The following is a 57,671-nucleotide window of genomic DNA, read 5'->3' on the forward strand; positions in this document are numbered from 1 at the left end:
TCTTTGGGATAGCCTCACCGCTTCATCGGTAGGCCGGTAGCTGGCGAGGAATGAATCCTTAAATGAGGGGAAGCTCCCGTTAGTTATGCTCCTCCGCATCTCTTCCATAAGCCTCATTATAAAGCGCAGGTTGTGGATGGTGGCGAGCCGGTAGGCCAGAAGCTCCTCGCAGCGGAAAAGGTGATGAATGTAGGCTGTGGAGAAGTTTTGGCAGGTATAGCAGTCGCACCCCTCATCCAGAGGGATGTCACGATCCCTGAAGTGAGCGTTCCTTATGATTTTCCTGCCGTTACGGGTGAAGAACCCTCCGTTTCTGGCGATGCGGGTGGGCAGGGCGCTATCGAAGATGTCGATCCCCATCGAGACGCCAGCGACGAGGTCCTCAGGTGAGCCTACACCCATTAGATAGCGAGGCTTGTCCTCGGGGAGCAGTGATACTGTCTCCTCCACGATAGAGTAGGTTACCTGCTTGGGCTCGCCAATGCTCAGCCCCCCGATGGCATAGCCATCAAAGCCTGAGGCGGTAAGGAAGTTCGCTGAATGGCGGCGAAGCTCCATGAAGGCGCCTCCCTGAACTATCCCGTAGAGGGCTTGGTCTACCCTTTGCCTGCTCCTCTGGCACCTCTCTGCCCAGAGATGGGTTCTTTCTACCGCCTCCTGTACCGCGTTGTGGTCGTCGGTATAAGGGGGGCACTCATCGAAGGCCATGATAATATCGGCACCCAGCGCCTCCTGGAACTGTATGGAGAGCTCCGGGGTGATGAAGTGCTCGCTGCCATCGATATGGGAGCGGAAGAGCACCCCATCGTCGCTTACCCGGCGCAGGTGGGCCAGGCTGAGGACCTGGTAGCCTCCGCTATCGGTAAGCAGGGGGCCGGACCAGCTCATGAAGCGATGCAGACCCCCCAGCTTCTCGATGACCGCGATGCCGGGCCTGAGGTAGAGATGGTAGGTGTTCCCCAGAACTATATTTGTACCCAGGGCGGAGAACTCCTGGGGGGTAAGGGATTTAACCGTTGCCTGGCTGCCCACCGGAATGAAAGCAGGGGTCGGCACCAAGCCGTGGTGGGTGGTGAGCATGCCGGCGCGCGCCCCGGTACGGGGGCAGGATTTTATTAACTCAAAGCTCAACTCTCAGCCCTTTTCCTGCAGGAGGTGATCGGCAATGATTACCCGCTGTATCTCGGAGACCCCTTCATAGATCTCGGTAAGCTTGGCATCCCGATACAGCCGTTCGATCTCCATATCCTTCATGTATCCGTAAGCCCCATGGACCTGCATCGCCATACCGGTAACCTCGACCGCTGCCTGAGAGGCGAAAAGCTTCGCTGTTGCCGATTCCTTCGCTATTTTACCTCCCCCGTCGCGGAGAGAGGCTGCCCTATAGGTCAGCCACCGTGACGCCTCCACTCGCGATGTCATCTCGGCGAGCAGCCACTTTATCGAGAGCAGCTCCGCTATGGGATTGCCATGGGCCTTCCTATCCTGCGCATAGTTTAAGGCGAGCTCCAGGGCGCCCTGTCCCACCCCCACCGCCTCGGCGGCCACCGCCAGTTTCCCCACACTTATCGCCTCCAGCATGATCCCATAACCTGCGGCCGGCTCGTCGAGCAGGTTCCCCCTGGGCACCCGAACATCGTCGAGGTAAATCACCGCAGGGGAGAGCCCCCTCACCCCCAGGGTCTCGCAGGGTTGTCGCATGTTGTATCCCGGGGAGGAAGTATCTACGATGAAGGCGCTCAACCGCCCCTTTTCATCCTTTTCGTTCCTGGCAAAGACCACCGCCACCTGAGACGCTGGGGCAAGAGCGACAAACTGCTTCTGACCGCTGATGATGAAGTCATCGCCATCGGGTCGGGCCCGGGTCTCGATGGCCCTGGGGTCGGAGCCGGTTGCCGCTTCGGTGAAGGCGAAGGAGGAGAGCCTCTCTCCTTTAGTAAGGGGAACGAGGAATCTCTGCTTTTGCTCTTCGCTGCCGTAGCGGAAGATGCTCTCCTCAGCCAGGCTGTTTACCCCGATAATGGCTCCGGCAACCATGGCAATGCGGCAGAGTTGCTCGATAACCAGTACGTAGCCGATGTACCCCGCGCCCGCGCCCCCGTATCCGGGAGGATAGGGCAGCCCGAAGTATCCCATGCTGCCCATCTCCCCGGCCAGCTCGAAGGGGAACTCGCACTTGCGATCGATCTCCATCGCCACCGGCCTCACCGACTTATGGGCAAAGTCCCTGGCAGTGCCCTGGATCATTTTTTCTTGCTCGCCCAGATTAAAGTCCATTTTTTCGTCCTAAATGAAGGTTTTTCGTATTGACTAAGTCTGGAATAGGTTGAAGCCCTTTTCTAGTTATCATTAAGGTCTCCTCATAGTAGCCAGAGGTCTAAGACCATGGTGAGGAAGAGGATGCCCAAAAAGGGGAAGGCGGTTAGCTTATAGACTCGCCAGGCATCGTGTGAAATGCCGGTGAGCACCAGGCGGGCGGTGGTAAAAACCGTCAGTGTCCCCAGGATGCTCGCCGCCACCAGATAGGGCATGCCTAAACCACTATCGCTAAAGTAGTAGAGGGAGATGGAGCTCCCCAGGAGGAGCACGGCGAGTAGCAGGAGCACCTTTATGGCATCCTTGACCTCCCATGAGATGGGGAAGTAGGTGATCCCGGCCTGGCGATAGTCCTCCCGATTGGCAATCATCACGCTCCATACGTGAAGGGGGGTCCAGAGCGTGATCAGGATGCAGAGAAGCAGGATGGTCAAATCCAGCTGGTGGCTGATTGCCACGTACCCGATTAGAACCGGGGAGCACCCGGCTACTGCACCCTGGGGAAAGGCGCAGGTTATCCGCTTTCGCCATGTTGACGCGGCGGTAATGCCTAATAAACCGAAGAGAAAGCAGAGGGGGTGGAGAAACCAGGCTATAATCAGGGCGCCTACCGACAGACCTATCGCCAGTGGCAGCATCTTCCAGGCGGGGAATATCCTCTTTGAGGGGAGGGGGCGGTGACTGACCCGCTGCATCCTGGCATCTACCTCGCGGTCGAGGTAGTTGGTGATGCCGTTGGCACCGCTGCTCCCCAGGAGGATAGCCAGCGTGGCGAGGAGGAGTATATCTATTGGTGGTTGCCCCCCGCTAGCGATAACCGCGGCGCAAAAGCCGATGAAGGTGAGCAGGACGGTTTCGCGGGGCTTTAACACCTCGATATAGTTAAGCATGGTTTTGAATGTCACCCTTGATTGAATGCTCTGGATAAACACTTAGGTAAGCTCCTTTCACCAAAGTAGCTTCTTCGGCCATGCCACCCGTGTCGCGGTGGCAGCCTCTTTATGCTTTTCTATGCCAGCATTACTTGATTAACCCGGCCCTCTCTTTCTGGCATCGGCCACTGCTTTGTTGTATGCCCTAATAATATCATGTCTGCGCAGTACACCCAGTATCTGGGAGGGGTCGGCTCTGGACACTACAGGTATCCGCCCCACATCCATAGTCCCTAACCTCAACATGATATCACGCACGCTCTGGTCAGGGTAGGCGGTAACCGGATTGCTGGTGGCAATATCGCCCACCTTTTGGTGGGGAACATTCCTTTTCAGGCCCTCCTCCACATCGCTCAGGGTAACACAGCCATAGAGGCTTCCATCCTTGCCCACAACAGGGAAGCCGTGATGCCCTGTTCTTTCCAGCATGCGCACCAGCTTGGTAACCGGCATCTCTGTTGAGACAGTGGGGAAATCATGAGTCATTATTTCCCCTACGGTGATAGACTGCAGCGGGTCCATCTCCCCCTCAATAATCCTACCGCCCCTCCTCAGTACCTTTAACGTGTAGATGGATTCACGGCTCATGCGCCGTGCGATATAGGTGCTGATTACTACTGCCAGCATCAAGGGCAGGATAATCGTATAGTCGCGGGTCATCTCGAAAATGATGAGGATGGCTGTTATGGGGGCATGGGCAGTGGCGGCAAACACCGCTCCCATGCCCACAAGCCCGAAGGCCCCGGGTTCGGTAGCTATTGAGGGAAACAATGCGTTAGCTCCCCTGCCAAAGACCTCCCCGAGCATGGCCCCGATGAATAGCGATGGGGCAAATACGCCACCACTGCCGCCGCTCCCGAGAGTGAAGGAGGTAGCCACTATCTTGAGAACGCACAGCGCTACGAGCAAGCCAATGGCAAACTCGCCCAGGATGGCACTCTCCATCCCGTCATAGCCGACACCGAAGAGCTGGGGGTAGTAAAGCCCGATCAGGCCCACGGCGAGACCACCGACAGCGGGTTTTATATACTCGGGGAAGCGCCATGCCTCGAAAATATCTTCGCACTTGTAAAGGGTCTTAACGAAGCCCAGGGCGACGACGGCAGCGGCAATACCCAGCAGGATATAAAGGGGTAGTTCCCAGCCGCTGCTCCAGATGTATGGCGGTATCCGGGTGAAGGTGGGACTCTGACCCAGGAAGACAGTGGCGATCGCAGCGGCGATGATGGCACTGAGTCCGACGAATAGGAAGTTGCGGACGGTGAAGCGGCGCAGGATCAGCTCCAGCCCGAAGAATATCCCGGCGATGGGGGCATTGAAGGTAGCGGCGATTCCACCTGCAGCCCCACAGGCAACCAGCAACCTGACCCAGTCCTCAGGCAGGCGGAACCATTGACCCACGGCTGAGCCTATGGAGGAGCCGATCTGGACAATGGGACCCTCGCGCCCGGCGGAACCACCGCTCCCGATGCAGATGGCAGAGGCCAGTGACTTGACTGCGGCTACCCGCGGCCTGATGCGCCCCTTTTGCGTGGCAACTGCCAGCATCACCTCGGGGACGCCATGCCCTTTAGCCTCGCGGGCGAGGAAACGGATCAGGAGCCCGACTACCAGCCCCCCTAATGCGGGGAGTATGATCACATAGTATTTACCCAGGAAGCCGAATGCGGTCTCACCGCCATCGAAGAAGAGCGTATGAAATTCTAAGATCAACCATCTGAAGAGCACCGCCCCCAGTCCCGAGGCAAACCCTACCAGGATGATCAGGGTGACCCCTCGGGTCGTCTCCGAGGTGCGCCAGAAATCGGGGATCTGTCGCAGCCTCGCTCCCAGTTGAAAAATCAATCTGTCAGTAACTCCTCGAGCACACTAGCCACATCCTCCGCTGAAACATCATTGCGGAAGGTGGTGCGGCCGATGCCCTCGAGCAGCACCCACTTTATCTCCCGCCCCCTCACCTTCTTGTCCAGTGCCATAGCCTGTAGCACCCTGTTCTGGTTCACACCCGAGCAGGAGGTAGGCAGTCCAAACCTCTCGATGAGCTGCTTCTGTCGCGTTACGATTTCCGCCGGGATAAGCCCCAGTCGCTCGCTGAGCATGGCAGCGCCGGTCATGCCGATGGCGACCGCCTCGCCGTGGAGGAAGCGCTCATATTCGGTGGCTGCCTCAAGCCCGTGGGCGATGGTGTGCCCGTAGTTCAGTACCATGCGCCGCCCCTGCTCCTTCTCGTCCTGGCTTACCACTGTGGCTTTAAGCATAGCGCTTCGCCTTATTGCCTCTGTGGTCGGTGCAGCCTCAAGAGCCTTAAGTTCGGTAGCATGAACTTCCAGGAATTGGACAAACTCGGCATCCAGGATTAAGCCGTGTTTTATCACCTCGGCCCATCCCGAGACGAGCTCCCGCTCTGAAAGTGTGGTCAGGGTGCTCACATCGGCGGTGACCAGTCGGGGCTGATAGAAGGCGCCGATGAGGTTTTTTGCCCTGGGGTGATTTACCGCTACCTTCCCACCAATGGCGGCATCGGCCATGGCGATGAGTGAGGTGGGTACCTGAACCAGGGGCAGGCCGCGGAGGAAGGTAGCGGCAGCGAAGCCGGCGAGGTCGCCCACCATGCCCCCTCCCAGGGCGACGATGGCATGGACCCGCTCGGTACGGCGCTCCACCAGCCAGTCGTAGAGCTTCACTGCAGTATCGATGGTCTTCGTCGTTTCTCCAGTGGGCACGAGGAATGACTCCACGTCGAAGCCAGCCTGCTCCAGGGCTGTGCAGGCTCGGTGGCCATAGTGGTGAAATACGTTCTCGTCACTGATGATGCTGGCTCGATCGCTGAGACCTAGCTGGAGCATCCTCCTGCCAATATCATCAAGTAAACCCCAGCCCACGAAGACCGGGTAGCTCCCGGTGGGCGTGGTGACCACGAAGGGGGCATTGCCATTGGGGGCGCTTGCCTGCCCCATGCCGCGAACCACCTCATCGACGACCTCGTTAAGGGAGAGGATATCGGTATAAACCGACCAGTCGGCCGTGGCATAGTAGGGCTGGCGAGACGCCTTCAGTTGTGTAATGCGCTCCAGTGGGTCGGCAGCGGCGAGCAGCGGGCGCACCACGGTGCCATTGTCCTGCTGTGAGGAGAGGAGGCGATTATAGATGGTCTGAGGCCTTGCCTCAAGGCAGATTACCGCCCCGCTCCGGGCGAAAAGCTCCCTGTTGCGCTGGTCAACAACCGCCCCGCCGCCGGTGGCGATAACTGCCCCTTTTCCGGCACACGCCTTCTCCAGGACCTGCCGCTCCAGTTTTCGGAAGTGCTCCTCGCCGTCCCGGGCGAATATATCGGGGATGGGTTTTCGGGCCAGGGCGACGACCTCCTGGTCGCTGTCAATGAAATTCCACCCCAGTCGCCGTGCTACCTCTTTCCCTACCACTGATTTACCGGTGAAGGAGAAGCCGGTTATAATGACGTTTTTACCTTTTTCTACCATCTAGCTCGCTTTCACATCACCTGGTCAATACATCCAGATGGCTTCGATAATTACGCGGTGATTAATATTTGGAACTTTACGCGCTATTCAATGCATCAAGATAGCTCTTATGGTTACGCAGTGCCTCCGTGATATGGTCACCGCCAAACTTCTCCAGCATGGCATTGGCGAGTATGATGGCGAGCATTGCCTCGCCGATAACCCCGGCGGCAGGGACCACACAGATATCGCTGCGCTCATAGTGTGCCTCGACCGTCTCGCCCGTCTTGAGGTCCACCGAGGGAAGCGGTTTTCCCAGTGTGGGGATGGGTTTAACCACCGCGCTTACCGTGATAGGCTCGCCATTCGTCATCCCGCCCTCGATGCCGCCTGCTCGATTGGTAGCGTGGCGCCATCTTCCACCCGCTCTCTCAATTATGTCATGGGACTTAGAGCCTGGGAGGTTTGCCAGAGAAAAGCCAGCCCCTACCTCCACCCCCTTCACTGCGTTGATGCTCATTATAGCCTGGGCGATCTTTCCGTCGAGGCGGCGGTCCCACTGGACATGGCTCCCCAGCCCGATGGGGACACCGATGGCGACCACCTCGAAGATCCCTCCCACCGTGTCGCCAGCCTCCTTTGCCCTATCGATAGCCGCCATCATTTCCTTCTCCGCTTTTGCCTCGGAGCAGCGGACAGGCGATCTCTCCAACTTATCCCAATCTATTTTTTCGATCTTCGTGCCCTTGACCGACATGCCTGCAATGTCGATTGTGTGGCTGTGTATTTCAATACCGAACTCCTGGAGAAGCCTTCTTGCCACCGCACCGACGGCGACCCGCGCCGCAGTCTCCCTGGCGCTGGCACGCTCCAGGATGGGGCGTATGTCATCCAGGCCGTATTTAATCGCCCCTGCCAGGTCGGCGTGACCCGGCCTCAGGCGGGTTATCTTTTCGACCTCTTTCTTTGAAGGTGAAACTGACATAACATCCTGCCAGTTATCCCAGTCGCGGTTCCAGATGAGCAGCGAGATGGGGCTGCCGATGGTTAGCCCGTGGCGCACCCCGGAGAGGATTTCCGCCATGTCCCGCTCGATCTCCATGCGGGAGGAGCGCCCGTACCCGCCCTGGCGCCGCTTAAGGTCGCGGGCGATGTACTCCTCATCCAGGGCAAGGCCCGCCGGCACCCCCTCTACGATAGCGGTCAGTGCCCTACCGTGCGATTCCCCTGCGGTCAGATATCGAAACATTTTTTCATCCTTTTTAGGTTATTCTTTAAATATAAATACTGTAAGTCGTGCGTTCACGAGCAAGGCCCCGCGCTGCCTAAACGGTGACTACCAAACCTTCGATTGGCACGATAACATGGGCAGTCCTGCGGGGTGGGCAACCAATCGATATCATCGATGTCCACAGCCCCAGCCCACCTCTTATCTATTGGATTGCTTGGGGTGTATGGCCCACTCTTAATAGTACCTATGGCCAAATTTTTGCCCTTACAACAGAACTGAACCTGGTTTTCAATTTGCAGTTGCATTTTAACTTCGAACCACCATTTTGCTCTAGGATGCCCGCTTGTTGTTTTGTCTTCTAGAGAATAAAGGTCACATCTATGCAAATCTAGATTATTACGCAATCGCTCCTCGTCCGAAACATGCCAGCAAGCTACGGGTTTCATGTCAACTCTCCCTTCGCTGCCTCGAACATTATGTCAAACGGCGCTTCCTTGCCGGTCCACAGCAGTAGGGTGGGTGTAGCGTAGCGAAACCCACCACTATCTTATTCCAAATCCATCACCGTGAGTTCTTCTCTTACCATGTGTCCCCAGCTTTGGGGATAAAACCCTCTTTCAACAAATTTCCTGAAGCTGCTGTACTTCCATTCTACGGGCAAATTTACGAATCCATGCTTAACAGGATTGTAGTGAATGTAATCACAATGTCGGTTGAAGTCCTCCTGATCTCGAATCCTGTGTTCCCAAAACCTCCTCTGCCAGACACCTCTTTCCTGCTTCTTACGCATTGACTCTGAGATACCTTCTGCTTTGTCTCCAGAATAATTCCGGGTGAAGGCTGCTTTGACTTGCTTCCACCTTGTTGAGAAGTCGAAATCGGTATCGGGCAGTGTCCAGATACAATGAAGATGGTCTGGTAAAATCACTATGGCCTCCATCTTATAGGGATATTCAGCCAGCACTACTTGGAAACATCTCTTCAACAGATCAATGGCAGCTTCCTCCCCAAAGATGGGATACCTTCTGTAGGTGACAACAGTGAAGAAGAATGTTCCTCCTCTTAGCCAAGCTCTACGGTAGTCAGGCAAGTCTTTTCCTTTTTACCCGCATTTTGGGGTGGTGGGTTTCGTTGCACTCCACCCACCCTACTTTTACTCCTAGCACTTGCCCTTTCACGTGATGATTTAAACAGACCATTGCTACAGCGCCTTTTTCGCTGCCCTATACATTATGTCAACTGGCGCTTCCTTGCCGGTCCACAGCTCGAGGGAGAGCGCACCCTGATATACCAGCATGGAAAGCCCGCTCAGGGTGCGCGCCCCGGCCTTTTTCGCATCCGCAAGCAGTCTGGTTTCAAGTGGGTTATATACCACATCATATACCAGCGTCTCCCTGGGGATGAGCCCTGCATCCAACGGCGATTTGCCCTCAGTATCGCTGTGCTTCATCCCCACCGGGGAGCAGTTGACCACCAGGTCGCAGCCCGATAGTGCTTCCTTAAACTGCGGCTCATCTGGAAGGAGCACCCTTATTTCGGGGATGGGGTGCATCTTGAAGTCCAGCGAGGCAATTCCTCCCACATCCTTGGCATCGAGACAGCTCCTGGGCGGTGGTCCCTGGGTACGGGCCAGGCTCCGCTCCAGGTCTGATGCCAACCTGTGTGCCCGCTCGGCAATAATGTCTGTAATTATAAGCGACTTCACCCCTGCCCTTGCCAGGGCGAAACCTGCCGCTCGTGCTACCCCTCCCGCGCCCAAAAGCACCGCGCCCTTTCCCTCAGGGTCAAAGCCCCCCTCTTTTCGTAAAGCCTGCAGAAAGCCGCTGGCATCGGTGTTATAGCCCATGAGCCTGCCATCCCGATTCACTATTGTATTCACCGCCCTCACCTCCAGGGCGAGGTCATCGAGCTCGTCCATTAAGGGCATAACCGTTTCCTTATGGGGTACTGTGACATTGGCTCCCAAAGTATCGGATCGGCGCAGTCGCTCTACCACAGTTCCCAGCTCCGATGGCTCCGTCTCCCATAGCTCGTAACGAATATCGAGCCTGTAGTGGTCGAAGGCAGACCGGTGCATTGCCGGGGATACGGAATGCCCAACAGGGTAGCCGATGAGGCCCACATACTTCGTCATTTGCTTGTCCCATCAAGGTAAGCCTGTAAAATAATTGCCGCTGCCATCGCATCGCGCTTCCCTTTCCTCTTCTCCCGCTTCATTCCTGCATCCAGCAGCATGCGCTCTGCAGCGACGGTGGATAAGCGCTCATCCCAGGTATCCACCGGAATATCCACATGCTGAGCAAGCGCTCCTGAGAAGGCGAGAACCTCTTCCGCCTGCCGGCCGATACTGCCGTTCATTGAGCGGGGAAGCCCGACCACAATACGCTCCGCCCCGTGCTCCCTGGCCAGGGCGAGGAGCTTTTCCATGTCTGACTCTTCCCCTCCCCTATCGAGCACAGTGAGGGGGATAGCGAGGAGCCCATCGGCGAAGGCTACCCCGATTCGCTTCTCGCCGACATCAAGTCCCAGTATCGCCATATTTTGCCACCAAATCCCTCACTAGGCTCAGGGCGTCATCGAGCTTGTCGATATCCTTGCCCCCGGCCTGCCCCATCTCCACCCTGCCGCCCCCGCGCCCACCGGTGACCTGGGCGACCTGCTTCACAATCTCGCCGGCGTGCAGCCCTCTTTGAGCCAGGTCAGGGGTGAGCATCGCCACGAAGTTGGCCTGGTGGTTATAGACTGCTCCCAGGACAACCAATACACTGTTCAGGCGCTCTTTTATCAGGTCACCAGTTTGGCGTAATGCTTCTATATTTGAGGCGGGCACCCGTGCACTGAGCACCGGGATTCCATTTATTGAGACGACCTCTCCGAGAAGCGAGCTGACAGTTATCTTTAGGAGCTCTCGCTCCAGGGCATGGGCTCTTTTTCGCTCCGTATCAATTTCGCTGTGGAGGGCGGAGATACGGCTTATGACCTCGGAAGGCGTTGCCCTGAGCTCATCGACTATCTCGTCGATAATGGCAAGCTGCCCATCGATATACCCCTCCGCACTGCTTCCCGTGACCGCCTCGATTCGACGAATCCCGGCTCCAATGCTGCTCTGGTCAAGGATATGGAAGAAGCCGATCTCTCCCGTTGCCCTGACATGGGTGCCCCCGCATAGCTCAGTGCTGATCGGTGGCTTCCCAATTTCCAGCACCCGTACCTCCTCGCCATACTGCTCCTCAAAGAAAGCAAGTGCCCCCCTATCCAAAGCCTGCTGGTAGGGCATCATGGTGTGCTTAACCTTCAGGTTCTGGCGTATCCTCTCATTCACCATGCGCTGTACCTGTGATAGCTCCTCTCTGGTAAGCGCGCTTGGATGGGTAAAGTCAAAACGCAGGTGGTCCGGTGCCACCAGGGAGCCTGACTGTCGCACGTGCTCCCCAAGCACTTCACGCAGCGCCGTCTGGAGGAGGTGTGTCGCTGTGTGATTACGCTCGATATCGTGGCGGCGTTTTTCGTCTACCTGTGCTTTAACATTATCATGAACCGATATTTGCCCTTCGATTACCTTGCCTTGGTGAATTATGAACTCGCTGCCCTTCACTGTTTGCCTGACGGTATTAGTAACTTCAATTCTTCCTTTTTTACCACGGATTTCTCCGGTGTCGCCGACCTGTCCTCCCATCTCACCGTAGAATGGCGTCTCACGTAGAATGACTCCAACGTCCTGTCCTTGAGATATAGAATCTACCCTCTTCTTTGGCCATTCATTATCAGGAAGCAGGACCAGGACAGTAGACTCTTGTTTAAGCGTTGTATCGCCAACAAAATGCGTGCTTGCCGGAATATGGACAGGGGACGTGTCACCCTTTGGATAAACGCTTCTATTGCCTACAGTATTTCTATGCGCCGCTCGAGCTCTCTCCCTCTGGCGATCCATTTCCTTTTCAAAGCCCTCCAGGTCTACCGAGAGGCCATGCTCGGCGGCTATCTCAGCGGTAAGCTCTTTGGGAAAGCCGTAGGTATCATATAGTTGAAAGACATCCTCACCGGATATCCGAACCTTCCCGCTGCTCCTGGCCTCCTCAATGATTCCATCGAGCAGATTGAGGCCTACATTCAGGGTCTGGTCGAACCTCGCTTCCTCGGCGGCGATGGTGCTGAGGATGGATTTTCGTTCTCGCTTTAGCTCGGGGTAGACATCGCTCATATTACCAATAACGGCCTCCGCCAGCGTGCCCAGGAATTGCTCCTCCAGCCCCAGCTTCCTGCCGAAGAGGGTAGCCCGCCGTAGAACCCGCCGCAGCACATAGCCCCTTCCTTCATTGGAGGGTAGCACGCCATCGCTGATGAGGAAGGTGATAGCACGCGCGTGCTCTGCAACCACCCTCATCGCCCTGTCGATAGCTTCATCATCACCGTAGCGTTTGCCGGTAAGTTCAACTATGCGCTCTATCAGGGGGAGGAACAGGTCGGTATGGTAAACCGAAGCCACCCCTTGCACCGCTGCTGCTGTTCGCTCCAGACCCATTCCTGTATCGATGTTTGGCTTGGGGAGTGGGATGCGGCTGCCGTCCCCTTGCTGGTCATACTGGGTGAATACCAGGTTCCATATCTCGATAAAGCGGCCGCATTCGCAGTTGGGGCCACACTCGGGCCTGCCACAGCCAGTTCCTTCACCTAGGTCATAGTGAAGCTCACTGCACGGCCCGCAGGGACCGGTCTCGCCGGCGGGCCCCCAGAAGTTGTCCTCCTCCCCAAAGCGAAGGATCCTCTCTTTGGGGAAGCCCACTTCCTGCCAGTAGCCGAAAGCCTCATCGTCATCGAGGAATATGGTGACCCAGAGACGCTCTTGGGGTAGACTCAATCCCTGGGTTACAAACTCCCAGGCCCACTCGATGGCCTCTCTCTTAAAGTAGTCGCCCACGCTGAAGTTACCCAGCATCTCGAAAAAGGTGAGGTGCTTGGCGTTGCCCACGGAGTCGATATCCGTGGCGCGGAAGCACTTCTGGCAGGATGTCATGCGGGAATGAGGAGGGGTTGCTTCACCGGTGAAGTAGCGCTTGAATTGCACCATCCCCGCAGTAGTCAGCAACAGGGTGGGGTCCGACTTTGGTACAAGTGAGGAGCCAGGAATCCTGTCGTGTCCCTTCTCCTCGAAAAAACGGAGAAAAGCCTCGCGAATGTCGTTGCTATTCAAAATTAACGCCTTTCCTGTCGATTTTAGTTTATACGTGGGTGGTATGTCAATGAACGTCTGGGATGCATAAATTTATATAGCTCGGATAATTAGGTAAAGCCTGATAGTTGATAGCTGATGGCAATTGGTAATTGGGGTATGTTTGATATTTGATTTATGATGTTTTATCGTGTGATTGAGGCGCTGCTAGATATGGAAGTACTTCTCACTATGGACAACATCTCAATCTGAATTCCTCCACAAGAGAAGCGCTGTCTTCAATAATAAAATTGACAAGGGCATACCTCCATAGTAACATAGGTCAAAGCCAGACACATCCTTACTGTCGTTGCCACGCCCCGGGGTGGTCCGAAATTTCGGCATTGGGGGGCTCGCCATGATAGGAAACGGCCTGAGGCGCGCAATAAAATCGTCATTGCGAGGCACGAAGTGCCGCGGCAATCCTCGGGGTATGTATGGAGATACGAAACGTGGAGACAGCCCAATTTCGAGGGTCAATGAGAAGGTGGGATATAATCGATTCCAAGTCAATGTGGTAGTATCGAGCCTAAATAAACGGGCGGAAACGCGATTTGGCATAGTAGAGGACATGGTTCGAGAAGATGCTGGCTAAGGTGCTGAGCTGTGCGGTGGTGGGGCTTGAGGGAGCTATCGTGGAGGTGGAAGTGGATATCTCCCCGGGGCTCCCCGCTTTTAATATCGTGGGGCTTCCCGACACGGCGGTGCAGGAGGCCAGGGAACGGGTGCGCGCTGCCATTAGGAACAGCGGCCTCACCTTCCCCATGAAGCGAATCACAGTGAACCTGGCACCGGCTGACCTGAGGAAAGAGAGGCCTTCCTATGACCTGCCCATCGCTGTGGGAATTCTCCTGAGCTCGGAGCAGGTCTCCACAGATATATCGGAGACGTTCTTGCTGGGGGAACTCTCTCTGGATGGCAGCCTGCGCCACACCCATGGCATTCTCCCTATGGTGGCGCTGGCCCAGGAGAAGGGGCTGCCGACCGTATTTATCCCCGCCATCGATGCCAGGGAAGCCTCCCTGGTCCAGGGAGTTAAGGTCATACCGGTTAGCTCATTAGCCGAACTGGTAACACACCTTCAAGGCGAGTCTCACATCCCCGATTATCACCCGGACGGTGATAAGGAGAGTGTCGCCCTTGAGGGTTGGGCGGCGATGGACCTGACCCATATAAAGGGGCAGGAGCATGTAAAGCGAGCGCTGGAGGTGGCTGCTGCCGGGGGGCATAACCTGCTTATGAGTGGTCCCCCGGGAAGCGGCAAGACCCTGATTGCCCGCTCCCTCCCCACTATACTTCCCCAGATGAGCATGGTAGAGGCGCTGGAGGTTACCAAGATCTACAGCGTGAGCGGCCTTCTACCCTCAGACACCCCGCTAATCAGGCAAAGACCGTTCCGCGCCCCCCATTACACCATCTCCAACGCCGGGCTGGTCGGCGGCGGGCGCTGGCCCAGGCCGGGAGAGATCAGCCTCAGCCATCGCGGCGTCCTTTTTCTGGATGAGTTCCCTGAATTCGGGCACAACGTGCTCGAGGTGCTGCGCCAGCCCATCGAGGACAAGGTGGTTACCATCAGCCGTTCCCAGGGAAGCATCACCTTCCCGGCAAACTTCATGATGGTGGCAGCGATGAACCCATGCCCCTGCGGCTACTATGGCGACCCGGTTAAAGAATGCACCTGCTCCATGAGCACCATATCCCGCTATCAGAAGCGTATAAGCGGCCCGCTCCTTGATCGAATCGATATCTTTGTCCAGGTTCCCCGCATCGAGTATGAGAAGCTGGTAGACGATCGACCGGCGGAGGGTTCGGAAAGGGTGCGCTCCAGAGTCGAGGGGGCACGCGCCATCCAGCGAGGGCGATTTCAGGGCTCCAGGCTCACCTGCAATGCGGATATGACCCCGGTGGAGGTGAGGAAGTTCTGCCAGGTGGGGCCGGAGGTACAGAGCCTGCTCAAGTCAGCAATGAATCAACTGTCCCTTTCCGCCCGCGCCTTCCACCGCATCCTCAAGCTCGCCCGCACCATTGCCGACCTCGCCGATTCCCCCGCCATTAGTGCCAGCCACATCGCCGAGGCGATTCAGTACCGGCCGAGGAGCCTGATACAATAAGTAAATCTCCACTAACGGAGGCAATGACATGGAATGGAGCACTGTTACTGACTGGCTTGTTTCCCACGGCACTCGGATTCTCATTATCCTCCTCATCTGCGCTGTATTGTATTATGTGTTGCGAAAGGTGATTCCATCAGCGCTTAATATTACTGTAAGAAGAAGGGGAAAGGGCAAAAAGGCCGAAGGGGAAGCTGAAAAGAGGATACAAACCCTATCGCGTACATTTATGGGCACAGGGGTAGTGCTCATTACAATAGCTGCTGGATTCATGATCCTTTCTGAGCTGGGGATAAATATCTATCCGCTACTTGCAGGGTTCGGCGTTATCGGTGTGGCTCTGGGCTTTGGTGCCCAGTACCTCATTCGTGATCTTATCGCAGGTTTCTTTATCCTTGTAGAGAACCAGTACAATATCGGCGATTGGATATCAGTAGCTGGCATAGCTGGCAGTGTACAAGAGATAAACATAAGGAGAACCATGCTCAGGGACTTCGATGGCGCGGTGCACGTTATCCCCAACGGCGAAATCAAGACAGCTAGCAACTACAGCAAGGAATGGGCACGAGTTAACCTGAATATCTCGGTGGCATATGGCACTGACCTTGACCATGCCATCGCGGTCATCAACCGGGTGGGAGAGGAGATGGCCAAGGCAGAATATTGGCGTTCGCTAATAAAATCACCGCCACAGGCGCTTCGAGTGGACAGCCTGGGGGATTCTGGGATTGAGATTAGGGTGCTGGGACAAACCAAGCCAATAAGACAGTGGGAGGTGATGGGGGAATTCAGAAAGCGGATAAAGAGGGCCTTCGATGAGGAGGGTATCGAGATACCCTGGCCCCATACCAAGGTCTATTTCGGGGATGCCCCGCCCCGGGCTCCCGCCGAGGCGCCAGTGCCGCCAGAACCACGGGGCGAGATCGTGACTCCAGATGAAGAGGGGGAGAGGGGAGAATAGGTGCCATTCAAGTGCCCTGAGAAGCGGCACTGGGGGAGCTGGGGTGAGCTTCTTGCCATAGGGGTACTTCTACTGCCTGAGGATTATCGCTGACGAGGCAGTATATGAGGTGGCACAGGAAGCGGTCTTCGGCCTTAATGGGGTTTGGCGATGTGGCACGCTTTATTAGGTGGCTTGCTGGTGCTGCTCCAGAGCCAGGGCAGTAACATCACCGAGCTGCCGGCAAATCCACCAGTCAATATCCTCGTCTTCGATGGATTTCCTCAGGGCAGCGGCGCGCTGGTTCCTCTCTTCAGGGGACATCGAGAGCGCTCGATACAGCGCCTCTGCTGTTCCTTCTAGGTCAGTGGGCGTTACCGGAAGGGCGTTCTCCCTGAGCTGTTCACAGGCCCCGGCGGCCTCCGACAAAATCAGGACACCATCTTTGTGATTGACCACAGGCCCCTCTTTGGCAACCAGATTCATCCCGTCGATAACCGGGTTCACCAGCAGGACGTCGTATAGACACAAAGCAGCGAGGGCTTGAGTGTAGTTATTCTCGGAGAATACCGTAATAGGCCGCCAGCTATCGTTGCCGTATTTGGTGTTTATTACCTGGATTGCCTCACTCACCTCTTCAGCGTACCTCCGGTACTGCTTGATTCGAGGGTGCGTAGGAACCATGAAGGCAAGGAAGTTGACCTTGCCCTGGAGATCGGGGTAGCGATCTAGCAGCCTGTCGAAGGCTCGGAAGCCGCGAACGATGTTCTTGCTGGGTTCCAACCGGTCTACTCGAACTATGGTTTTACTCCCCAAAAAGGGGGCGAGCTTCTCCTCGTAGTCTCTCAATAACGGTGACTGTGACTGCTTTCGTAAGTTGGACACATCAACCGATACCGGATAGGACCTTACCTTTACTTGATGGTCATTTACCTGAATTGTGCAGTCTTTATAATCGACCTCGGCCCCTTCAACAAAGACTTCACAGGAATGCAGGAAGTTGTGGACATACTCCTCGGTTTGCAGCCCTACAATATCGCTGGCGCAAAGCCCACTGCAGATCTCCCTGCACATGTAACGGGGGAGAAGCTGCCAGTAGTGCGCTCCGGGCCAGGGGATGTGGGTGAAGTGCTGGATGAGGGCATTTGGAATCCGTTCTCGAATATAGCCTGCGGCAAGATAAAGGTGATAGTCATTGAGCATCACCAGCGGGGGCAACTCACTCTCTGCAGCTTCTTCAATAACCGCTTCGGCAATTGCCTGGTTCACCAGTTTGTAACCATTTTCCCAGGCATCATGAATACGATTGTCGATGTTGGGGGTATGAGAGGAATTCCACATGCAGTGCTGCAGGAACCAGAGCAGCGGATTACAGAAGACGCTGTAGAACTGATAGTATGTGCTTCCCCTGGAAAATATAAACCTAATGTATAGCTCGTGTCTGGGTATGGGTGCCTTAAAGCGCTGCCACTGCGCCGTTTCCGCAGCGCGTCGATCACCATTGCCCATGGCGCTGGCGACCCACGTGAGGTCCATGTATCGACTGATTTCGCTGAGGGTGGTGAGGATGGCACTTTTACCGCGGCGCCCTTTCAGAGTACCCGCTTCAGTAAGCTGGTAGTCGATAGGACCCCGGTTGCTAGCAATGATGAGCTTCCGCTTACCCAGAAGCTCCTGGCACAATTTACGTAGCTGAGTTGTGCTAGCCTGAGGTGACATTATTAATTATTCTCCTCCACCGCACACTATTATTGTTGATTCAGATTGGGTTACTCCATCGCTAAAGAGAAGCATCGACAGGTGGGATTAGATTAACATACAGGCTCATGGAGTGTCAAGCTGGCGCACACATTGGGGTATTGGTAATTGGTAATTAGTGAATTAGGGTCAGGGGTGATTATTGGTTGATGGCTGATTGCTGATTGCTGATGGCTGAATGTCTACTGTCATTGCGACCCCGATTTAGGCCGAAGCATCGGCCGACCTGTCTGCCTTGGGGGTGGTAATCTCCACATTGCATATCTGCATTCAGTCCTGGGGATTGACACGTCCCCCGAGCTGTCGGGGTCATCGCAAAGGCTCTAATTTATACATATTTAGAGGCTGGCTCTTGGGCTAATGCTCTCCTCTGGCGTATATAAATAATCGGGTAGCCTGGAGCATCGGCTCCAGTCATTGTTGGAGCGGATGCTACAACCTGCCCGTAAAAATGTTGTGCCCGCTCCCGGGTTAGTGGCTGTGGGTGGGCAAACGCCGGTCGGTGGTTAGCGTTATGCTGAATAATAAAAGAAGTGGCCCCCCAGGTTTATCGGGGGGCCTTTAGAATTTTGCATCTTGGGTTAACTCAAGCGCTTTTATATATGAGCGTCTCTTTAAAGATCCTCTCACCGATCAACTGCAATTATGGCCAGACGTCCTGGTAGCCGTCAGTAGCTAGAGTACACTCTGCACCTACACAAACTGAAGCTACGTTTCCATTATCGTCTATACGCCAGTCGTAATGGTTAGTATCCGCGCAACCTGAGCAAGCTCCACTATTGCAGTTTACAGCCCTGGCACCATCGGGCACTTCTCGCAGCAGTCCATTAGTAACACTGCCCAATAGCAGGCAGATGTTGAGTGAGTTATTAGCCCCTGTTTGCAGGTCGTCTACAGAGGTAGAAGTATTAGTTGCCACGTAACCAACGGCCGCAGTCTGAAGTTGATCTCTAGCCGCATTATAGGCCTGCTCTTCGGTGGTACCGAAAACGCCGCCGACTGCCATGACGATAACGCCGGCTAGGATTGCCAGGATCACCAGGACGATTAGCAACTCGATAAGGGTGAAGCCCTTTTTACCTCCAAGGCGCTTGAAACCCCATCTCCTCAAACTTGGCATCTCTTCTCACCTCCCTTCTATATTATTATAGTATTTTATGCACAATTATCCGTTTTACCAGCCTTATATTAAAATAACATAAAAATGTAAATTTGTCAAGACGTTTTGCGGTAAAATGATAAAGTGGTGGGGAATTGCGATTGCGATAATTATTCTATCATTCAAATTGACCTGAATATGTGTGGCTCATTATTACGCGTTATTTCCCTATTTTCCCTGGGGATTGCCACGGCACCAGGGGCTCCTCGCAATGACAGGTGAGTATGTGGACTTCTACCACCGTCATTGCGAGCGAAGCGTGGCAATCTCATTGTCTCACCATCATCCCCGGGATTGCCACGTCGCCAGGGGCTCCTCGCAATGACAGCTGGAAAATTCACAGTAATAGAATAATCCTTTATAATTCTTCGTATAACTCCTGCCATTCATTATTCATACTATTGATTAACTCCATTTTCTTATGGCGCGAAACGTCTTTGATCTGCTTCTCTCTCAAAATGGCATTTTCTATATCTTCAAATACTTCATAATATACAAGCTTCGTGACATTATATCTCTTTGTAAATCCACCAATCATTTTTTCCTTATGCTCATATACCCTTCTTATTAAATTATTGGTAACGCCTGTATAAAGTACGGTGTTCCACTTGTTGGTCATTATATAAACGAAGTACTGTGCATTCATTGATGTTGTCTCAGTCATTGCCATTGAAATGCCATGGTCATTACTCGCCTATGGCGAAACCACCTCTATTGTAATTTTCAGCCGAAGTTGGCACAAACGCTTTTGTCATTGCGAGCGAAGCGTGGCAATCTCAGCGTCTCACCATCATCCCCGGGATTGCCACGGCACTTCGTGCCTCGCAATGACCGATAAAAGGCTGTCAAAACCACTACTGTCGTTGCGAGCCGAATGCATAGCAGTCCTAGCTTTCCCACACTCCCTGAGATGGAGCACTGGGGGACATTCCCAAACACTCACCAGAGGGGATTTCCCTTCATAGTAGCTGACTGCTAATGGCTGATAGCTACTATCAACTGGTTATTGGTAATTAGGTAAATTAGTAATTGGTGGTTGGGGTATTTTGGCTTTTTGATATTTAATACTTGATTTGTTACATTAAGCCGGTGTACCAGTCCAGGATTCCATGCCCCCACAGAAGGACCACCATAGCTGCGGCGGCCAGAAAGGGGCCAAAGGGGATGGGGTCCCTTCCCCGCCTCAGCCGCAGCAGTAGCAGTGAGACAGCCACCAGTCCGCCGCTAAGGGTGCCCAGTATCAGGACAACGAACACCAGGGGGAAGCCGGCAACCAAGCCGATGAGCACTGCGAGGGTTACGTCACCGAGTCCCATACCGCCGCCCATGCTTCGATAACGCCACAGTGCGATTAGATATACTGAACCCATGAAGGCGAGGCCTACCGCTCCTCCAAGAAGGGCGTTAAAAATGCCTGTGCTAGGCCACTGGTAAAAACCGTTCCAGAAGAAGGAAAAAATGAGCGCCAGCACCATCGCCGGGTAGACCACGATGTCCAGGATAAGTTGCTGCTCCAGGTCGATGAAGAAGATTACCAGGAAGATGCAGACATAGATGAGGGCGATGGAAAGTTGGAGGCTCAGGCCGTAGTGCCAGGTAAGCAGGGCGAAGAGGAGCCCGGTTATCAGCTCCACAATGGGCAGACGGGGGGGTATGCGGGCGCCACAGTAGCGGCAACGACCGCGCAGCCACAGGTAGCTGAGTAGGGGCACCAGATCCGCGGCGCTGAGCTGCCGGTTGCAGGAGTTGCAGTGTGAGGGCAGTCTAACTATGGACTTGCCTATGGGCATACGGTCGATGCAAACATTGAGAAAGCTGCCCACAGCCAGGCCGAGGAGGGCGAAAATAGCGATTGATAGCGAAGTGGTCATAGGATTTTGAGGATCAGACCCACGTTCACCATGAAGTCAGCCAGGGGGAAATCTTCAGGGCAATGTATCGGGGGCTCCAGGGGTTGGACGGTGCGCCCGATAAACGCAGCTACATTTAGAGCAAAGGGCACACTGGAAGCCGCAGCACCGCTGAGATAGATAGGTATATCCGGGTCCAGGGGGTTTTCCTTATTCGTCTCATCGTAGGTAACTATGGTTCGCCTTATCTCATCGCTAATTCGACCGACGGCGTAGTCTTCAGCGACCTCCCCTTCACCGATGAAGATGCTTCGTATCAGGACGGGGACATCGTCAACCACTATTATTAGTTCTACGCTATGGCTCTCGCCATTGGCAATTATGGCATCCTTCTGGTTCACCGCCCTCATCAGGGCCAGCGGTTTTAGGTCGAGAGCGTGGGGCTTTACCCCGCCCAGGCGAAGCGCTTCCAGGAATTGAAGCACCCCTTCCCTGGGGACGACCAACACAAAAACCTGTGTTTGTTCCTTCCCTGCAGGTAGCGCTTGCCAGTGAATGTAATTGTCCTCTTCCGAAACCGTCATCAGCCTCCTGATCTCGCGGGGGAAAGCACTCTCCATTTCCTTCTTGCTCATGTTTGGCACACTTATTACCCGGGATACCGCCCTCATCTCAGGGAGGGCACAGACCACATGGCTGTTTTTAACCCCTTTTCCCTCCAGGGCGTTCTTTATAGCGCTGCCCAGCCCTTCTGGATCAGCCACATGTCCCATCTGTAGAAACTGGGGATTAAGTGGTACGCGGTCCCAGGACTCGATGGAGTCCCTGTAGAAAGTGACCAGCCTCAGGTCAGTGCCCTCGACGCTCAAGGAAATAATACGCTTCCCTCCCTTCCCGCCACCGATCTGCAGGGTGGGGAATCGGGGCATTCCTCGCGCTGGCTTTTTTGCTCTTCTTGGCGCAGCCTTTGCCTTTTTTTTCGCTTTGGCCTCAGCCACCGCTTTCTTTGGTGGCTTAGCCCTTGCCTCAGCAGCCTCTTTAGCTTTGGACTTCTGCTCTGCCCTGGCTTTCTTTTCCGCTTTAGCAGCTTCCTTGGCTTTTACCTTCTCCTCCGCTTTGGCCTTCTTCTGCGCTTCAGCCTCTTGCCTTGCTCTGGCCTTCTCCTCCGCTTTGGCTTTCTTCTCAGCCTCGGCGGCTTCTTTTGCCTTAGCCTTCCTTCTCGCTTTGGCCTTAGCCACTGCTTTCTTTGGCGGCTTAGCCCTTGCCTCAGCAGCCTCTTTGGCTTTGGGCTTTGGCTCTGCCCCTGCCCTGGCTTTCTTTTCAGCTTTAGCAGCTTCCCTGGCTTTTACCTTCTCCTCCGCCTTGGCTCTATTCTCCGCCCGGGCAGCTTCCCTGGCCTGGGCCTTGGCCCTGGCCGTTTCTTCGGCCCTGGCTTTCTTCTCTGCCTCAGCAGCCTCTTTAGCCTTAACCTCCTCCTCGGCCCTGGCTCTCTTCTCTGCCTGGGCAGCTTTCTTTGCCTGGGCTTTGGTCTCAGCCTCAGCCTCTGCCCTGGCTCTCTTCTCAGCCTCGGCAGCTTCCTTGGCCTGGGCCTTGGCCCTGGCCATTTCTTCAGCCCTGGCTATCTTCTCTGCACGGGCACTTCTCCTGGCCTTAGCCTTTTCCTCCGCCCTGGCTTTCTTCTCTGCCTCAGCAGCCTCTTTAGCCCTGGCCTTTTCCTTCGCCCTATCCTCTTGCTGTGGTTTCTTTGGGGGTGTCATTTCATAGCTCCCGGACAAACTGAATAGTTAATTCTATTGGTATACGATAATTATATTGAAATTAACTGACCATACGTCGGGGCCTGTAAGCTCTATATTATCGTTCTTGAGGGTGTCGTACTGCTCGTTCTCCAGAATCTCCAGGAAGTCGATTAGCTTTGAAAGCGGCTGCCCAGCTTCACATATGGAAATGGGTTGGATCTTAGCACTATAAGTGTTCCCCCCGATAGTTGTCGAACTGTCGGCAGTTTCAATGTATGGGACAACGAGCCCGGCCTCTTGCTCTGTTCTAATGAGTAGCTCTATAATCTCTGTGTTGTCGATCTCATCGGGGAAGGGCGACTCCTCTGCAAGTTTGCGCTCCGCCTCGGCTAGCTGCCTTTGCAGCTCCCCGATGTTGTAGCGGCCCTCCATGCTGGCAATAGCTGCCTCTTTCTGCTCGATATTTTTCTCCAGGTCTGCCTTTGTGCTTAACGTACTGAAATATCCCATAACAACAAATACGTTCACCACTATGAGGGCTATGATAACCGGAACGAGAATGAGCTGAAGTCGCGGTATCTTCTTTAGAATATCAGGCGTCTTCATAGGTCTTCTGCCCCACTCAACTGTATATCAAGGGTAAATTCGCAGTCTGTTATACCGGGACAAGTCACTGCTTTAATCGCTGCACTTGAAAAATAATCGCTCTCCTCCAGCTCCTGGCGATAATTATTAACGGTTTTAATATCTACAGTGCTGCCAACGAGCGTTATTTCGAACCCTGACTGTGCAATGCTGCTCAGGGTAATCGCGCCGGGGAGAAGGTCATCGATCTCATCGATTATCTCAGACCACAATACCAGGTCCTCGCGGAAGGTCTGGTAATCCTGTTCCATGCTGTTCAGCTTGTTATCGGCGGCATCGATCTGGGCTTCTAGCGCTACAGCCTCTGCTTGTTTGCCGTATAGCTCGCTCAGCTCCGCGTTGCGCAGGCTGAGCTTGTCTTCAAGGGAGTCTATCCCGGAAGAGGCATCCATCTCCAGTATAACGAAGGGCACTATCAAGCCGGCCAGCACGATAGCTACCAGCACCAGTATGAAGTTCAGTCTTAAAGTTTTGGGGGGCTTATACTCGGGGGGAAGTAGATCCAGGTCTATCTTTGCGGGGCGTCGCTCAGGTAGCTGCTCGGATGTCATCAATTTGCCTTCGAGATATGTTGGTGGAGTGTACCACGACAGTTACCAAAAGTCAACCTTTTATAATTATACCGTATATTAGTGATACGAAACCGTTCGCCTGATTTTCCCCGTCACTGCTATTTATCCCCTTCATTCTTCCTCAGGATTAATATTAAGGCACTGTTTTGGTTAAAACCAGTTCGTCTACCGTTGCATAGTCCAAGCCGCTGTTAGATAAACCATAAAACCTTATCCTGAAATTGGAGATGCCGTAGGTACCGAGGTCGATGGGCACATTGTCCCAGTTTAGCCAGGTGCTATCACTACCTTGGGCATCTAGCGAAGCTATGAAGTTATAGGAACTACCGTCGTAGAAGTATAGCTCGAATTCATTATTGTTGAGGTACTGCTTATTGAACCAGAAATCGAGGTCGGCCGCTATAGCATCCGAGAGGTCTATATTGTCCGATGTCAGGTAGCCATTAGCGTAATTATCGCACTCAGCGCTGTAGGAGCCATCGTGTACATGGCCACTTTGAATCGTCCACTGGGTAGTGCCATTATCATCCCATTGGCTCAAATCGCTTTCAAAGTCATCGGAGAAAGCAATCTCTTCATGCGGTGTAGGCGTAGGTGTAGGCGTTGGCGTCAGTGTAGGCGTCAGTGTAGGCGTAGGTATTGGTTCGCCGCCATCATATTCATCAATCCGCCAGGATATTATCTCTATGGCTTGCTTCTTCCACCATCCCGAGGCGCCCGGGCTCTGAATGATATAGCATGTTATCTTGGTATTCTCTGTACCGTCGCTATCTTTTGACAAAGCTGTAATTATATACTCCTGATAACCTGGTGATATCCTTAGCCATGTATAACCGGAGTTACCGGCATGACTGCTAGAAAAGGGCATGGAATATAAATACCTACTTAAATCATTATTTTTAACCCAAAAATTAGCAGTATAACTGCCACCACCGAGATCGGAGGCCTCCAAAACGGCGTGACTGCCAGTGCCAGATACTTCCCCTGGAGGATCAACGAGAATGCCATCTTTCTTAAGCGATAGCTCCCAATCACAACTTCCAGAAGGGGGATTTGGGAATAGGACCCAGTTAATGTCTACAGCCAGCCCTCCAATTCCCGTAGGAAGATCGAATTCAAAGCTCCAACTTCTCTCTTCGCCTGGAGATATGTCTTGCATGTTAAATATAACGCCGGGGTCAAGAAAAAGGTCAGGTGGTCCATAGGTAACTACAAGTTTGACATAGTCAACCTCCATCCAATGATAGGTATAACTCGAAGACACGCCCCAGGTTAGCATCCCATTCGCTGATATATAGTCGTCGCAGTCGGTTGTTATCGAGCGGGTCATAGTGGAGTCCGAGTCCCCTGGGATGCTCATATCGGATCCTACCGATTCCCAGGTAGACGCGGCGTCATTATATGCCCATATCCTGAAGGTGGCAGTAATGCCAGCGGAATTCCCTTCAAATACCAGGTCAATATTCGTTATCTGCTGCCCCTCCTGAGCGATAGTCTGGTCAAGCCACAGGAATACCTCATCACCATAGCCCGGGTTGAGCGTACGCCACCTTGCATCGTTGCTCGTAGATATATCTATATAGTCTTGATCTGAGGCCTCATACTTAGCGTTAAGGTTATAGCCTGTTGGAGACTGATCCCAATTATCAACGTCGCAGTCGAATGCGCAGTTATCATTGCAGGGGTTTTCAACGCCCACGTAGTCCCAGGTTTTCATCTCTATATTCATGGGATTTTCTGGAGTAGTAATTGCTATATCGACTGGATATCCACGAACGCTCTCCTTTAATGAATAGTAACCAGCATCACCCTCGACCAGGGAGTCGGCTGGCGGGTAATCATCGGAAAACAGATTATATCCCTCAATTATGTCTGCTATGACAGCGTCAACTCCTGCCTCTGCGGCATAGTAGGCATCAGTATCACGGACGTCCTTTCCGGTAAGACCTAGGCTGATGTCGAGATAGGCGAGCAGCGGTCCAATTACTATAGACCCTATAAATAGTAGTGCCAGGGCCATTAGCAGGATGTGTCCTCTTTCTCTTCTCATTTTCATAAATCCTTGTAAAATATTGCCATAACCTTATATAATCCTTAGGTAAACATTTAACTATTCATCTTCCATATAGACGATTCTTGAATTTACGTAGATTTCTAGCTCCTTTGATTGATCGGCAACATTTGAATTTATATGGACCTCCAGATGTGAATACCCACCCACAGATGAGTTAAATGTAACATCGCTATAGCTTTCTATATTTTGAGCTATGGCGATCCCATATTGGGAATCAAGTAACCACTGTTCATTTTCCCAGCGCTCTACAGTCTCCTCACGGATCAGTTTGCCAATGTCCCAGCGGTAGTCTACTTCATAGAAATAAATTATCGCCCCGGTGCGGTCCTCCCAGGAAAAGGTACAGTAAACCGGTTCGTCACCGTATGTAAAGTATGCTGCTCTCATTGCGTCCCAGGTGATCCAGTCAGCCGCACTGCGCACCTCATTTGTGGCAGTAAGCTCAGTTCTCTCGTTATCGGGTATTGTCATAAGCATATAAAAGGCTCCTCCTATTGCAGGCAACATCAGTCCAGAGATTGCCATTGCAATAAGCACCTCTATTAAATTGAACCCTCGATTTTTTCTTAGCAATTCAATCTCGCCTTGCTTTTAAAATTAAAGAGATAGTGCTTACGGAGCCTCACTATAGAAGCTAAACGATGCCCACTCGGTCGCTACCGTGAAAACCCTTGGATTTGTACAATACTGCGGAGCCCCATAGAAACAGTCCCCATTATTATGAATAGGATTAGAATTATAGAAGAATATGGTATACCACCCTGCAGGAATAATCTCAATTCCGTAGATTGTAGCATTGGGACTATCCGTGCCATTATTATTTGAAGGTGTAGTCAGATACATAAGGGTATCCGACGTTATATAATCAACCGTGTACCACTCTTGTCCGTTGGACTTTTTTATTAAGTTTCCCGCCTCTAGTTCTGTGGTAAATGAGGTGCCGGAGCCTGCAATCTCCTTGCTGTCAAGCGTGAATGTCACGGTGCCACTGAGTGTGCCTATTTCTCTCGTCAGTACCGTGGTGAGGACATTCCCGGTGTTGGGGTCTGGCCATAGCACCTCATCGTGAGCGATCCAGCCTGGCTCTGCCGGAGCAGGGGTTATCTCCCCCGGGTTTTCACTACAACAAAACCACGGTGTGCTCCACCCTGGCACTTCCTCATCATGACAGTACCGAGCATCCTGCGTATAACAGTGGGGATCATCCATTAACACTACACGGGGGTAATCCTCATCAGTATTATCATCCCAATTTTTACCATTGGTACAATCGGCACACTTAGAAGGCGGGACGGAACCTTCCGCGCAAGTAGTATCGGAGCCATAATCCAGCTCCTCATTGTAAAAGGTTGTATCCCAGCTATAATCGTAATCCTCACTGAAGAAGGGGCCGTCAGGGCGACCATCTCCGTTGGGAAAATCGGCGTTACGATAAAGGTATAGATCTATTTGGTTCCCACTTCCATATGACTCATTTTCGTCGATGAACCAGGTAACAGCGAGCGCACCTGGTCTGGTTACCTCCAATACATAGGGATATCCATAAAACAATAAAAACCTGCCATCGTAACAAGTGCCATCTCGCGAGGCGTCATTAGCATCGGTTCCCGGTAAAACGGGGACGTATATGTCAGTAGTTTCCACAAAGGGAAGGTCACGTAAAGTAGGTAGCGCCCCACTATTTGTTTTGTAGCCCTCCAGTTCCACAGAAGTGATTCCATCTTGAGAGGTCGCCGTAACTGCTATATGCTGCAATATATCTACATCCACATCCTGGACTTTACAAACTGTAGTATTTACACTAAAGCCTGAGGGTGTTTCCCCGATTGTCATGTACGGTATCCCATAGATAGGATTGCACGAAGTGTTATACACTATATAATCCTGCGATTTGACATACTCCATTTGGGAGCGAGCTAAATTTAGTGCTGTAGTGCCAGTATCCACCCGGTGGGTGCCCATAATACCCACACCGAGCGCCTGCATGAATGTAACAACCACCATGCTTATTATAGCTATGGCGATTAGCACCTCGATTAAACTGTACCCTCTCTTTTTCATACCGGTCACCTACTGGATCTGCCCGGCGATACCGTATATCGGCTGATACACCGAAAGGGCGATAAGCGCGACCATGCCTCCCAGCCCGATGGTCATTACCGGCGTCAGCATACCCGTTGCCCTGGATACCGCTGAATCCGTCTCCCGCGCATAGAAATCGGCCGCCGATTCCAGATTGGGTTCCAGCCTGCCGGTTAGCTCGCCTACTCCTATCACCTGATACATCATCGCCGGAACCAGGGGTTGGTTCTTCATCGCCTGGGAAAGTAATTGCCCCTTGCTGACATCGCTATGAATCGTGGCGAATGCCTTTTTAAAGTGGACATTCTCGCTGGTTTCGACTATCAGGTCCAGTATGTCGGTTATGGTGACGCCGCCACTGATTAGAAGAGCCATGTTCCTGGCGGTTCTGGCCATGTACCCCATGATGACCACCCGACTTACTACCGGGATCTTCAGCACTATTGTGTCCTTGGTCCTCTTCCCCCGCGGCGTCCTGAAATACATGATGCTGCCGCCGATCAGCAAAACTGCGCTCGCGAATAGAATCAGTTTGTTGCCGTTAAAGAAGTCGGATAGAGACACCATCATCCTGGTGGTAAAGGGGAGCTCCCCTCCAAACTGGTCGAAAAGCCCGCTCATTGCGGGGACGACGAAGGTGATCAGGGCAATGATAGCGCCGATAGCAACAATAAGCACAATAGCGGGATAGGTCATGGCCCCCTTGACCTTCTTCTTGATTTCATCCTCTTTTATCATCTGAACGGTGACCTGATCAAGCATATTCTCCAGGTTTCCTACCTCCTCACCCACCTTCATCATGCGAATATAGAAGGGGGAGAATATGCCAGGGTGCTCGGCGCAGGCATCGGAGAATTTCCCCCCTGTCTCCACGGATAACAGAAGCTCACGGATCAGGTTCTTAAAGCTGGACTTTATAGCTCGATCATAGAGCATCGTCAACGCGGGGTAGATGCCGATGCCAGAGCCAAGCAGAGCGTTCAAATCGCGGCTGAAATTGATAATGTCCGGGCGCTTCACTCCGAACATGCTGGGCAACTGTTCCTTAAGTGAAGCGCTGGCTTTCTTCTCCTTCAGGGTGATAATGGTCATCTCAGATTTCCACAGTTTCTCCTCTGCCCTTTGTTCCGAATCGGCCTCCACAGTGCCCTTGACCATTTCACCGCTGGGTTTATAAGCAACGTATGTGTACTGCATCGTTCCTTACTCCTCGCTCTTTCAGAGCTTACTTCTATCTAAACGAACCAGTCGTTGTAGTGCCTTCCTCCGTATCATGGCATTCGCTTATGGCTCAGCCGATGGTAAAGACATTGCGTGTCACTTCGCTCGGGGTGGTCACCCCTTCCTTGACTAGGCTCATGCCGTGATAGCTCATGGGGAGCATCCCGTTTTTCTGCGCCTGTGCCTTTAGCTCGGTGATACCTGCCTGCTTTGTGACCAGGCTCTTTATTGAATCGGTCACCGGCAATAGCTCAAACACACCGATCCGACCGTGATAGCCGGTAGAGGAGCACTGATTGCAGCCGGCGCCGTAGTAGAACTCGTTTTTTTCCTCTCCGGTTACTCGCTTGTAAGCCTCTATGTCGCCTGGGGGCGCCTGCTTAAGCTCGGCACAGTGGGGGCAGATCCTCCTCACCAGGCGCTGTGAAGCGGTAGCAATCACCCCGGAGGTAACCAGGAAGGGCTCCACCCCCAGGTCAATCAGGCGAATCAGTGCTCCCACAGCATCGTTGGCGTGGATCGAGCTCAGCACCAGGTGACCGGTCAGGGCGGCGGTTATAGCCGTCTGTGCCGTCTCCTTGTCACGGATCTCTCCCACCAGGATGACATCCGGGTCCATCCGCATACAGGCCCGCAACCCGCTGGCAAAGGTGATCGCAGCGGCATGATTAACCTGAATCTGGCGAACCCCTTCAAACTTATACTCGATGGGATCCTCAATGCTCATGATATTAAACTCTTTGACATTCAGCTTTAATAAAGAGCCATATAGTGTGGTGGTCTTCCCTGAGCCGGTTGGTCCGCTCATTATAATCATGCCAAAAGGGGAGGCGAGGGCTGCTTCATAAGTCCCCCTGAGATATTCTGGCATCCCTATCTGCTCCAGCTCGAAGAGGTTGAAGGACTTGTCCAGAACGCGCAGCACCGCTGATTCCCCCCAACTGGTGCCTATGGTGGCAACGCGAAAATCTATCTCTTTGCCATTTAGGGTATCAGTGAACGAGCCGTCCAGTGGGCGCCTGCGTTCCGCGATATTCATATCAGCCATCACCTTGATTCTGGTGAGTATCGCCGAATGGATCGATATAGGTAAGGTAGCGGAATCACGCAAGACGCCATCGATCCGGTAGCGGATTTTGAGAACATGCTCTTCGGGCACGATGTGGATATCCGATGCTCTTTCCTTCACCGCCTCGCTCAGCATCCATTCCACCGCTCTGACTATAGGGGCATCAGAGGCTGCCTCCGCAAGGTCGGTAACCTCCTCCGTCAACGTGGTCTTGTCGATAGAGGCTATCATGTCCTTGAGCGTTCCCTCTGTAAGGCTAGTTGTCTTGTAGTGGTGGTTTATGACATCACGAAGATTACCCCCCACGGGCATTGCCGCCTTTATCTTCTTATTGGTGAGCACGGCGAGGGTATCGATGAGCTGAAGGTCATCGGGGGACTCCGTTGCAATGGTCAGGGTACCGTTCTCCAGGGTTATGGGCAGAACACTATACTCCAGAGCCAACGATAAAGGAATCAGTGCCAGAGCCCCGGGCTGAACCTCTATTTGTTTCAGGTCAATGGTTGGCACATTGAACTGGAAGCTGACCACTTTTTGCCGCTCTTTTAGGTTATGCGGTTTCTCCAAAGTATCTCTGACCATCTCCATTATCCCCTTTCTCTGGCATCCGCTTTGGTGCCACGCTTAGGTTTTTATTATTGACCCCCTGGCATCTCCTTATGCACCGACGATGTTATCCTGTAATATATATACTTATCTTATATTAACTTATATTAAGTTCCAATAAGTAATATACCACATATTTACATATTTGTCAAGTATAAACAAGTAAAAAAGTTGAGGTATAGGAGAATCTGAAGTTTAACCGAAGGTGTTTAAGATATGGCCTGGTTACCTTTACGAAGGTTTAAGCCAGGCTACATAGGGAGGCTGGATATACAGTCAAAGAATTGTTACGAGAAGCACGAAAAAATAGCCAACAGCATTCAGCTATCAGCCATGCCATAATCACCAATTCCCCAATTCCCCAATGTAACGTGGGGATTGCCACGCCCCGACTTGGGCCGAAGTGTCGGCCTCGGGGCTCGCAATGCCAGTATATATTCATCCACTCCTCTGCCCCCTCAGCTCATATTTCGGAATTAACCTCCGTCCCCTACTATAAGACTATGCCATCCAGATAAAACTGATTGTCATCTAGCCCAATGGCCGGTGGTAGTATTGCCTGTATTTCAATTTGATGTCGGTTCACCCATATCCTGCCCGGGTGCTCGGAAACATCACTGGTGACACAACTCCCAATCGTTGCATATCCCATCTTGATGTGTCATAACATATGGCTTGTATGTGTCCAGACCGTAATAACCCAGGTACCAGGCACCCATCTCAGCATCGCAGGAGATCCACTCCTCACTAGGGTCACCTCCAATATCCTCCATGGTTCGATAGACCTGTCCTGAGTTAGCCGAAGGGCCTCACCACGAACGGCGCTAGATAGGTGGTGCCTATTGCTTCAGCATGTTCGGTTTGATTGGTTGTGATTGACACCGCTCATCAAAAAACAGTAGGATGTGGCGGTGAATGCGCTCAGGGCTTTTAATATTCGCCGGGCTATACCAAGAATTACCATCCTCATTTTCCGGTAAAACGGTATCTATACCGGTGAGTATGAGGCGTGACAATATGTCATTGTGAGGAACCCCGATGTATTGGGGGACTGAAGAATCTCTTGAATCCGTTATAAGACTGAGATTCTTCACCGCCCCTCCGCAGCCCCTTCGCTTCACTCAGGGCTTCGACTCAGGGCTCTGGCTCAGAATGACAGACACTATCGATCTATTTTCGTGGCAATAACATGAGAGCGAAGGAAACTCTAATCATATTCCTAAAAGGGCTGTTTATGGGAATAGCCGATATTATTCCTGGTGTTTCCGGTGGAACAATTGCACTGATCACAGGTATATATATGAGGCTGGTTCATGCGATTAGCGGAATAAATCTGAGGTTTATCTCTCGTTTGGTTAAGGGTGATTTCGAGGGGGCAAAAAAAAGTATCGGGGACATCGATTTCCAATTGTTCATCCCACTTCTTGCAGGTATTGGTTTAGCAATATTCCTTATGTCAAATTTACTGGATTACCTTCTGCAGAACTTTGAAGCCTCAACTTACGCTTTCTTCTTTGGTTTAATACTCGCATCGCCGGTTCTGCTTTACGAGAAGATAGAAGGCTTATCCGTTAAGATCATTATTTTCTCAATCGCTGGATTTTTAGCTGGCTTCTTTTTAGCCGGTTTAGCCACGCTACAAATCGGGCACTCATTACCCGTTATTTTTCTTTCAGGTATGATAGCCATATGCGCTATGATCCTGCCCGGGATCTCAGGTGCATTCATGCTGCTGTTCTTGGGCATGTATGATTATATGATCAATGTTCTCAAGAATTTACAGTTCTTGGAGATATTCGTATTTATTTTCGGTGCTCTCATTGGTATTCTCGCTTTCTCCAGAGTATTAAACTATATATTACGAAAATATGAATCCATTACCATATCTTTTCTAATTGGTTTGATGCTGGGTGCATTGCGGCTCCTTTATGACAATATAGCTAGTACCATGGATTCTATAGTGCATGTTGTTATTTCGGGCTTGCTTGGTTTTCTCATTATTCTCATTTTAATAAAATTCAAAAAGCGCGTTGCGGCATCATAGAACGTTTCTAAGCTGATTCGCTTGGATTAGTACCCTTATGTAATTTTAAAGTGGCAAATAAGACAGAACTAGTTGGACTAGGCGAAGCTCCTGTGGATACTGTTATGGTGGTGGTATCGCCCTCCGTAACCCATAATACAGTGCCAAGGCCTTCACCAACGACATCTTCCACTTTAGCAACAGAACAATCAATGGTAAGCGTTATGGTAGCTGTGCCTATCTAAGGTAGCAGTATGAATGAAAAAGGCTAATAGATGAGGGTTTGGCGGATGCAGGCTGCGGTGAGGTATGGCTGGCGAACAGCACGATTAGAACACGGTCTTGAAAAATGATAGGTTTATTCGGTAGAATATGGTGGTACCATAGCCGGCTCGCATAGCTCTGTCTGAAGAGCGGTGGGGCTTCAGTCCGACGGGGTCAAAATTATGAAGAGATGTCTTGTTGCTGTATCTGTGGTAATGCTTCTGGTTGGTCTGGCAGGAATGGTTAGCTGTGCTAATGATGGATGGTGGCGTGGTGGAGTGGCACCGTCAGCGATAGTGGAAGATTTTTATCAGGCGGTAAACGAAGGGGACCTTTCCCAGGCTGAACAATTTGTAGGAGATGTCCAGTTTATGGAGGTGGCTTATCTGGTGGTGGGCAATATACAAAGAGTTGAGATACTCGATGAGCTGATAGAGCCGGATATAAAAATACTTTATGGCCATGAAGTTCAGCGGGCGTGGATAACGATTAATGTAACCCTCAGCCCCAGTTTTGAAGAACCCACTGATTGGGATTTGTATAGGGAGCTTCGGTTTATTACCAGCCCCTTTCCCGAAGGAGAGCACCTGTTGTATTTGCAAAAACATGACCCGGAGTATCGTCCAGAATGGGAAGGAGAGTGGATAATAAGGGGTAGCATACTAGCAGACTGACATTTCCCCCTAAGTCCACTGAACCGAGGAGTCAAGGGAATCTGTTCAGCCATTCTCTCACTGGATACTTGCTAGAAAGAGTCAAATAGGCCCAAAAATCGGGTGATTGGTGAGCTTGCCGCAGGGCCATTTAATTAAGTCATCCCAGTATTAATCTTGAGATTCCGAAACAAGTTCAGAGTGATAATGTAAGTTGCTATAGCTCTGAATTATACCCACAATAGGCAAGCGGTGACCTGTCATTAATTTACTGGATGACTACGAAGTGGTTACAGGGTTATATTGGTATGGTATAATTATACACGGGTGGGAGGTATGAATAGCGATATAATTACGGTGCTGCGTCAGAATCATGCCCTGGAGCATGCCACTATCTCCCTGTTGACCAGGAAGCTTGACTCAAGCATTAGGATAATGGGGATGACCACTTTTGACGGCTTTTATATCTATGGGAATCTTCCCAGCAAAGCGGTTCGTGAGGCAGCCACAGAGGGGCTGGTCCGCTTGCAGGGGGGTGAGCGAGAGCTTGCGGTTTCTCCCCTCTGCGGGACCAACATTGTACTAGCAGGGATTATAGCGGCGGTAGCTTGCCTTCTTGCGTTGGGGAGTAATAACCGGGGGCATCGGCTGCCACTGGCCATTATGGCGGCAGTCGGGGCGATCATCATTGCCCAGCCCGCAGGCAGGGCCGCTCAGAAGTATGTTACCACCTGTTCAAGCCTCCCCGATGTTACCATCAAGCGAATCACCCGCCGTGGTTCAGGCAGACGAATCCTCTACAAGGTAGAAACGGCCCATCGGTAGGCTTGCTCTCTGGCTTAGCCCGCCCGCTGTTGCTTTCACCAGTTCATCACTCCGAGACCGTTATAAAAGAGGTGCAGGATACTTCCTGCCGGGGGTCTGGGGGTGTCCCCCAGCTTTAAAAAGTCCCCCAAGATTGGGGGATTAGGGGGTTGAGTGAGACTATTTCAGCAGTCTCACTCCTAATATATGGTATCGCCATACTACTCTTATGCCAGTTTGGGCACTGTTCACGCTTTATGGTTTATGGTGATTGGTAATTAGTAACGGCTGAATGTATTCGGTTATTGCGAGCCTGCCAAGTCGGGGCATGGCAATCTCCGCGTTACATTGGGGAGTTAGTGAATCGGTGATTATGGCATGGCTGAATATACACCTGTCAAACCTGGAGATTGCCATGTTACTTCGTGCCTCGCAATGACGCATTAATACTCGCCACAATGTCGGGATCTCGCGGGGGCGGATGAGAACTTTACATTGAAAAGCATAGCTTCATAGGCTATAATCGACATGATATTTAAAGGGATTTTATGTTTAGGACTCATAGTTGTGGCGAGCTGACCGTAGAGCATATCGGCGAGCGGGTAACCCTTGCAGGATGGGTGCATCGGCGGCGGGATCACGGCGGGCTGGTGTTTATTGACCTGAGAGACGGTGCTGGCCTGGTACAGGTGGTATTCAATCCTGAGGTATCGGGGGCGGGACACGGGGTTGCTACCGGGTTGCGCAATGAGTATGTGATTCAGGTCACCGGCGATGTGGCGAAGCGCCCGCCGGGAACGGAGAATCCGAATATCACCACCGGGGAGGTGGAGGTCCTTGTACAGCAGGTGCAGATCCTCAATCCGTCAAAGACACCGCCATTTTACATTAATGAGGATATAGAGGTGGAAGAGAATCTCCGCCTCCGCTACCGCTATCTCGACCTGCGCCGCCCGAGGGTGAAGCAGAACATTCTGTTGCGGCATCGGGTTATCAAGTTCATGCGCGATTTCCTGGACGAGCGGGGCTTTATCGAGATCGAGACCCCGATACTGATCAAGAGCACCCCTGAAGGGGCACGGGACTATCTGGTGCCCAGCCGGGTTCACCCAGGCAGGTTCTATGCCCTGCCCCAGTCCCCACAGCAGCTGAAGCAACTGCTCATGGTGGCCGGCTTCGAGAAATATTTCCAGGTTGCCCGCTGCTTCCGCGATGAAGACCTGCGTGCCGACCGCCAGCCGGAGTTCACCCAGCTCGACCTGGAGATGAGCTTTATCGATGAGGAGGACATCCTGGTTCTCATGGAGGAGCTTTTTATCTCACTGGTAGAGAATATTACCCCCGACATGCGGGTTTTAAAGCCCTTTCCACGCCTTAGCTACCGCGATACCATGGAGCGCTATGGGACGGATAAGCCTGATCTGCGCTACGGTCTGGAGATCAGGGGTATCTCGGACATCGTTGCCGGCTCCGAGTTCACCGTGTTTCGCTCCGCCCTGGATGCAGGGGGAGTGGTGAGGGGGATATGTGCCCCCGGTTGCGCCCATTACTCCCGCCGCCAACTGGATGAGCTGGCGGAGTTTGTCCGCACCTATGGGGCAAAGGGGCTTATTACCCTCCCCATCGGGGAGCAAGAGGCGAAATCGGTTCTGGGCAAGCACCTTACCGCCGACCAGATAGGGGAGATGGCGAGGTGTTTCGAGGCGAAGGAGGGGGATCTCCTACTACTGGTTGCAGGGGAGACCCAAATGGTTGAGGGGTCGCTGGGGGCACTTCGTGGCGAGATGGCACGTCGCCTGGGGCTTTTGGATGCCAACCTCCTTGTCTTCTGCTATATACTGGATTATCCCCTTCTAGAGAAGGGGGAGGGTAGCAGGTGGGAGCCGATGCATCACCCGTTCACTGCACCCAGGGACGAGGATATTCCCCTTATCGACAGTGCACCGGAGAGGGTGCACGCCAAACACTATGACCTGGTATGCAATGGGTGCGAGCTTTCCAGTGGCAGCATCAGGATACATAACCGCGAGCTTCAGGAGAAGGTTTTCAATCTGTTGGGTTATGGCAAAGAGGAGGTCAAAAAGCGGTTCGGATACCTCCTTGAGGCCTTTGAGTACGGTGCCCCGCCCCATGGTGGCATAGCACCGGGCATTGATCGGGTGGTGATGCTACTCGCTGGTGCAGAGAGCATCAGGGACGTTATCCCTTTCCCCAAGAACAAGAGCGCCGTGGACGTTATGTTCGATGCCCCCTCCGAGATATCGGAGGAGCAACTCAGGGAGCTTCATCTCAGATTAAGGCTCGATTGAAGTGAATTTTAAACCGAGGGTGAGCCGCTTTATTCACACGGTTTGGGGAGGCAGGGGGAGAGAGCGAAGCAGGAGAACTGCCATTGCCCTGGTGGCGATGGCCTTTTTATTAATGGCCTTCAGTTGCCGCTTTTTGCCTGAGAGCGATGGTTTTAACCTCTCTGGCTCCTCTCCATCTACTCTGGACCCTGCTCTTTGCGCCGATGCCTTCTCGGCAGGCTACATCGTGGAGATATTCAGCGGTCTGGTCACCCTCGATAGTAACCTTAATGTGGTAGAGGATATCGCTGAGAGCTACGAAATTAGCACCGATGGCATGACCTATACCTTTAACTTACGCGAAGGGGTGATATTCCATGACGGCGGGGAGGTTACGGCCAGCGATTTCAAGTATTCAATAGAACGTGCCGCTAACCCCGAGACCGGCTCTCCGGTGGTGGAGGCCTACCTCGGCGATATAGTGGGCGTTAAGGAGAAGTTGGGGGGCGAGGTAGACGAGGTCAGTGGGGTCCGCGTGGTGGATGAAGAAACCCTTGAAATCACCATTGATGCCCCAAGGGCATACTTTCTGGCCAAGCTGACCAACCCCACTGCCTTTGTGGTGGATGAGGAGAATGTGGCGTCTGGGGACGACTGGTGGCGGCACCCCAATGGGACCGGGCCCTTCAAGCTGGAGGAGTGGCAGGCAGGACGGCACATCGTCCTGGAGCGGAACGAGGATTTTTATGGTGGTGAGGTCAAGCTGGATAGGGCAACCTTCCACCTGCGCGGCAACTCGATGACGATGTACGAGAATGATGAGATCCAGATAACTCAGGTGGGTACAACTAACATCGAGAGGGTGCTCGATCCCACCAACCCGCTGAACCGGGAGCTGGTTGTCGTCCCCGAGCTTTCCGTTTCCTATATTGGCTTCAACAATGCAGTGCCCCCCTTCGATGATGAGAAGGTGCGTCAGGCATTCTGCCATGCTGTGGACAAGGACAAGATTACCCAGGTACTGCTAAAGGATGCCGTATCGCCTGCTGGCGGCATCCTCCCTCCGGGCATGCCGGGCTACAGTGAGGAACTGAAGGGCTTAAGCTATGATGTGGCGAAGGCACAGCAGCTTATCGCTGAGTCGAGCTACCATGACGACCTGCCGCCCATTGTTCTCTCCGTGTCAGGCAGTTGTGCCGGGGTGTCCGCTGTGGATTCTGCCATTGCCTGGATGTGGCAGGAGAACCTGGGGGTTGAGGTGGCGATCGAGGTGATGGAGTTGGAGACCTTTCTCGATGATATGAGGGAAGGGAGGTTTCAGGCGTTTGAGATTGGCTGGATCGCAGACTACCCCGACCCCGAAGATTTTCTGGACCTCCTGTTTTACAGCGAAAGCCAGGAGAACCATACCGGCTATAGCAATCACAAGGTGGACGAGTTGCTTGAGATAGCGCGCGTGGAAAGCGAGATCGAAGCCAGGCTGGTAATATATCAGGATGTAGAGCAGATCATCGTTGATGATGCCCCCTGGCTTCCTCTCTGGTTCGGGCAAAGCTACTACCTGGTGAAGCCCGAGGTAAAAGGCTTCTCCCCGGCACCTATGGTCATCCCCGTGCTCAAGGGTGTGTGGATAGAGGATTGAGCCTCTTATTTCGTTCACTGAATGGGGTTTATACCGGGGATCAGGAATTTGCATCGGTTATCATTGTGACGACCACGATATCCCGGCTTGAGGGATCAGGCAACCTTATGTCAGGTTTGTATAAGACGTCCATTCCACGCTCTGGATTTCACTGGGTAGGATTGTGGAGGGAAGCTCATTAGAGGTTTCCATATGGAAAGGGTATATGCAATCTGTGGGCGTCACGGCAGAAATGAGTCTCGGGGTGGGCAGGTCTTAGGAGTGTGAGATTGTATCAGAACCTCGCAGTGATAGGCTAAAAGATTCGTGTGCGATGTATCATAATGTACAGGACGAATACGGCTTCTTGGATAGGTCTCTTTTTCATGTTATAATGGGATGCGGTGAAGGTTAAGGCAGAGCGAACAGAAAATAGCCAGATGGTGCTTGAGGTGGAGGCGGAGCCTGAGGAGGTAGAGCGCTCTCTGGAACAGGCCTATCATCGCCTGGTAAAGCGGGCCGAAGTACCCGGTTTTCGCCGCGGGAAGGCGCCCCGGGATATGCTGGAGAACTATGTGGGCAGGGGGGCACTCCTGGAGAGTGCACTGGAGAAGCTGGTTCCGCAACTGCTGAGCCGGGCTATCGAGGAGCAGGGGATCGATGTTATCGCTCATCCTGAGATCGAGATTACCAAGGCTGACCCCGTGACCTTTAAAGCTATCGTACCGTTACGTCCCACTGTGAAGCTGGGGAGCTATCGGGAGCTTGACATCGCGCCGGAGACTGTTACCTCCTCCGAGGAGGATGTAAACAGGGTTATCGAGCAGACTCGCTACCGGCAAGCCCCCTGGGAGCCGGTGGAGCGCCCTGTTAAGTTTGGCGACCTGGTGATTATCGATATTATGGGTAGTGTGGAGGGGAAACCTCTACTGGATAGAAAAGACCTTGAATTTCAGGTGCAGGGGGGATTACCCTTCCCCGTCCCCGGGTTTGCCGAAAAATTGGAGGGAGTGGAGCGGGGGGAGGATATGGAGTTCAGTATTTCTCTTCCCTCTGATTACGGGGTGAGCGAGCTTTCCGGAAAGGAATGCTACTTTAAGGTACGGGTTAGCGAGATAAAGGAGAAGAAGCTCCCTGAGCTCAACGATGAATTTGCCAGGAGCATTGGGCAGGGCTTCGAGACCCTCGATGCGCTTACCGATAGCGTAACCGAAAATATCCGGCTTGTGGCTGAGCAGAGCGCCAGGAGGCGCCATGAGGAGAAGGTCATCGATGCGGTGGTGGAGGGTTCCCATGTGGAATTCCCGCCGATTTTTGTGGAGCAGGAGATTGACCGGTTTATAGCGGAGCAGGAAAGGGATCTGAGTCAAAATAGGATGAGCCTGGAGGACTACCTCAGGATTAGCAAGAAGAGCAGGGATGAGTTCAGGGAGGAATTGCGGCCCGTGGCCAGCGGTCAGGTGGCGCGATCTATCGTAATCTCCAAGGTAGCAGAGGCGGAGGATATAGCAGTAAGCGATGAGGAGATCGATGGAGAGGTGGCGGAGATGGTTATGGGCGCGGGGGAGCAGGGGGAGGCATTGAAGAAGCTTTTCCAGTCTGCGGAAGCCCGTCAGTCACTGGAGAGGATGCTGGTTAGCAGGAAGACGATTGAGCGGCTGGTGGAGATCGCCTCGGGTGGGGCGGAATCTATACCGGGGATTGCTGCAGCTACTTCGGGCGACGATAAGGCCACATCGGGAGAGCCCGAATTAATATCAGGCCAATCGGAAGTTATGTAAAGGCATAGTAGAGAAAGGAGTTAAGAAAATGGAGTTAAAAGGGGTAATACCTTTTGTTACGGAGACCAGTGCTCGAGGGGAGCGCACTCTGGATATTTACTCGCTGCTCTTAAAGGAGCGGATAGTCTTTCTGGGCACGCCTATCACTGACCAAGTAGCGAACCTTATCATTGCCCAGCTTCTATACCTGGAGCGGGACGACCCGGAGAAGGATGTCAGCCTCTATATCCACTGCCCTGGCGGGATAATCAACTCTGGTTTTGCCATCTACGATACCATGCAGCTCATCCGCTGTGATGTATCCACCATTTGCGTTGGCCTGGCGGCAAGCATGGGGACCCTCTTACTGTGTTCCGGTGCTAAGGGAAAGCGCTACACACTACCCAACGCCACCATCCACATGCATCAGCCGATGGGTGGTGCCCAAGGGCAGGCTGCAGACATAGCTATTGCTGCCAAGGAGATTATAAGGATGCAGGAGAAGCTGCGCATCATTATCGCCAAGCATACCGGTCAGTCTTATGATAGGGTGGCCAAGGACACCGACCGCGATTTCTATTTGAGCGCAGAGCAGGCGGTGGAGTACGGGCTGGTGGACGAGATACTGGCCAAGGAAGAGCCCAAAGAGTCCAAGGGTTAATCGAAAAGGAGGAGTTGGTTGGCAGAAACAATAATCTATGAGAAGAAGGGACATATTGCCTACTTTACCATAAATCGCCCCGAGGCAATGAACGCATTTGATTTTGCCACCATGAGGACATTCAGCGAGGTCACGTTAAGATTTCGTGATGATGATGAAGCCTGGGTAGCAATAATCACTGGGGCTGGCGATAAGGCGTTCTCCGCCGGTTTCGATCTTAAGGAGCTTATTCCGGGGCAGGATAAATTGCCATCTCCAGGCAGCGGGCCACCGCTCATCCAGCGGGGGCTCTATATCTGGAAACCCTTTATCGCAGCCATCAACGGCGTTGCCATGGGGGGCGGGCTGGAACTGGCTCTTGCCTGTGACCTGAGGATCGCCGCCGAAAATGCCACCTTCAGCGTTCCCGAGGTCAAGTGGAATCTGATCCCGGGCTGGGGGGGTACCCAGAGGCTGCCGCGGATGATACCACGGGCTAAGGCTGCCGAGATGCTGCTCACCGGCGATCGCATCGATGCCAACGAGGCCTACCGCCTGGGTCTGGTCAATAAGGTGGTTCCTGCCTCCGAGCTCATGACTGCGGTGGAGGCACTGGCCAGCAGGATTGCGCAGAACGGCCCCCTGGCGGTCAGGGCGGCCAAAGAGGCCATGATAAGGGGCGCCAGCATGACCCTCGATGAAGGTATGGAACTGGAACTAAGCCTGGTGGATTCACTGCTGGATACTGAGGATGCTAAGGAGGGTCCAAGAGCCTTTGCCGAAAAGAGGAAGCCGGAGTTCAAGGGAAGATAGCGTTTTTTACCATTTCGACATCATATCTTCCCAGAAAGCATAGATGCCTTTTCCATGCCGCCCGCCGGTATACCCCGCCCTCACCATAGTCCGAATAAGGGGGTGTAGTTGACCTTTCTCCGAGCCCAATTCCCGTATGGCGTCTTCCTCGGAAACAGCGTAGGTGCCCCACGCGCCGCTGAAATCCCCCAGCTCCAGGGGTCCCATGGGCAGGTTGAATCCCAGCTTTAGCGCCTTATCGATATCCTGTGGAGAGGCGACCCGCTCCCAGACCATTTGCAGGCTCTCCCACCTCAGTGCCCGATAGGCCCTGTTGGCGATGAAGCCATAGCTGAAGTCCTTGCACACCACGAACTCCTTGCCCAGCTTCTTGACCAGGGCGCAGCCCAGCTCCACCGTTTCATCGGAGCTAAGCGTGCCCCTGACCACCTCCACCATCTTCATCACCCCCACCGGGTTGAAGAAATGTATGCCCAGCACCTTGTCCGGCCTGGCGGTGGCGCTGGCTATCTCCGTTATGTTCATCTGAGAGGTGTTCGAGGCAAGGATCGCGCCCGTTGGGGCATTCTCATCCAGCTTCTTGAAGACCTCCCGCTTAATTTCCAGATTCTCGGCCACGGATTCTATCACCAAGTCCGCATTCCTTGCCGCCTCGGAGATGTCGGTTGTTCCCCTAATCCTGCCCAATATCTCTTCCATCTGGGCCGGGGTCATTTTCTCCTTGTCCACAAAGAACTTCTTGAGCCTCTCTTCGATGGCGTCAAGCCCTCTCTTCACCGTTTCGTCCTTTCGTGACCACAGCACAACAGGGTACCCTCCAACATTTGAGAGAAGCTCCGCTATCTGAGAGCCCATCGTCCCTCCGCCTATAACCGCAACGTTTTTAATCTCCGCTAATTTCAACAGTGTACCTCCTTACGATAATAGCCTGACCATGGTGCATTATATATCCTCGAACCAGCGCCCGCAATATCGTATACCGGTCCAGTGAATTGGTGACAGCAGACTTAAATCATTGATCCTGTCTGGCGAGGTTTTAATGCACGCTTACCTTTCAAAACCTACCTGCCTGATGTATTTCCGCTATGAGGCCGACCCTTCGGCCCGGGTCGGAGAGTCCCTGTTCCCGAGGGGAATGCCCACATCTATATTCTCATGGCAATCACCACAGAGTTGAAATCTAAAAGCCCAAATGTCACCCTGCTATCTGGACGCTAGAACATAGCGAGGATGCTGGAGAAGGAGCGATTGCCCGCCATTTCCAGGCGGAGAGTAGGTAAAAAGCACACAAGACTCATAGTGTCTTTCCCTGCAGCTTTCCGTATCTTTGACTTAGCCTGCGCAACGAAGGAAGACCGGCCCTTGCCCCTGGGCGGGCGAGAGAGAGTTGGGCGACAATATGCCCCAAGTAACCACATTCCTCCAGGTTTTTCCCCTTCATAATACCGAAGAGAAAGCCGGCGGCGAAGGCATCGCCGGCACCGGTGGTGTCTCCCGCTACTCGTTTTACTCTTTTGGCTTCTATTATGTATTCCCGGTCGCCGGTCGCTATATAACAGGCGGCGTTGCTCACTTTCCTTGTCATTCCCTCACCCAGGGTGACGGCCACGATCTGACAACCTAGCCTTAAGCAGCTTTGGGCTCCTTTCTGGAACTCCTCGCCGGTTAGCTCCTCTATCTCCATACGATTGAGGAAAAGAATATGAGTGCTCTTTATTATCGTGGATAAATCAGCCAGCCCGCGGGCAGCATACATCGAACCCGGTGCGAAGCTTACTTTAACCGACGGGGGTATCCGTTCCATCAGTTGCTTTTGAATCTCCAGTTGCCTTTCCCCGGCGAAGGACGAGAGGTGAAGTATCTGGGCTTTCCTAATGTAGTCAAGCTCTATATCATCGCTCTCCAGCAGGCTGTTGGCGTCAGGGGATACATATATGGCTCGCCGACCTCGCTTATCGGTGAGACACAGTGTGGTGCCTGTTTTTGCCTGTTTTACCCTGATCTGCCCGGTATTAATGCCGACTTTACCGAAGTCTTTCAGGATTAACCTACCCGCTTCATCATCGCCTATTACGCCAACGAATCCACCGCCAACCCCGAGCTTGGCCAGGCCGTAAAGGGTGTTTGCTGCCGAGCCCCCGGGTGACAGGTGAAAGTCGGTCACTGGAGCCTCGCCATCGCTCAGGATACGCGTCACACTATATATTTGGTCTATATTCAACGCTCCAAAGCCGATTATCTCAATAGCCACCATCTCCTCCTAGCCAAGCCTGCCCGCTTCCTGCCGAACCATCCGTCGAATCCTCTTGTGAATCTGGATTGCCTTCTCAAGGTCGTCTATCCCCTCAAGCCACAGAAATTCTCCTTCTCCCCCTTTTTGATCTCTCCTCTCTCTGTCCCACTGCTCAATAGCCTGTCTCACTGCCTCCTTCCCCCCTTCTTCCCAGGCATCGAGAGCGATCTTGAGGTCACCGATGTTACTCGAGGCGAGGCCCATAGTGGCGTAGGGCAGAGCATACTCATTGGCATTGAAGGCGATGGCCAGACCGCCGGCGCGATTTACCGTCTCCAGCATCCTGGCATCGGTGATGCTGTCTCCAACAACCACCACCTGCTCGGGGAATTGACCGCGGGCCCTAGCAAATCTTCGTAGCGCTGCCGCTTTCCTCTTTCCTCCCATCGGCTTCACCTCGCCAAGGGCAAGGCCCAGGCTGGTTTTAGGCAGTTCCTCCCAGAAGAAGCGGTCGAGGCGTTTTTTAATCCTTTTATCATCGCCGGCTTTAAGTGCTAGGATTTCTTGCTCTATCTCTGCCATCATGGTGAGATCCTCTTCACTCGCCAGGCTCCGATAGCGGTCGATAGGAAATCGAGTACAGGCAAGTTTCTCAGTGGCTATGCCTACCCGCTGCATGATGCGATTGGCGTATTGCTCGTAGCTGGTGCTAATGCAGAAAACCTGCCAGTGCTTCAGGCCGGCGATAAGCTCCGTGGCACCCTCAACGATAGCTGCACCCTCGGCAAGCCCGCTGATATCCTCCTCTGCGATGCCGTGATGGAGCAGGAAGGGAACGATGAGTGCCAGGGTATCTCCCGGTTCGTAGCCCTCCCTGCCTTCCATGGCGAGGAGGTCATCATAGCGGCTTATGACCTCGAAGATGTCCCCACCATTTGGAAAGAGCCTCATCAGCTCATAGGCGTTATCCTGAATCGATAGGGGTCCTTCCATATCGAAGAAGATGAGGTTCATAACTTTACCTTCGTAGGCTTCCCCCCTTCAATTATAACTTTATGTGCTCTACTGAGTATCCGACTGCCCAACTCCAGTCCATTACTGAAACGTTTTATAGAGACTTCCTCCGTGAAATCAATAGAAGATTGGAGCAACTCAAGTGTGAGCTTCTCTAGCTCTTCATCTAGGCCACCAATTGCAGCAAGTCCTAACCATGCGTCAGACTGAATTAATTCGCTCAATTGCCATGAATAGGAACGAATTTCCTCAAGCACTTTCAATGATTTCTGATTAAGTTGTAGTAGTTGTTCATTTGCCTTTATAAGCTTTTCCAAGTGTTCCTTATTGTTGCTTTCCTTATATTTCCTATCCAATTTTCTCGCCTTACTCTTGCTTTCTTCACACTGCTTTTCGAGATCCCTCTCAATTTCCTTTTTAATTCTCAGCTGGAAGCATAGCTGCATATGTCTATTCACGTGCTCAACAAGAGGCAAAATACGTTTCTCTCTATATTCCTTTGCCCATTCCTCCCTTTTTCCACGCATTGATAAATAATAACCTAAACCAGTGCCAGCAAGTGTGCCTGCGAGTATAAGGACTCCAAGAATGATTTCGAGTGTCATGAGACCTGCCCCTATAAAGTTCCTTTAATAGCTTGGTCTATTTCGTCACTCAGGTTATATCCAGTAATAGGCTTTCCATCACTGTTAACCACATTTCCCCCAGCTATCCTCACCTTGCCCTCGCTAAAGGCTTTTATAGTGGCAATGATTAGCGGGAACTCTCGCGCCAGGCCATACCTTCGGATCTCCTGGAAGAGGGGATTTCTCTCGCCTTCCTGCTTTTTCACCTCCGATATAGAACGCCCTTTTAGCTCATCCCAGTATCTATCGAATGGCTGGCCCTGGAGCGAAAAAGTGCAGTAGGCAACTGGCGGGCCCTCATCAAGCTGGGGGGTGACCAGGTGCATCATCGTGCCGCTTTCTTCCGCCTTGCTTTCTATGAGCTGCCAGATGACCTCCTGCCAGGTCCCTTTGGGACCGCCGGGGGCGGCGGGGTGAAGATTTATCATGGGGTAGCGTTGGCACATCTCCTCGCCGACGATGAGCATGTACCCGGCGAGGACGCAAAGGTCAGGGCCAGGACGAGAACCCTCAAGCTTCCGTATCGCCTCTTTTTCGAATTCCCCTCTCCACCTCTCCACATTACTTTTCTTTAACCTTTTAGACGATAGGCAGATGAGCGGTATTCGGTAGCTCTTGACTAGTTCGAAAAAGAGGTCACTTTCCGCTGTCTCTCCAGGCTCGCGATTGCTGAAGACAAAGGTAATGTCTGCCTTTATCTCGCCTTCCTCTATGCTGTGCCAGACTGCTCGAAGAAGGTGGCGCGCTGCCTCATCACTCCCGGTGGAAAACCATCCGATGCGATAGTCGCCCTTTAGCTCTTCAGCCATAGATTAGCTCATGCTGAATTCGGCCTAGTCATCCTAAGCGCCTTTACCAATTTAACCCTGGTGCTCTGCAGGTGAATCCAGGGGGCAGTTCTATGCCCCATGACCCTTCCCTGCGCAAGAGCGGTTAGGAACTGGTCCCTGTCGTTGAAACTTGGCATCTCCATATAGGCGTTGCCAATCTCGCCAGGGGTATGGGCGTCGCTGCCGGCACTAGCGAGAAGCCCGTGCGCCTGAGCGAAGCGCTCAGCCCTAACAGAGTATCGGAGCAACATGAGGCGTGAATTGAGCACCTCGATTATGTCAATATAGGGCAGTATTTCCTCCAGGGTTTGACGATGAATGGTGGAGTTCCGCAGGCGGTCGAAGGGGTGGGGGATGCCAACCAGCCCGCCTTGCTCCTTGATCCTGCGTGCCGTGTCCCCGGCGGGAAGCCCCTTGGGGATCTCCTCTGATAGAAAGTAACCAATGATCTCTCCAGAACTGGTTTGAATCTCATCGCCCACGATAACCTGGAATGGGGCGATCCGCTGCAGCTTAACGGCACCGGCTATGGTATTGTGGTCGGTTATGGCAATGCAGTTGATTCCAATCTCGAGGCAGCGAGCGATAACCTGCTCCAGCGATGTATTGGAGTCATCGGAGTAAACGGTGTGGAGGTGTAGGTCGGCTCTTATCAAGGGGATTCGCCTTTGCCTTCTAGCCCTTGCTCAGGGAGAGTTTGGATCTGGCTTATCTTGAGCTCGGCGGCATTCAGTTGCTCATTGCATATCTTGGCAAGCCTCATTCCCTCCTCGAAGAGGCCGATGGCCTCCTCCAGTCTCAGCCCGCCTCCCTCCATGGTTTGTGATATCTTCTCTAGTCGCTTTAGCGCTTCTTCGAAGGAAAGCCGTTCATCCATGCCTGGAGTCCTTTCTTGAATCCGGTGACCCTGCTGCTAAATTGGCCATCGCTCACTTTAACCTGGATGGCATCGCCACGGTGAACCTGGTCGATGTGGCAAATAACCTCATTGGTGGCGGAATGCTGTACCAGCGCGTAGCCGCGTCCCAGGGTGGCGAGCGGACTCAGCGAACCGAGCTTCAGCTCTTGGCCACGGAGTTTCTCCCGGCTTATGTTGGCGAAGTTGCTAAGGTGTATTGAGGTAACCCTGGTGAGCTCGTCGATGCGCTGGCGATACTGCCCGAACTCCCTTGAAAGGGCGGCTACCAGCGTCCTGCTGAGGGATTGGAGGCGCGCTTCGAGTTCGGCACGCTGGGGAACGGCAAGCTCCGCTGCCGCCGAAGGAGTGGGCGCGCGCTTGTCGGCGACAAAATCGGCGATTGTGAAATCGGTGTCATGGCCTATCCCGCTGACCACCGGTGCCCTGCTGGCATATATAGCACGTGCCACCTTTTCCTCATTGAAAGCCCATAGCTCCTCGAGGGAGCCCCCGCCGCGTGCCAGGATCACCAGGTCGATTTCCTCGGTACGGTTTATAGCATCGAAGGCCTGAACGATGCCCGGTGCTGCAGCATCCCCCTGCACCTGGGTTGGGGCAAGAACGAGCTCAACTAGGGGATAGCGCCTGCTTATTATATTGATGATATCATGGAGTGCGGCGCTATCGGGCGAGGTGATCACTCCGATACGTCTGGGGAAGGAGGGTAGAGCCCGCTTTCGCGCCTGCTCGAATAGCCCTTCATCCGCCAGTTTTGCCTTGAGGCGCTCAAACTCAAGCTGAAGCATGCCTACCCCTTCCGGCTGCACCACATCAACATAGAACTGAAGGGCACCGGAGACTTCATAGATGGAAATGCGCCCGTGCGCCACCGCTGCCGACCCATTTTCCAGAGTGACGGCTAGTTTTGGCCTGAAGAACACACACCGCAACTGGCTGGCCTCGTCCTTAAGTGTAAAGTAGAGGTGCCCCGCTGCTGACTCCAACAGATTGGAGATCTCGCCGCTGATCCAGAGGTCGACAAGCAGTCTATCGGACTCCAGGAGTTCCCGCAGGTACCCGGTTACCTCGGCTACCGAATAGACCTTCATCTAGCTTTCCCTTGTTATGTATTCTCCGGTGCGCGTATCCACGCGAATGATATCACCGCTATTTACGAAAAGGGGAACCTGGATGGTGATGCCTGTCTCTAGCCTGGCGGGCTTGTTCAGATTGGTTGCCGTATCCCCCCTGAATCCGGGTTCCGTTTCCACAACCTCAAGCGCCAATGAGTTGGGTAGTTCCACGTCTATCGGTTGGTCCTGGTAAAAGAGCAACTCCAGTGACACCCCTTCCTTGAGATAGTTTATGGCGTCGCCGAGCTGCTCACGATTGAGTAGGGTCTGCTCGTAGCTTTCCGTATCCATGAAGTAAAAAAGGTCGCCGTCGCTATAAAGGTATTGTACCACGTGGCGGTCTAACCTGGCTCGGTGGAATTTCTCACCCGCCTGGAATGTGCGCTCGGTGGTGTGACCTCCGCGGATATCGCGAAGCTTCAGCCTGACCTGAGCACTGCCCCGCCCTATCTTGATATGCTGCCAGTCAATGATCTGATAAAGCTCACCCTCCAGCTCGATGGTAATCCCTTTCTTAAGCTCGCCTGTGCTGATCATTCTTTCTCACCCTTTCCCGAACTATTTATAATTAGTTGTGATATTTAGAAAGCTATTGTGGCATCAGTTTATCTTCCTGGCTCTGGAGAGCACCTTAACTCTCCCCTGCTCCAAGATTACCACGTCCTCGATCCGCACCCCGCCCCAGCCATTTATATAGATGCCGGGCTCTATGGTGAAGACCATGCCCTCGGCCAGCACATCTTCGGAGCCTCTCCCCAGGTGTGGCGCTTCATGGGCGGCTAACCCGATGCCGTGCCCCAGTCCATGCCCAAAATTCTCACCATAGCCCCCCTGTTCTATAACTGTTCTGGCCAGGCCGTCCGCCTGCTCCCCATTCATCCCCGCCTCGATGGTGGCGATGGCTGTGAGCTGGGCACCGAGGACAAGGTCATAAATTTTACCGAATTTTTTATCCTCATTCCCAAGGCAGATGGTTCTGGAGAGATCGCTGGAATAGCCAGCAACGCGGGCACCCATGTCGATGACCACAGGCTCCCCGGTAAGCATGGCGCGGTCAGTGGGATGGTGATGTGGGAGGGCAGAATTGGGGCCTGAGGCAACGATGGCATCGAAGGGGACACCTTCGCTGCCCTTTTCCCTGAGTAACCTCTCTATTTGCCATGCTGCCTCTTTCTCGGTCATCCCAGGACGTAGCAACGACGTAAACTCCTCAAAAGCATCATCTGAGATCTCCACCGCCTTCAGCATAAATTCCCTCTCCCCATCATCCTTCTCCGCACGCAGAGATTCCACGATTCCCTCTGTGGGCACTATTTCGCTTTTTGGGCCTGTGGCTGCTACCAGCCTTCTATATGTGGCAATGGAGAGGTCGTTTGCCTCCACGCCGACTCTTTTTACCTTGAGGGAGGATATGAGTTCGGGTAGCCACCTCGAAGGGTCTCCCTCGGTTTGAAGAGTTTTATAATCCGGAGCCTGGCTCTTCGCCTGCTCGATATAGCGGAAGTCGGTGGCCAGTATGGCACTCTTCTCTGATATAAGGAGGAATCCAGCCGAACCGGTGAACCCGCTTAGGTAGCGGCGATTCTCTTTCTGAGATATCAAGCTAGCATCAAACCCCGCTTCTCCATTGACAAAAAGCTGCTCGCGCAGCCTCTCCAGGCGATGGCTCATTTACTCTCTTTCGATCTGGTGACCAGTATCTCCAGGGCGTCGATATAACCCTGTATGCCTTTGCCTGTGATCTGCTTCTGGGCGATGGGCACGATCACCGACTCATGCCGCCACTCCTCTCTGGCGTGGATATCCGATAGGTGCACCTCGACCACGGGGAGGGCGCTGTCTTCGAGGGCATCCCTCAGTGAGAGGCCGTAATGGGTGAGCGCCCCGGGGTTGATGATGATGCCTGCTGCTTCTGGTGTTTTGGCCTGGATAAAGTCGATGAGTGCTCCCTCGCTGTTCGACTGGAAGGCCAAAATTTCTACACCAAGTTCCTTGGCCTTTTTTACCACCAGGGACTCCAGCTCAGAGAGAGTCTGGTCGCCATAAATGGCGGGGTCTCTCTTGCCCAGCATGTTCAGATTCGGCCCGTGGATCAACAGGATTTTCATACTATTCCCCGTCTTTCCGTGCCCTGGGATGGGCTGCCAGATATACCTTTCGCGCCTGGCTCTGTGTGACATGGGTATAGATCTGGGTGGTTGCGAGGTTGGCATGGCCCAGGAGCTCCTGAACAACCCGCAGGTCGGCGCCACCGTCAAGGAGGTGGGTGGCAAAGCTATGGCGCATCATGTGGGGGAATACCCTTTTACCAAGTCCTGCCGCTAGGGCATATCTTGAGATTGCCTTCTGCAAGAATCGCTCCGATAGCCTTTTGCCGTATCGATTGATAAACAGGGCGTTAGTACTTGAATTACCCTGTAGTTCACGGCGGCCATTATGAATATACCGATCGAGGGCGGTGGCTGCCGGCTTGCCCATTAGCACCATACGCTCCTTGGAGCCCTTGCCCCAGACGCGAACCTCATGCGCTTCGATATTAACGTTTTCAAGGTCAAGGCCCACTATCTCGCTTACCCTTATCCCGGAGGCATAGAGGAGCTCAAGCATCGCCCGGTCTCGCTGCCCCTGGGGGGTGGTGGTAACGGGCGTCTCCAGGAGTCGGACGACCTCGTTGCTAGATAGGAAGGAGGGCAATCTCTTTTCAAGCTTGGGAGAGGAGACGGTGAGCAGTGGGTTTGAGGATGTGAAATTACGTTGCATCAAATAGAAGTAAAAAGAACGTAGTGCGCTCAGTTTGCGGGACAAGCTGGATTTCTCAAATCCCTGCTCTTGTAGTGAGGCGATGTAGCGCCGCAGCAGTTTTCGATCTACATCCTCGAGAGTGGCAACATTCTCCATGTTAAGGAACTCCAGGAAGTGGCGCAGGTCATGGGTATAATTACGCACCGTGTATGGTGAGGCATGGCGCTCCACCTCAAGGTAGCGTATGTAGTTATTAAGAAGTTTCTCCACGCTTTCCTTACTTTGGATTAGCGGGATCATACCTTGAGAGCCTCTCTCTCCAGCCCATCTGCTCTGCTGCTGAACTCACATTTTGTGCATCTTGCCATTGTCTTGCCTCGCATCACCAGCAGCCCGCCGCACTCAGGGCAGGGCTGTGAGATAGGCCTGCCGCCCGAGGTGAAATCGCAATCGGGATAGCCTGAGCAGCCGTAGAAGGTGCGCTTTTTCCTGCTCTGCCGCACAACCAATTCGCTGCCACATTTGGGGCAGGCGACGCCGATTTTTACCAGGAGCGGTTTTGTGTTCTTGCATTCCGGGTAGCCTGAGCAGGCTATAAACCTCCCGTAGCGTCCCAGCTTAATCACCATAGGTCTGCCGCATAGTGTGCAGATCTCGTCTGTGGGTTGGTCCGCTATCTTGACCCTTTCCATTTTTTCTTTTGCCGCCTGCAGCGCCTTTTCAAAGGGGTCATAAAACTCCTCGAGGAAGGGGACCCACTCCCTCTCCCCTTGGGCGATCCGGTCTAGCCCCTTTTCCATCTGAGCGGTAAATCCAAAATCCACGATGTCGGGGAAATGCTGGCAAAGCATATCGCTCACCAGAAGCCCGAGTTCCGTGGGGTAGAATCTGCCACTATCCTGCTCCACGTAACCCCTCTCCTGAACGGTGGCAATTGTGGGGGCGTAGGTTGAAGGTCGTCCGATTCCTTTCTCCTCCAGCGACTTGACCAGGGTTGCCGCTGTATAGCGGTGCGGTGGCTGGGTAAAGTGCTGCTCTGGTAATAGTCCCAGAAGCTTAAGTGGCTCGTCTCTGGCCAACTCAGGGAGGGGAGACTTCTCCTTTTCCACCTCAGCTTCATCCTTTCCCTCACTATAGAGGATAGTAAAACCGGGGAACTTCATAGTGGAACTGGTAGCCCTAAGCAGATAGGGTTTTTGGCTTTTTCCACCCATTGCCTCTATGTCCACCGCGGTGGTATCGAGTATGGCGGGGGACATCTGGCTAGAGACCATCCGCTTCCAGATGAGCTCATAGAGCCTGAATTGATCCCTGGTGAGATAGCCCTTAATCGCTTCAGGTTCCCGCCCTATCGAGGTAGGCCGGATAGCCTCGTGGGCCTCCTGAGCGCCCTTCGCCTTCTTGCTGAAGATACGAGGGCGGGTTGGCATGAACTTAGCGCCATATTTTCCCCTGATATATGTGCGCGTTTCCTCCAGTGCTGTGGGGGCCACCCTGACCGAATCGGTGCGCATGTAAGTAATCAGTCCTACCGATCCCTCTTTACCTATTGACAGGCCTTCGTAGAGCTGCTGAGCGAGAGCCATGGTGCGCTTGGCGCTGAGACGAAGTTTGCGCCACCCCTCCTGCTGCAGGGTGCTGGTGGTGAAAGGTGGCGCTGGATGGCGAGCCACATCCTTTTTCCGCACCTGTGCCACGGTGTAGCTTGCATGCTTGAGCTGGGAGACAATCCTTTCCGCCTCCTCGCTGCTTCCAATATCGATCTTCTTGCCATCGACAGAACCGATAAGAGTAGCGGTAAAGCCCTCTTTTGTGGCAACCTTTTCAAGCTGGGCATCGATGGACCAGTACTCCTGTGGTATGAAGCTCTCGATCTCCCGTTCCCGGTCAACGATCATTCTCAAGGCCACCGATTGTACCCTTCCTGCCGAAAGCCCGCGTCTAACCTTCTGCCCCAGGAGAGGGCTTATCTTATAGCCAACCAGTCTGTCTAGGATGCGGCGCGCCTGCTGGGCATGAACCATGTCCATGTCGATATCCCTGGGGTGGCGAAAGGCTTCGGCCACTGCATCCACGGTGAGTTCATGGAAAACCACCCGCTTAACTGTCATACTGTCCAGCTTAGCTGCATGAACCAGATGCCAGGAAATGGCCTCACCCTCTCGATCGGGGTCGGTGGCGAGGAATATCGCAGTAGTCCCCTTTGCTGACTCCTTTATTTCCTTTATCACCGCTCTCTTCTCATGGGGAACCTCATACCTGGGGGTGAAGCCCCTTTTTACATCAACCCCCAAACTCTTCTTGGGCAGATCTCGCACGTGTCCCACCGAGGCTTTCACGCTATAGCTGCTACCCAGCATCTTGCTGACCGTCCTGGCTTTAGCTGGAGATTCGACGATGACTAAATTTTTCGCCACTATTCCACCCTAATCCGGTAGTCCGCCCTGGCCTCACGGGCAATGATATAGTTCATACCGCCAACCTGCTTTACCATTCCTTTAAGCTCCATCATAGACAAGGCGCTCGAGACTGTAGCGATAGGGAGGCGTGACTGGTGTCCCACCTCATCGATATGGGTTGGCTCCGGGGAGAGGTTTCGCAATATCTGCAAAATTATGGACTCGGTCTCCGTGGCGGGGACGATCTCCTTCACCTCAATTTGTTGCACTGCCATTGTGAGGTTGAGCTCCTCAAGTATATCATTAGCCCCACTCACCAGCTTGGCCCCCTCCTGTATCAATCGGTTGGTTCCCCGGCTCACTGCGGATAGCACGCTCCCGGGGATGGCGAAGACCTCGCGGTTTTGCTCAAGAGCGTGGCCTGCGGTGATCAGGGCGCCGCTTACTTCCCCAGCCTCCACTACTAAAACCCCAAGGCTTAGCCCGCTCATGATCCTGTTTCTCAGGGGGAAGTTCTCTCGCCTGGGAGTGGTGCCCAGGGGAAATTCGCTTATAAGCGCCCCGTTCTCCATAATCTGGCGTGCCAGTTTCACGTGCTCTCTAGGATAGACGATATCCAGGCTGCAGCCGAAGACTGCGATGCTCCGCCCCCCGGAATCCAGGGCAGCGCGGTGAGCGGTGGCATCGATCCCTTTAGCCAGGCCGCTAACGATGGTGATCCTGTTTCGCGCCAGATCACCCACGATCTGTTCGGCAACCTCCCTCCCGTAGTAAGTAGGGCGGCGGGTGCCTACCACTGCCAGGCACCAATCATCCTCAGGGGCAAGGTTTCCCCTAATATAGAGCACCGGGGGAGGGTCGTATATCTCCTTCAGTCTGGAGGGGTAGGCCTCATCTTTAATGGTGAGCACAGTTACCTTGTAACGCTCCAGCTTCTCCATCTCGGCATCGAGGGAGATCTTGGGGCGATTTGATATGACCGCCTCGATGGAGCGGCTGTCCAGCCCGGCTGTCTCGAGCTCGGTGGCACTTGCCTGCCAGGCACGCTCAAGCTTACCGAAATACTGCTCAAGTCGTGAGAGCCTGACCCGCCCGATCCCCGGAATCAGGGTGAAACCTACCCAGTACTTTGTATCGCTCATAAGTTAGATTATTGTAGCACAGTCATTGGAGCAAGCCAAATACCCCTGCGATACGAAGCAGGGGTATTTGAGTAGTTAGTGCTATTGGTGGGGAATAATAACGGGTTTTATTGAAGATAGCCTAATGGCCGGCGCGAGGTCTGTTTCAGTTTGGCGAAGTAGTCCTTGTTTTCTGCCTCCCACCTCTTGATTATGTCGCGCCCCATATGCCTGAGGCCAACATCCATCCACCGCCCCCTGAGGAACAGTTTGGTCATGTTGACCCGCGAATAGTACTTTTTTAGGGCTTGCAGTGTTTGTCGCTGCATCTCCACGGGCGATAGATTATCAGGCAAGTGGACCACGTGGCCGCCATCGAATAGTTGCCAGTCGCTGGGAAACTTGTCGGTGATAAATCGACCGCTGCTCTTTACTGCGTTATGAAGCTTGCTGCCTATAATGGGGACCAGAATACAAAGCTGTAGGCTGTCTACTCCTAGTCTATGGTAGATGTCGGTATAGCCGTCCGATATGAACATACCGTGCACTTTTATGCCATACTTGTGTAGCATCTTGATGCAGAAACTGATGTCCTCCGGGGTTTGTTTCTTATTGTATTTCTTCAGCACCTCCGGGTTTACCGACTCGAAGCCGATACACAGTTGATTACAGTTTGCCCTGGCCATCAGTTCCACCAGTTCCTCATCCTTGGCCACATCTGCCCTGACCTGCGCTATCCACTTAGGGGTTATCTTATTCTCGATCATCTTCTCTAGCAGGTCCTTTGTTCTGGCCTTATTTGCATCGAAATTGTCATCGTAAAAGAAAATGCGCCGGTGCTCGAACCGTGATATCTCTTCAATAACGCTATCCGTAGAGCGGTAGCGGTATTTCCTGCCGAACATAGCGGTGACGGAGCAGAAGGTGCAGTCAAAGGGACAGCCCCTCGATGTAGAAACCGGGGTGATCTGCATGCGTTTCTTATTAGTATTTATCCCGTCAACTATGGAGAAATCGGGAAAGGGCAGAGTATCAAGATTCTCCAGCGGGCTGCCAGTGATAATCTTCTCCCCGCCATTACTGACCAGATCACATATTACTGACTCCGCTTCCCCGGTTACCACGTGATCAGCGTATTGGGCTGCCTCCTCGGGGACAAACGTAGCATGGCTGCCGCCGATGATCACCCTTCCCCTGGGATTGAGCTGCCTGAATCTCTCGGCTATCTCATAGCCGTGGGGGGCGGTGGCCGTTATCATTGATAATCCTAAGACATCCGAGTCTTTGATCCGGGAATAGTCGATCTCCTTCATGTTCTCGTTGTAGACGGTTACGTCGTGACCCTCGTTTTTAAGTATGGTACCGAGGTATATGGGTCCGAGCAGTGGCAGGTATTTAATAAAAGCGCTGTAGAAATTGTAGAAAGGGGTCTTTGGCTCAATGAAGGAGATCTTCATATTTTCCTCCAGGTACTTTGCTGAATTGGTGCATTATAACACAGTACTAACTCGCAGGCAAATTCCCTTTTTATACCGCTCGATACGCTGTGCCAGTTATATCTCTTCATTATATATAGGGGCATAATCAAACGACCTTTCATTGTGATATATAAGAGCATAGCCTAATTTAATCATATGAAGAAACGCGGTGGTTTTGAATTAGCTTCTGGTTTCATCTCAGCGGCTATAGAGGTCAAAAAACAGCGGAGAGGGTGGGATTCGAACCCACGGTCGCCAAAGGCGACACGCGCTCTCCAGGCGCGCCTGATCGGCCACTCCAGCACCTCTCCGAAAAAGGAGCAATACCGCTTGCTGTAGCTAGTGCGGAAAAAGCGGAGAGGGTGGGATTCGAACCCACGCTCGCTAAAAGCGAGACCGCTTTTCGAGAGCGGCACCATCAACCACTCGGACACCTCTCCTAGCTTCAGATTCTACCTCAAAACTACCCGTCTGGGCAAGTTTGCTAACATTTTGCTAACGGATCCCGATTAATGATACTTCAATTGGAGCTTCTTGCAGACCCTCCTCGAACCGGCGGGCTGCGGCTTCTTGTAGTCCAGGTAGCACGTGGGAATATGTGTCAAGCGTTATAGATATCGAGCTGTGCCCCAATCGTTCTTGGACGATTTTGGGGTGAATTCCCTGGCGCAGCAAGATTGTAGCGTGAGCATGCCGCAGGTCGTGTAGCCTAATGTCGTATAGTCCAACTAGCCGTGCTATTGAGGACAAGGCTCTAGTGACACTGTTGGGTCTAATAGGTTTACCATCCGGGTGTGAAAACACCAAGTCTGTTGGTGCCAGGGTTTTTCCAAGTGATTTTTGAACATTTTCTTGCGTTGCCCTGTGTTCTCGAAGCAGGATTGCCAGCGATGGGGGTAGTGCTATCTGGCGGCGGCCCCGTTTAGTCTTAGGTTCCCTAAATATATATTCTCCGGTACGAAGCTGTTGTAGCGTTTGTACAACAGACAGCGTGGCAAGGTCCAAATAAACGTCACACCAGCGTAGGCCTAGCAGTTCACCTCTGCGTAGGCCAGTATATAGGGCTGTAAAGAAAATGGGATGATATGGTGTGCCTCTGGATGCTTCTACTAGCAGGCGCGCTTCGCTTGGGCCCAGTACAGCCGCTTCCTTGTTCCTTGGACGAGGCGGGTCAACAGCCTCGGCTACGTTCCGAATAAGGACACCCTGCCTTACGCCGTGCTTCAAGGCCTCATAAAGTATCCTGTGATGTTTGAGGACTGTTCGTGCTGAAAGCCCTCCTTTACCATCTCGTCTTCCCGACTCTAAGGCGTCCGCGTAGTATTTTTGGATGTGTCGGGGCTGCAAATTCGGTAGCGG

At 53.1% G+C, this 57,671-nt stretch carries 50 protein-coding genes and 2 tRNA genes (2 of these 52 cut by a window edge); 10 read left to right on the forward strand and 42 right to left on the reverse strand.

Translation table 11 applies throughout. The features are described from left to right. The 10 genes from tgt to alaS form a co-directional block, all read right to left on the reverse strand. Positions 1–1,131, reverse strand: the 5' portion of a protein-coding gene (tgt, locus tag VMX96_08510) for a tRNA guanosine(34) transglycosylase Tgt (GenBank protein HUU63938.1). The gene continues 63 nt to the left of window position 1, outside the view; 1,131 of the gene's 1,194 nt are visible here — the first part of the coding sequence; its start codon is at positions 1,129–1,131; its stop codon lies beyond the left edge, outside the window. Between the two features lie 3 nt (positions 1,132–1,134). Beyond that, positions 1,135–2,277: an acyl-CoA dehydrogenase family protein gene (locus tag VMX96_08515; protein HUU63939.1), complete on the reverse strand. Its 1,143-nt coding sequence runs from the start codon at positions 2,275–2,277 to the stop codon at positions 1,135–1,137. Between the two features lie 83 nt (positions 2,278–2,360). Further along, positions 2,361–3,248: a UbiA family prenyltransferase gene (locus VMX96_08520; protein ID HUU63940.1), complete on the reverse strand. Its 888-nt coding sequence runs from the start codon at positions 3,246–3,248 to the stop codon at positions 2,361–2,363. Positions 3,249–3,344: 96 nt separating this feature from the next. Then, positions 3,345–5,093, reverse strand: coding sequence for a chloride channel protein (locus VMX96_08525; GenBank protein ID HUU63941.1), 1,749 nt, complete (start codon positions 5,091–5,093; stop codon positions 3,345–3,347). Then, positions 5,090–6,727, reverse strand: coding sequence for a 3-dehydroquinate synthase (gene aroB / locus VMX96_08530; GenBank protein HUU63942.1), 1,638 nt, complete (start codon positions 6,725–6,727; stop codon positions 5,090–5,092). Before aroB ends, VMX96_08525 begins: the two co-directional genes overlap by 4 nt. Positions 6,728–6,803: 76 nt before the next feature. Continuing rightward, on the reverse strand, positions 6,804–7,955 hold the full coding sequence (gene aroC / locus VMX96_08535) for a chorismate synthase (protein ID HUU63943.1): 1,152 nt from the start codon (positions 7,953–7,955) through the stop codon (positions 6,804–6,806). Positions 7,956–8,484: 529 nt separating this feature from the next. Continuing rightward, positions 8,485–9,027, reverse strand: coding sequence for a transposase (locus tag VMX96_08540; protein ID HUU63944.1), 543 nt, complete (start codon positions 9,025–9,027; stop codon positions 8,485–8,487). A gap of 111 nt (positions 9,028–9,138) precedes the next feature. After that, positions 9,139–10,071, reverse strand: coding sequence for a shikimate dehydrogenase (locus VMX96_08545; protein HUU63945.1), 933 nt, complete (start codon positions 10,069–10,071; stop codon positions 9,139–9,141). Further along, positions 10,068–10,475, reverse strand: a complete 408-nt coding sequence (gene ruvX / locus VMX96_08550; protein HUU63946.1) for a Holliday junction resolvase RuvX — start codon at positions 10,473–10,475, stop codon at positions 10,068–10,070. The genes VMX96_08545 and ruvX overlap by 4 nt, the downstream gene beginning before the upstream one ends. Beyond that, the gene (gene alaS, locus VMX96_08555; protein ID HUU63947.1) at positions 10,456–13,131 is read right to left on the reverse strand and encodes an alanine--tRNA ligase; all 2,676 of its coding nucleotides are present in this window, start codon (positions 13,129–13,131) and stop codon (positions 10,456–10,458) included. Before alaS ends, ruvX begins: the two co-directional genes overlap by 20 nt. 599 nt (positions 13,132–13,730) lie before the next feature. Between alaS and VMX96_08560 the strand changes: the two genes are divergently transcribed. Both VMX96_08560 and VMX96_08565 read left to right on the forward strand, forming a co-directional pair. Next, complete coding sequence (locus VMX96_08560; protein ID HUU63948.1) at positions 13,731–15,257, forward strand: YifB family Mg chelatase-like AAA ATPase; 1,527 nt, start codon at positions 13,731–13,733, stop codon at positions 15,255–15,257. A gap of 28 nt (positions 15,258–15,285) precedes the next feature. Further along, on the forward strand, positions 15,286–16,218 hold the full coding sequence (locus tag VMX96_08565; GenBank protein ID HUU63949.1) for a mechanosensitive ion channel family protein: 933 nt from the start codon (positions 15,286–15,288) through the stop codon (positions 16,216–16,218). Positions 16,219–16,383: 165 nt separating this feature from the next. Here the strand turns inward: VMX96_08565 and VMX96_08570 are convergent, their stop codons facing one another. The 14 genes from VMX96_08570 to VMX96_08635 all read right to left on the reverse strand — a co-directional run bounded on the left by VMX96_08570 (position 16,384) and on the right by VMX96_08635 (position 31,745). Next, entirely contained in the window at positions 16,384–17,916 is a 1,533-nt protein-coding gene (locus VMX96_08570; protein HUU63950.1) for a trehalose-6-phosphate synthase, read from the reverse strand. 682 nt (positions 17,917–18,598) lie between these two features. Continuing rightward, positions 18,599–19,075: a type II secretion system protein gene (locus VMX96_08575; GenBank protein ID HUU63951.1), complete on the reverse strand. Its 477-nt coding sequence runs from the start codon at positions 19,073–19,075 to the stop codon at positions 18,599–18,601. 397 nt (positions 19,076–19,472) lie between these two features. After that, positions 19,473–19,784 carry a GIY-YIG nuclease family protein gene (locus VMX96_08580; protein HUU63952.1) on the reverse strand — a complete coding sequence of 104 codons (312 nt, stop codon included), beginning with the start codon at positions 19,782–19,784 and terminating at the stop codon, positions 19,473–19,475. A gap of 406 nt (positions 19,785–20,190) precedes the next feature. Next, positions 20,191–20,985 (reverse strand): prepilin peptidase, encoded by a 795-nt coding sequence (locus VMX96_08585; GenBank protein HUU63953.1) that lies wholly within the window; start codon positions 20,983–20,985, stop codon positions 20,191–20,193. Next, entirely contained in the window at positions 20,982–22,721 is a 1,740-nt protein-coding gene (locus VMX96_08590; protein ID HUU63954.1) for a hypothetical protein, read from the reverse strand. The genes VMX96_08585 and VMX96_08590 overlap by 4 nt, the downstream gene beginning before the upstream one ends. 33 nt (positions 22,722–22,754) lie before the next feature. Then, on the reverse strand, positions 22,755–23,309 hold the full coding sequence (locus VMX96_08595; protein ID HUU63955.1) for a hypothetical protein: 555 nt from the start codon (positions 23,307–23,309) through the stop codon (positions 22,755–22,757). Further along, positions 23,306–23,899: a PilN domain-containing protein gene (locus tag VMX96_08600; GenBank protein ID HUU63956.1), complete on the reverse strand. Its 594-nt coding sequence runs from the start codon at positions 23,897–23,899 to the stop codon at positions 23,306–23,308. Before VMX96_08600 ends, VMX96_08595 begins: the two co-directional genes overlap by 4 nt. A gap of 154 nt (positions 23,900–24,053) precedes the next feature. After that, positions 24,054–25,970 (reverse strand): hypothetical protein, encoded by a 1,917-nt coding sequence (locus VMX96_08605; GenBank protein HUU63957.1) that lies wholly within the window; start codon positions 25,968–25,970, stop codon positions 24,054–24,056. Positions 25,971–26,030: 60 nt separating this feature from the next. Next, positions 26,031–26,567 carry a prepilin-type N-terminal cleavage/methylation domain-containing protein gene (locus VMX96_08610; protein HUU63958.1) on the reverse strand — a complete coding sequence of 179 codons (537 nt, stop codon included), beginning with the start codon at positions 26,565–26,567 and terminating at the stop codon, positions 26,031–26,033. Positions 26,568–26,606: 39 nt separating this feature from the next. After that, complete coding sequence (locus VMX96_08615; GenBank protein ID HUU63959.1) at positions 26,607–28,055, reverse strand: prepilin-type N-terminal cleavage/methylation domain-containing protein; 1,449 nt, start codon at positions 28,053–28,055, stop codon at positions 26,607–26,609. Between the two features lie 9 nt (positions 28,056–28,064). After that, positions 28,065–29,273, reverse strand: coding sequence for a type II secretion system F family protein (locus tag VMX96_08620; GenBank protein HUU63960.1), 1,209 nt, complete (start codon positions 29,271–29,273; stop codon positions 28,065–28,067). A 94-nt stretch (positions 29,274–29,367) separates the two neighbouring features. Continuing rightward, entirely contained in the window at positions 29,368–30,948 is a 1,581-nt protein-coding gene (locus VMX96_08625; protein ID HUU63961.1) for a GspE/PulE family protein, read from the reverse strand. Between the two features lie 344 nt (positions 30,949–31,292). Further along, positions 31,293–31,418, reverse strand: coding sequence for a hypothetical protein (locus VMX96_08630; GenBank protein ID HUU63962.1), 126 nt, complete (start codon positions 31,416–31,418; stop codon positions 31,293–31,295). 168 nt (positions 31,419–31,586) lie between these two features. Continuing rightward, entirely contained in the window at positions 31,587–31,745 is a 159-nt protein-coding gene (locus tag VMX96_08635) for a hypothetical protein (protein ID HUU63963.1), read from the reverse strand. Between the two features lie 461 nt (positions 31,746–32,206). Between VMX96_08635 and VMX96_08640 the strand changes: the two genes are divergently transcribed. From VMX96_08640 to VMX96_08675, 8 genes are all read left to right on the forward strand, one after another. Next, positions 32,207–33,016 carry a DUF368 domain-containing protein gene (locus VMX96_08640; GenBank protein ID HUU63964.1) on the forward strand — a complete coding sequence of 270 codons (810 nt, stop codon included), beginning with the start codon at positions 32,207–32,209 and terminating at the stop codon, positions 33,014–33,016. A gap of 425 nt (positions 33,017–33,441) precedes the next feature. Continuing rightward, a complete protein-coding gene (locus VMX96_08645) occupies positions 33,442–33,933 on the forward strand; it encodes a hypothetical protein (protein HUU63965.1) in 492 nt (163 codons plus the stop codon). 315 nt (positions 33,934–34,248) lie between these two features. Then, positions 34,249–34,737 (forward strand): DUF6391 domain-containing protein, encoded by a 489-nt coding sequence (locus VMX96_08650; protein HUU63966.1) that lies wholly within the window; start codon positions 34,249–34,251, stop codon positions 34,735–34,737. A gap of 527 nt (positions 34,738–35,264) precedes the next feature. After that, on the forward strand, positions 35,265–37,025 hold the full coding sequence (gene aspS / locus VMX96_08655; protein HUU63967.1) for an aspartate--tRNA ligase: 1,761 nt from the start codon (positions 35,265–35,267) through the stop codon (positions 37,023–37,025). A 1-nt stretch (position 37,026) separates the two neighbouring features. After that, a complete protein-coding gene (locus VMX96_08660) occupies positions 37,027–38,646 on the forward strand; it encodes a peptide ABC transporter substrate-binding protein (GenBank protein ID HUU63968.1) in 1,620 nt (539 codons plus the stop codon). 383 nt (positions 38,647–39,029) lie between these two features. After that, positions 39,030–40,406: a trigger factor gene (gene tig, locus VMX96_08665; protein ID HUU63969.1), complete on the forward strand. Its 1,377-nt coding sequence runs from the start codon at positions 39,030–39,032 to the stop codon at positions 40,404–40,406. A gap of 28 nt (positions 40,407–40,434) precedes the next feature. Next, positions 40,435–41,046: an ATP-dependent Clp protease proteolytic subunit gene (locus tag VMX96_08670; GenBank protein HUU63970.1), complete on the forward strand. Its 612-nt coding sequence runs from the start codon at positions 40,435–40,437 to the stop codon at positions 41,044–41,046. 18 nt (positions 41,047–41,064) lie between these two features. Then, complete coding sequence (locus VMX96_08675) at positions 41,065–41,838, forward strand: enoyl-CoA hydratase-related protein (GenBank protein HUU63971.1); 774 nt, start codon at positions 41,065–41,067, stop codon at positions 41,836–41,838. Between the two features lie 6 nt (positions 41,839–41,844). On the opposite strand, the gene VMX96_08680 is transcribed toward VMX96_08675, so the two are convergent. The 18 genes from VMX96_08680 to VMX96_08765 form a co-directional block, all read right to left on the reverse strand. Continuing rightward, a complete protein-coding gene (locus tag VMX96_08680) occupies positions 41,845–42,741 on the reverse strand; it encodes a 3-hydroxyacyl-CoA dehydrogenase family protein (protein HUU63972.1) in 897 nt (298 codons plus the stop codon). A 391-nt stretch (positions 42,742–43,132) separates the two neighbouring features. Continuing rightward, positions 43,133–44,092: a PfkB family carbohydrate kinase gene (locus tag VMX96_08685; GenBank protein HUU63973.1), complete on the reverse strand. Its 960-nt coding sequence runs from the start codon at positions 44,090–44,092 to the stop codon at positions 43,133–43,135. A 6-nt stretch (positions 44,093–44,098) separates the two neighbouring features. Continuing rightward, complete coding sequence (locus VMX96_08690; GenBank protein ID HUU63974.1) at positions 44,099–45,085, reverse strand: hypothetical protein; 987 nt, start codon at positions 45,083–45,085, stop codon at positions 44,099–44,101. Further along, complete coding sequence (locus tag VMX96_08695; protein HUU63975.1) at positions 45,082–45,690, reverse strand: hypothetical protein; 609 nt, start codon at positions 45,688–45,690, stop codon at positions 45,082–45,084. The genes VMX96_08690 and VMX96_08695 overlap by 4 nt, the downstream gene beginning before the upstream one ends. Positions 45,691–45,701: 11 nt before the next feature. Continuing rightward, positions 45,702–46,520 carry a formyltransferase family protein gene (locus tag VMX96_08700; protein ID HUU63976.1) on the reverse strand — a complete coding sequence of 273 codons (819 nt, stop codon included), beginning with the start codon at positions 46,518–46,520 and terminating at the stop codon, positions 45,702–45,704. A gap of 8 nt (positions 46,521–46,528) precedes the next feature. Further along, positions 46,529–47,197, reverse strand: coding sequence for a PHP domain-containing protein (locus VMX96_08705; GenBank protein ID HUU63977.1), 669 nt, complete (start codon positions 47,195–47,197; stop codon positions 46,529–46,531). Continuing rightward, positions 47,194–47,418, reverse strand: a complete 225-nt coding sequence (gene xseB, locus VMX96_08710; GenBank protein ID HUU63978.1) for an exodeoxyribonuclease VII small subunit — start codon at positions 47,416–47,418, stop codon at positions 47,194–47,196. Before xseB ends, VMX96_08705 begins: the two co-directional genes overlap by 4 nt. Then, entirely contained in the window at positions 47,385–48,548 is a 1,164-nt protein-coding gene (gene xseA / locus VMX96_08715; protein HUU63979.1) for an exodeoxyribonuclease VII large subunit, read from the reverse strand. The genes xseB and xseA overlap by 34 nt, the downstream gene beginning before the upstream one ends. After that, positions 48,549–49,109, reverse strand: coding sequence for an elongation factor P (efp, locus tag VMX96_08720; GenBank protein HUU63980.1), 561 nt, complete (start codon positions 49,107–49,109; stop codon positions 48,549–48,551). It lies immediately after the preceding gene. Positions 49,110–49,172: 63 nt separating this feature from the next. Beyond that, on the reverse strand, positions 49,173–50,243 hold the full coding sequence (locus VMX96_08725) for a Xaa-Pro peptidase family protein (protein ID HUU63981.1): 1,071 nt from the start codon (positions 50,241–50,243) through the stop codon (positions 49,173–49,175). Then, a complete protein-coding gene (gene aroQ, locus VMX96_08730; protein ID HUU63982.1) occupies positions 50,240–50,680 on the reverse strand; it encodes a type II 3-dehydroquinate dehydratase in 441 nt (146 codons plus the stop codon). The genes VMX96_08725 and aroQ overlap by 4 nt, the downstream gene beginning before the upstream one ends. 1 nt (position 50,681) lies before the next feature. Next, on the reverse strand, positions 50,682–51,614 hold the full coding sequence (xerC, locus tag VMX96_08735) for a tyrosine recombinase XerC (GenBank protein ID HUU63983.1): 933 nt from the start codon (positions 51,612–51,614) through the stop codon (positions 50,682–50,684). Then, on the reverse strand, positions 51,611–53,731 hold the full coding sequence (gene topA, locus VMX96_08740; protein ID HUU63984.1) for a type I DNA topoisomerase: 2,121 nt from the start codon (positions 53,729–53,731) through the stop codon (positions 51,611–51,613). The genes xerC and topA overlap by 4 nt, the downstream gene beginning before the upstream one ends. Next, positions 53,731–54,855, reverse strand: coding sequence for a DNA-processing protein DprA (dprA, locus tag VMX96_08745; protein HUU63985.1), 1,125 nt, complete (start codon positions 54,853–54,855; stop codon positions 53,731–53,733). The genes topA and dprA overlap by 1 nt, the downstream gene beginning before the upstream one ends. A 107-nt stretch (positions 54,856–54,962) precedes the next feature. Next, entirely contained in the window at positions 54,963–56,291 is a 1,329-nt protein-coding gene (locus tag VMX96_08750) for a radical SAM protein (GenBank protein HUU63986.1), read from the reverse strand. A 246-nt stretch (positions 56,292–56,537) separates the two neighbouring features. Continuing rightward, positions 56,538–56,623 (reverse strand) — tRNA-Ser (locus VMX96_08755). Positions 56,624–56,666: 43 nt separating this feature from the next. Beyond that, a tRNA-Ser gene (locus tag VMX96_08760) sits at positions 56,667–56,752 on the reverse strand. 55 nt (positions 56,753–56,807) lie between these two features. Next, positions 56,808–57,671: the 3' portion of a tyrosine-type recombinase/integrase gene (locus VMX96_08765; GenBank protein HUU63987.1), read on the reverse strand. 315 nt of this gene lie beyond the right edge of the window; 864 of the gene's 1,179 nt are visible here — the last part of the coding sequence; the start codon falls outside the window, past its right edge; its stop codon occupies positions 56,808–56,810.

Source organism: Dehalococcoidia bacterium (assembly GCA_035528575.1).
GTDB lineage: Bacteria > Chloroflexota > Dehalococcoidia > E44-bin15 > E44-bin15 > DATKYK01.

What these genes read in the sequence shown, in the direction of transcription:
- VMX96_08750 (HUU63986.1), bottom strand. Translation starts at nt 56,291, where the DNA reads ATGAAGATCTCCTTCATTGAGCCAAAGACCCCTTTCTACAATTTCTAC.
- xerC (HUU63983.1), bottom strand. Translation starts at nt 51,614, where the DNA reads ATGATCCCGCTAATCCAAAGTAAGGAAAGCGTGGAGAAACTTCTTAAT.
- VMX96_08580 (HUU63952.1), bottom strand. Translation starts at nt 19,784, where the DNA reads ATGGCAATGACTGAGACAACATCAATGAATGCACAGTACTTCGTTTAT.
- dprA (HUU63985.1), bottom strand. Translation starts at nt 54,855, where the DNA reads ATGAGCGATACAAAGTACTGGGTAGGTTTCACCCTGATTCCGGGGATC.
- VMX96_08650 (HUU63966.1), top strand. Translation starts at nt 34,249, where the DNA reads ATGAATAGCGATATAATTACGGTGCTGCGTCAGAATCATGCCCTGGAG.
- VMX96_08635 (HUU63963.1), bottom strand. Translation starts at nt 31,745, where the DNA reads ATGGAGGATATTGGAGGTGACCCTAGTGAGGAGTGGATCTCCTGCGAT.
- VMX96_08620 (HUU63960.1), bottom strand. Translation starts at nt 29,273, where the DNA reads ATGCAGTACACATACGTTGCTTATAAACCCAGCGGTGAAATGGTCAAG.
- VMX96_08570 (HUU63950.1), bottom strand. Translation starts at nt 17,916, where the DNA reads ATGTCACCTCAGGCTAGCACAACTCAGCTACGTAAATTGTGCCAGGAG.
- VMX96_08685 (HUU63973.1), bottom strand. Translation starts at nt 44,092, where the DNA reads ATGGTGGCTATTGAGATAATCGGCTTTGGAGCGTTGAATATAGACCAA.
- VMX96_08700 (HUU63976.1), bottom strand. Translation starts at nt 46,520, where the DNA reads ATGGCTGAAGAGCTAAAGGGCGACTATCGCATCGGATGGTTTTCCACC.
- VMX96_08725 (HUU63981.1), bottom strand. Translation starts at nt 50,243, where the DNA reads ATGAGCCATCGCCTGGAGAGGCTGCGCGAGCAGCTTTTTGTCAATGGA.
- VMX96_08600 (HUU63956.1), bottom strand. Translation starts at nt 23,899, where the DNA reads ATGACATCCGAGCAGCTACCTGAGCGACGCCCCGCAAAGATAGACCTG.
- VMX96_08605 (HUU63957.1), bottom strand. Translation starts at nt 25,970, where the DNA reads ATGAGAAGAGAAAGAGGACACATCCTGCTAATGGCCCTGGCACTACTA.
- VMX96_08515 (HUU63939.1), bottom strand. Translation starts at nt 2,277, where the DNA reads ATGGACTTTAATCTGGGCGAGCAAGAAAAAATGATCCAGGGCACTGCC.
- VMX96_08695 (HUU63975.1), bottom strand. Translation starts at nt 45,690, where the DNA reads ATGACACTCGAAATCATTCTTGGAGTCCTTATACTCGCAGGCACACTT.
- VMX96_08585 (HUU63953.1), bottom strand. Translation starts at nt 20,985, where the DNA reads ATGACCACTTCGCTATCAATCGCTATTTTCGCCCTCCTCGGCCTGGCT.
- VMX96_08645 (HUU63965.1), top strand. Translation starts at nt 33,442, where the DNA reads ATGAAGAGATGTCTTGTTGCTGTATCTGTGGTAATGCTTCTGGTTGGT.
- aroB (HUU63942.1), bottom strand. Translation starts at nt 6,727, where the DNA reads ATGGTAGAAAAAGGTAAAAACGTCATTATAACCGGCTTCTCCTTCACC.
- VMX96_08565 (HUU63949.1), top strand. Translation starts at nt 15,286, where the DNA reads ATGGAATGGAGCACTGTTACTGACTGGCTTGTTTCCCACGGCACTCGG.
- VMX96_08640 (HUU63964.1), top strand. Translation starts at nt 32,207, where the DNA reads ATGGGAATAGCCGATATTATTCCTGGTGTTTCCGGTGGAACAATTGCA.
- xseB (HUU63978.1), bottom strand. Translation starts at nt 47,418, where the DNA reads ATGGATGAACGGCTTTCCTTCGAAGAAGCGCTAAAGCGACTAGAGAAG.
- VMX96_08560 (HUU63948.1), top strand. Translation starts at nt 13,731, where the DNA reads ATGCTGGCTAAGGTGCTGAGCTGTGCGGTGGTGGGGCTTGAGGGAGCT.
- VMX96_08690 (HUU63974.1), bottom strand. Translation starts at nt 45,085, where the DNA reads ATGAACCTCATCTTCTTCGATATGGAAGGACCCCTATCGATTCAGGAT.
- VMX96_08615 (HUU63959.1), bottom strand. Translation starts at nt 28,055, where the DNA reads ATGAAAAAGAGAGGGTACAGTTTAATCGAGGTGCTAATCGCCATAGCT.
- VMX96_08670 (HUU63970.1), top strand. Translation starts at nt 40,435, where the DNA reads ATGGAGTTAAAAGGGGTAATACCTTTTGTTACGGAGACCAGTGCTCGA.
- VMX96_08590 (HUU63954.1), bottom strand. Translation starts at nt 22,721, where the DNA reads ATGACACCCCCAAAGAAACCACAGCAAGAGGATAGGGCGAAGGAAAAG.
- VMX96_08545 (HUU63945.1), bottom strand. Translation starts at nt 10,071, where the DNA reads ATGACGAAGTATGTGGGCCTCATCGGCTACCCTGTTGGGCATTCCGTA.
- VMX96_08595 (HUU63955.1), bottom strand. Translation starts at nt 23,309, where the DNA reads ATGAAGACGCCTGATATTCTAAAGAAGATACCGCGACTTCAGCTCATT.
- ruvX (HUU63946.1), bottom strand. Translation starts at nt 10,475, where the DNA reads ATGGCGATACTGGGACTTGATGTCGGCGAGAAGCGAATCGGGGTAGCC.
- aroQ (HUU63982.1), bottom strand. Translation starts at nt 50,680, where the DNA reads ATGAAAATCCTGTTGATCCACGGGCCGAATCTGAACATGCTGGGCAAG.
- efp (HUU63980.1), bottom strand. Translation starts at nt 49,109, where the DNA reads ATGATCAGCACAGGCGAGCTTAAGAAAGGGATTACCATCGAGCTGGAG.
- aspS (HUU63967.1), top strand. Translation starts at nt 35,265, where the DNA reads ATGTTTAGGACTCATAGTTGTGGCGAGCTGACCGTAGAGCATATCGGC.
- VMX96_08625 (HUU63961.1), bottom strand. Translation starts at nt 30,948, where the DNA reads ATGGTCAGAGATACTTTGGAGAAACCGCATAACCTAAAAGAGCGGCAA.
- VMX96_08575 (HUU63951.1), bottom strand. Translation starts at nt 19,075, where the DNA reads ATGCCAAGTTTGAGGAGATGGGGTTTCAAGCGCCTTGGAGGTAAAAAG.
- xseA (HUU63979.1), bottom strand. Translation starts at nt 48,548, where the DNA reads ATGAAGGTCTATTCGGTAGCCGAGGTAACCGGGTACCTGCGGGAACTC.
- aroC (HUU63943.1), bottom strand. Translation starts at nt 7,955, where the DNA reads ATGTTTCGATATCTGACCGCAGGGGAATCGCACGGTAGGGCACTGACC.